We start from the raw sequence: 57,671 nt of genomic DNA on the forward strand, positions 1-57,671 counted from the left end.
GCCGGTCCAGCACCAGGCCCGAATGCAGATACACCGCGTGCGGCATCACGGTGGCGCCGAGGATGGCCGCGGCGAGCAACACGCTTTCGGCGCCGTGGAATCGGGGGAGCAATCCCGACACCACGGCCTCGGACGGTGGCGTGGCGACGAAGAAGCTCGCCGCGAAGCCGATGGCGATGACGAGCAGCAGCCCCGTGATGACGCGTTCGAAGAGGAGCTGGCCGCGGCGGTCCCGGATCGCCAGCAGCAGCATCGAGACCACCCCGGTGATGACCCCGCCGACCGGCAGCGGCAGGCCGAACAGGATCCGCAGCGCGATGGCCCCGCCGATGACTTCGGCGACATCGGTTGCGACGGCGACGATTTCGGCCTGCGCCCAAAACGTCAGTCGTAGGGGACGGCCCATCCCCTTGCCGATCGCCGCGGGCAGCGACCGTCCGGTCACCAACCCGAGTTTCGCGGACAGGTACTGCACCAGGCCGGCCGTCACGTTGGCGGCGACGATGACCCAAAGCAGCAGGTAGCCGTACTGCGAGCCGGCGCTGACGTTGGCCGCGACGTTTCCCGGATCGACGTAGGCGATCGCGGCGACGAACGCGGGGCCGAGCAGATACCAGCTCGTTTTGAGCGAGGCCCCGGTGCCCTGCGCCAAGCGTATCGACCTCGATCCACATACTCGAATAAAAAAGTTAGGTTAGCCGAACACTGCGACGGACCGTTTGGCTACCCGCTCCGCGGTGAATCATGCCGCTCCGATGCTGCCGCCCCCGTCCACCCGGACGATCTGACCCGTCATGTATCCGGCGTCCTCATGCAGCAACATCGCGATCACGTGGGCGATCTCGGTAGGCGTGCCGACGCGCTGCATCGGTATGGCGGCAAGAAGACGACCCTCGACTTCCGATCCGGCGGGACTGCGTAGGCGGAACATTTCGGTTTCGATGGGCCCGGGTGATACCGCGTTGACGGTTATCCCGGTCCCGGCCAGCTCGCCCGCCCAGATGCGGGTGCACGTTTCCAGCGCGGCCTTCGAGGCGGCGTAGGGCGTCCGTTCCGCGACGCCGAGGGTCGTCGGGCTCGTGACGTTGACGATGCGGCCCCATTCGGAGGCGATCATGCCCGGCAGAACGGCCTGCACCACCTGCACCGCGGTGCGCACGTTCATGTCGTAGGTGGTGAAGAGATCGTCGAGGTCGATCGAGCCGATGCGGCCCCACCGGGAGAAGCCGACGTTGTTGACCACCGCGTCGACGACGCCGTCGGCGACGATCGCGTCGAGGGTCTGCGCGGTCGCGGCCCGGTCGGCAAGGTCGACCTCGTGGAATTGCCCGGGGAAGTCCGACGGCGCGCTGCGGGCGAGCCCGATCACCTCGTACCTATTGCCGGCGAGGCGGTCGACGACCGCACGGCCGATGCCCTTGGACGCTCCACTCACGAGAACACGCCGTTTCGTCATGCTTTCCCTTTCGTGCCACCCCCTGAGAACCATTGGGGGCAACGCCAAAACGGCGGCGCTTGATGCCGTGCTTTAGATCACCCCGGGACGTAGAGGCCGCGGCCCGTGATCAGGGGCAGGTCAAGGGTCGTCACGATGCCGGGCGCGGCGGCCACCACGGCGGGAATCGCGTTCACGACCCGCATCGCGGTGGCCACCAGGCCGGCGTGATTGTGATCGCCGAGGCGGCTGCTCAGGCAGATGTCCATCGCGTACGACGGCTCGCCGGTGATCTCGATGCGGTAGGAGCCGCCTTCCTGCGCGGGCTGCGGCCAGTCGGGACGCAGGTCCTCGCGCAACCGCGTGACGTGTTCGAGGACGACGACGGGGTCGCCGTTGACCATTCCGAACACCTCGAACCGGAGCCCGGCGGCCGTGCCCTTCGCAATGTGCCCGGAGGCGATGTCGAAGTCCTCGGGCGCGGGCTCGCGGACGTATTCCTCGGCGATGCTGTCGAGCTTGATGCCCAGTCCCGCAGCCAATTGCCGCACCACCGACCCCCACGCCAAGCTCAGTACGCCGGTCTGCAGCAGCATCGGGATCTCGTCGAGGGGCTTGCCGAATCCCATCACGTCGAACATGACGGCCGCGCTGTCGTAGGTGGCGTAGTCGACGATCTCCATGCACCGGATCTGCTGGATGCTTTGGCAGGTTCCGGCCAATGCCAGCGGCAGCAGGTCGTTGGCGAAGCCCGGGTCGATGCCGTTGACGTAGAGGCTCGAATTGCCTTCGCGCGCGGCGTCTTCCAACGGAGAGATGAGCTCTTCGGGTATCACTTCCCAGGGATATTGGAGAAAGACCGGGCCGCTGCCGACGACGTTGATTCCGGCGGCGAGGACTCGGCGGTAGTCCTCCAACGCTTCGGGCAGGCGATTGTCGGCCAGGGCGTTGTAGACGGCGCACTGCGGACCGGTGGCGAGTACGGCGTCCAGGTCGGTGGTGGCCAGCACTCCGGTCGAATCCTTAAGTCCGGCAAGCTCCGCCGCGTCCTTGCCGGCCTTGGCGTCGGACGACACCCACACCCCGGTGAGCTCGAACTCGGGATTGGTGATCAACGCCTTGAGCGCGTGGACGCCGACGTTGCCGGTGCCCAACTGAACGACGGGTATGGCCATGGTGGGCTCCTTAGCGGTAGGGGTGACACCGCGAGCAGACGCAAAAGCGCCCGACACGCCGTGCGTAAGGGGACTTTTGCTGGGGGTACCTCCCGCTTGCGGGGGACTGCTCGCGCCTCATGGTTTACAGGTCCGGGACGGGGATGTCGAGGTTGGGGAAGGTGAGGCCACCGTCGACCTCGAGCGTCTTACCGGTGAGGAAGCTGCCGGCCGGGGACGCCAAATAGACTGCGGCGGCGGCGATGTCGACGGGATCGCCGAGGCGGCGCATAGGTGTGACCTTCTCCATCGGTGCGCGCAGCTCGTCGTTGGAGGCCACCACGTCCAGCGCCGACGTCAGGATCGATCCGGGGGCGATGGCGTTGACCCGGATGCGCGGGCACAGGTCCAGCGCGGCCAGCCGCGTGTAGTGAGCGAGCGCGCCCTTGGCGGTGCCGTAGGCGGCGAAACCGCGCCCGGCCAGCCTGCCCATGGTGGAGGTGATGTTGATGATGCTGCCGCCGCCGGAGTGCTCCAGCATCAACGGCACCGCGGCGATGGTGAGCGCGTGCGCGGTGGCGACGTTGAAGGTGAACGCCTCCTTGAGGTCCTTGGTGGAGGTGGTCAGCAGGGTGTTGGGCATGGTCCCGCCGACGTTGTTGACGACGATGTCTAGTTTCCCGAACACCTCGACGGCCTGATCGGCGAGCTCCGCGGTCGACTCGGGATGGGCCAGGTCGGCGGCGACGGCGTGGGCGCGACGGCCGGTGGCGCGGACCTGTTCGGCGACGGCATCTAGTTGAGATTGGGTTCGCGACGCGATGAGCACATCGGCGCCTGCCTCGGCGAAAGCCACCGCGATGGCCGCACCGAGGCCGCGCCCGCCACCCGTGATGACGGCGACTTTGTCGTCCAGACGGAACCTGTCAAGGATCATTACGGCCTCTCTATTCGAGTTGTCCGGCGACACGGTAACAAACCTCGCCGACGCAGATCACGGCATTTCTGAAACAGGTTCTAGTTTGTCATACCGACGCGACGATGTAACTCCCTGACCGGCCCCAATCGCGCGCGGGACCGTCGCCCGACGACCGCCGGACAGAATTCTCCGAACGTTAACCTTGTTACTGTTAGCTACTTGGCTGCGACAGATACCTGGTTGCCGGGCCGCAGCCTCAGGCGGCGGCGATGTTTCATCCCTACTGTTAGGAAGAGAATTGAAACTGAACCGATTTGGCGCCGCCGTGAGTGTGCTGGCTAGCGCCGCTTTGGTGTTATCCGGGTGTGGCAGCGAGAACAACAACTCGAGCGGAGCAAGCGGTAGCAGTGCGACGTCGGGCGGATCCGCGGGAAAGGTGAGCTGCGGTGGGAAGAAGACGCTGAAGGCCAGCGGGTCGACGGCCCAGGCCAACGCGATGACGCGCTTCGTAAACGCGTTCGAACAAGCGTGCCCCGGTCAGACGTTGAACTACACCGCCAATGGCTCCGGTGCCGGAATCAGCGAATTCAACGGCAATCAAACCGATTTCGGTGGCTCGGACTCGCCACTGGCCCAAAACGAGTACGCCGCGGCCCAGCAGCGGTGCGGCTCGCCGGCGTGGAACCTGCCGGTGGTGTTCGGCCCGATCGCGATCACCTACAACGTCAAGGGCGTGACCTCGATGAACCTCGACGGTCCGACGGCGGCGAAGATCTTCAACGGCGTCATCACCACGTGGAACGACCCGGCGGTCCAGGCGCTCAACAACGGAACCGCCCTGCCGGCCGAGCCGATTCACGTGGTGTTCCGCAATGACCAGTCCGGGACCACGGACAACTTCCAGAAGTACCTCGATGCCGCGTCCAACGGCGCGTGGGGCAAGGGCGCCGGTAAGACGTTCAACGGCGGTGTCGGTGAGGGAGCCAAGGGCAACGACGGCACCTCGGCGGCCATCAAGGCCACCGAGGGGTCGATCACCTACAACGAATGGTCGTTCGCCAAGGCCCAGAACCTGAACATGGCCAAGATTGTCACCGCGCCCGGCAGCGATGCCGTCGCCATCAGCGCCGACTCGGTCGGCAAGACAATCTCCGGCGCCACCGTCAAGGGCGAGGGCAACGACCTGGTGCTCGACACCAACTCGTTCTACAAGCCGACGCAGGCCGGCTCCTACCCGATCGTGCTGGCGACCTACGAGATCGTTTGCTCGAAGTATCCCGATTCACAGGTCGGCACGGCCGTAAAGGCTTTCCTGCAGAGCACTATCGGCGCGGGCCAAAATGGCTTGGCAGACAACGGATACATTCCCATTCCGGACTCGTTCAAGTCGAAACTGTCGACTGCGGTCAACGCGATCGCGTGATTCGGAATGTCATGACGCGCGGAGCAGTGGCCGGTCCGACGACCAAAACTCAGCCTGCGCTGAAGGCGACCGATCCGCACAAGGTGCAGCGGGGCGACCAACTGTTCAAGTTGGTCGCCGCCGCGGCCGGTTCGACGATTGTGATTGCGATTGTGCTGATCGCGATATTCCTGTTGATCCGCGCCGTGCCCTCGCTGCGGGCGAACCATGCGAACTTCTTCACCAGCGCGCAATTCAACACCACCAGCGCAGAACACTTGGCGTTCGGTATCCGCGACTTGTTCATGGTCACGGTGCTGAGCTCGGTGAGCTCCCTTGTGGTGGCCGTGCCGGTGGCGGTCGGGATCGCGATATTCCTCACCCAATACGCGCCAAAACGGTTCGCGCGACCGTTCGGTGCGATGGTTGATCTGCTGGCCGCGGTGCCGTCGATCATCTTCGGGTTGTGGGGCATCTTTGTCCTGGCGCCCAAACTCGAGCCGATCGCGGAATTTCTGAACCGCAATCTGGGCTGGCTGTTTCTGTTCAAGCAGGGCAACGTCTCGCTGGCCGGCGGCGGCACCATCTTCACCTCCGCCATCGTGCTGTCGGTGATGATCCTGCCGATCATCACCTCGGTATCGCGGGAGGTGTTCCGGCAGACCCCGCCCATTCAGATGGAGGCGGCGCAGGCGCTGGGCGCCACCAAGTGGGAGGTGGTGCGGATGACCGTGCTGCCGTACGGCCGCAGCGGCGTGATCGCGGCGTCAATGCTCGGGTTGGGCCGCGCGCTGGGAGAAACCGTTGCGGTGCTGATCATCCTGCGGTCGGCCGCCCGCCCGGGCAACTGGTCGCTGTTCGATGGTGGCTACACGTTTGCTTCCAAGATCGCTTCCGCGGCAGCGGAATTCAGCGAACCGCTGCCCACCGGGGCCTACATTGCCGCCGGGTTCGCGCTGTTCGTCCTGACATTCGTCGTCAACGCGCTTGCGCGCGCGGTGGCGGGTGGGAAGGTCAACGGATGAGTCGCGCCGGCGACGATGCAGAGCGCAGCGATGGGGAGGAGTGGCGCGCATGAGTATCGACGCGCTCGACTTGCCGGTCAAACCGGACGTGTTCAGCCCGCTGAGCCTGCGGCGGCGGATCACCAACAACGCCGCGACCACATTTTTCGTCGCCTCGTTCATCGTGGCCCTGGTACCGCTGGTCTGGGTGCTCGGGGTCGTGCTCACACGAGGGTGGTATGCCGTCACCCGCTCGGGCTGGTGGACCCACTCGCTGCGCGGCGTGTTGCCCGAGGAGTTCGCCGGCGGCGTGTACCACGCGCTCTACGGGACGTTGGTCCAGGCGGGTGTGGCCGCCGTGTTGTCCGTGCCGCTCGGCATGATGACGGCGGTGTTCCTGGTGGAATACGGGTCCGGCCGATTGGTGCGGCTCACGACCTTCATGGTCGACGTGCTGGCCGGAGTGCCATCGATCGTGGCGGCGCTGTTCGTCTTCAGCCTCTGGATCGCCACCCTGGGTTTCCAGCAGAGCTCCTTTGCCGTGTCGTTGGCATTGGTCCTGTTGATGCTGCCGGTGGTGGTGCGGTCCACCGAGGAGATGCTCCGGCTGGTGCCCGACGACCTGCGAGAAGCCAGCTACGCGCTGGGTGTCCCCAAGTGGAAGACCATCGTGCGGATCGTGATCCCGATCGCGATGCCCGGCATTGTCTCGGGCATCTTGTTGTCGGTCGCGCGCGTCATCGGGGAAACCGCGCCGGTGCTGGTGCTGGTCGGCTACAGCCGGTCCATCAACTTCGACATGTTCCACGGCAACATGGCCTCGCTGCCGCTGTTGATCTACACCGAACTCACCAACCCCGAACACGCCGGCTTCCTGCGGATCTGGGGTGCGGCGTTGAGCCTGATCATCATCGTCGCGGTGATCAACCTGCTGGCCGCCGGATTCCGCTTCGTGTCGATGCGGCGGCGCTGACCGCCAAGCGCAGTCAGGACTTTGACGCGGCCTTCTTGGCGGGCGCCCTTTTGGCGGCGGTCTTCTTGGCCGGCGTCTTTTTCGCGGGCGCTTTCTTCGCCGCTGCCTTCTTGGCGGGCGCCTTACCGTTGCCGGAGCGTGCCTTGACGCTGGCCTCCAGCTTGGCCAGCAGGTCGGAGACGTCCTCGGTCTCGTCCAGTTCCTTGGGCTGCTCCTCGGCGGTAAACGCCTCGCCGCCTTCGAGTTTCGCCTCGATCAGCTCCTGCAGCTGCTCCTGGTAGGTGTCGTGGTAGCGGTCGGGGTTGAAGTCCTCGGCCATCGACTCCACCACCTGCCCGGCCATCTTGAGTTCGGCGGGCTTGATGTCGACCTTCTTGTCCAGCACGGGGAAGTCGGGGTCGCGGATCTCGTCGGGCCACAACAACGTGTGCACCACCATCACGTCGCGTTTGCCGAAGTCCTTGACGCGCAACGCCGCCAGCCTCGTCTTGTTGCGCAGCGTGAAGTGGACGATCGCCATCCGATCGGTCTCGGCGAGCGTCTTGGCAAGCAGCACATATGATTTGGATGACTTCGAATCCGGCTCGAGGAAGTAGCTGCGGTCGAACAGCATCGGGTCGACGTCGCTGGCCGGGACGAACTCGAGCACCTCGATCTCGCGGCTGCGTTCCTCGGGCAGGGTGGCGATGTCGTCGTCGGTGATGATCACCGATTGCCCGTCGGGCGATTCGAATGCCCGGGCGATGTCACGGTATTCGACGACCTCGCCGTCTTTCTCGCAGATGCGTTGGTAGCGGATGCGGCCGTTGTCCTTGGCGTGCACCTGATGGAACTTGATGTCGTGGTCCTCGGTGGCGCTGTACACCTTGACCGGGACGTTCACCAGTCCGAACGCGATCGAACCCTTCCAGATGGAACGCATGTAAATCAGTATGCCCACACCGCCCCCAGCAAAACAGCGCAGCACGCCCGCACCGCGGGACTTTCGGGTACAGCTAATTCCGTGGAGGGGCCCGCAGGCTGTCTCGGTCGGGCAGGTCGGCGCCGGCGCGGCCGACGGTCCACGCCGACGACAGGCACGCCGTCTGCAGCGCCGCGGTCAGCGCGTCGAGCCCGATCCTGCCCAGGGCGGCCCGCCGGGCGGCGCCCAACAAACCCATTCCCCAGAGCGCGTCGAGCAGGCCGACCATGAACGCGTCGCCCGCACCGACGGTGTCCACCACCTCGACCTGCCGGGCGGGCACGCGGACCTCGCCCGCCGCACAGAAACCCCGCGCGCCCCGATCACCCCTCGTCAGGACGACGAGCGCCGGGCCGGAAGCCAGCCAGGCTCGGGCCGTCGACTCCGGGTCGCGGTCCGGATCGATCCAGGTCAGGTCCTCGTCGCTGGCCTTGACGATGTCGCTGCGCTCGACGAGGCGGGCGATGCGGTCGCGGGCCAGATCCCGGTCGGCGATGAGCGACGGGCGCACGTTGGGGTCGAAACTGACGGTGGCCGACGCTCGATAGGTGTCGACCAGCGCCGCGACCGCCCGGCACCCCGGCTCGCGTACGGCGGCGATCGATCCGGTGTGCACCAACAGTGGCGGCGCGGCCTCGGGTGTGCCGGAAAGCTGCCAGTCCAGGTCGAAGGTATAGGTGACCGACCCGTCGGCTCCGATCGTCGCGACCGCGGTCGGTGTCCGGTCGGCCGAGGAACTCCCCGGAACAAGCTGCGCACCAGCGGCTTTCAGGTAGTCGGCGATTCGGCGGCCGCGCTCGTCGTCGCCGATATGCGTGGCGAAGTCGACGTCGCGACCCAGCCTGGCGAGCCCTACGGCGACGTTGAGCGGGCTTCCGCCCACGTGCTCAGCGGCGCCGACGATGTCGATCAACGCTTCGCCGACCACCAGCGCACGAGTCACGGGGCCGCCCCTTTCAGCAACGACTCCAGGGTCGCGCGGGCCCCGTGGACGTGCAACGAGTCCAGCGCCCAGCGATAGGCCTCGACGAATCGGGGTTCCTGCGCGAGATCGCCGAACAGGTCGGTGTTCTCGATGAACGCGGTGGGATGCAGCCGCTGCGACCGCGCGACGGGCACCAGCACATCCGCCAGGTTGTCGATCACCTCGATCGGTTCGCCGCCTTCGTCGACCCCCTCGGCGTAGCGGGCCCAGCTCGCGACGGTGGCCGACGCGAGCCGGATCGGGCCGCCGCTGCGCAGGTTGTCGCGGATCACCGGAAGCAGCCATTTCGGGATGCGGTCCGAGGAGTAGGCGCATAACCGCGCCACCGTGTCCCGCACCCCCGGGTTGGCGAAGCGTTCGATGAGCCCGCGGGTGTAGGCGGCCAGGTCGATGCCGGGCACCGGTCGCAGCGTCGGCGTGGCTTCGGAATCGAAATAGGACAACAGGAATTCGGCCAGGAGCGGGTCGCGCGCCGCGTCGTGGACCATGCGGTATCCGCACAGTGCAGCGAAGTAGCACAGGCACTGATGACCGGCGTTGAGCAGCCGCAGCTTCATCGCCTCGTACGGGCTCACGTCGTCGACCAACAGGACGCCCGCTTCGTCCAGCGGCGGGCGGCCGTCGGCGAAATCGTCTTCGAGCACCCAGGACGCGAAGGCCTCCGCCACCACTGGCCACTCGTCGGCGACTCCGAAGTCACGTTCCACGGCGGCCGCGATCTCCGGTGTGGTGACCGGGGTGATGCGGTCGACCATCGAACAGGGGAACCGGGCGTGCTCGCCGATCCAGTGGGCCAGCCCGGGGCCAAGCGTTTCGGCGTGTGCGATGACGGCCTGGCGCGCGACCTCGCCGTTGTGCTCGATGTTGTCGCAGGACAGGATCGTGGGCGCGGCGATGCCGCGGTCGCGCCGCCGGGCCAGCGCCTCGGCGATCAGACCGAAAACCGAGCCCGCGTCCCGGATCTGGTAGCCGCCCTCGGTGATGGTCATCGAGATGATGCGGGTCGTGGGGGCGGCGAGCAGCTCGATGGTGGCCGGCGGGTCGTCCGGTGCGTAGCGGTAGTCGACGATCGAGCCGATCACCCGGGCTTCGCGATTGCCGTCGGGATGCTCCAAAACCAGCGTGTACAGGCCGTCCTGGGCGCGCAGGACGTCGCGCATCCGGCGGTCGGCCGGCATCACGCCGATGCCGCAGATGCCCCACCCCCGTGCCAGGCCCCGCTCGAGCAGCTTGTCGATGTACATCGCCTGATGCGCGCGGTGAAAGCCGCCGACGCCGATATGCCCGATGCCGACCGCAATCCCGTCGCGGTCATAGCCCGGTGTCGCGATCGGCATCCGTCCCAGGGTGGCGTTGCTCAGCCGAACCACGGTCTTGACGGTACCGGCGTCCGCGTGCGAACAACTAGGTTGGCCTTATGGCTTCAACAGCACCGGCGCGGGTCAAGCTGACCAACGCCGACAAGGTGCTGTATCCGGCGACCGGAACCACCAAAGCCGACGTCTTCGACTACTACACCCGCGTCGCCGAGGTGATGCTGCCGCACATTGCCGGGCGGGCGGCCACCCGCAAGCGCTGGCCGAACGGCGTCGAGCAGGAGTCGTTCTTCGAAAAGCAGCTGGCGTCCTCGGCGCCCGACTGGCTGCCGCGGGCCAGCGTCACCCACCGATCCGGGACGACGACCTATCCGATCATCGACAGCCTCGACGGGCTGGCCTGGATCGCGCAGCAGGCGGCGCTGGAGGTGCACGTTCCGCAGTGGCGCTTCGTCGCCGAGTGGACTAGAAGCAGGGCCGAAGAGCTCAAGCCCGGTCCGGCAACGCGATTGGTCTTCGACCTGGATCCGGGCGAGGGCGTGACGATGCCGCAACTGTGCGAGGTAGCCCATGCCGTGCGGGACCTGATGACCGACATCGGGTTGACCACCTTCCCGCTCACCAGCGGCAGCAAGGGGGTGCACCTCTACGCGCCACTGGACAACCCGGTGAGCAGCAAGGGCGCCACCGTATTGGCCAAACGCGTTGCCCAGCAACTGGAAAAGGCGATGCCCAAGCTGGTCACCTCGACCATGACGAAGAGCCTGCGGGCGGGCAAGGTCTTCCTCGACTGGAGCCAGAACAACGGCTCCAAGACCACCATCGCGCCGTACTCCCTGCGCGGGCGCGAACATCCGACCGTCGCGGCACCGCGCACGTGGGAAGAACTCGAGGATCCCTCGGTGGGCCAGCTGCGCTACGACGAGGTGCTCGACCGGGTCGCCCGCGGCGGCGATCTGCTGGCGGCGCTCGACGCCGACGCACCGGTCAGCGACCGGCTCAGCAAGTACCGCAGCATGCGGGACGCGTCGAAAACCCCCGAACCGGTACCGTCGACGAGACCTGTTACCGGCCAGGGCAATTCGTTCGTCATCCAGGAGCACCACGCCCGGCGCCTGCACTACGACTTCCGGCTCGAGCGCGACGGCGTCCTGGTGTCGTGGGCGGTGCCGAAGAACCTCCCCGACACCCCGTCGGTCAACCACCTCGCGGTGCACACCGAGGACCACCCCCTCGAATACGGCACGTTCGAGGGAAACATCCCCAAGGGCGAGTACGGCGCCGGCAAGGTGGTCATCTGGGATGCCGGCACGTACGAGGCGGAGAAGTTCCAGGACGATGAGGTCATCGTCAACCTGCACGGCAACCGAATCTCCGGGCGCTACGCGCTGATTCAAACCAACGGCGACCAATGGCTGGCGCACCGGATGAAGGACCAGAAGGTCTTCGAGTTCGACACGATCACGCCGATGCTCGCCTCGGAGGGTTCGGTCGCCGCCCTTAAGGCCGGGCAGTGGGCATTCGAGGGCAAATGGGACGGCTATCGGCTCCTGGTTGAGGTCGATCACGGCGACTTGCGAATCCGGTCCCGGCGCGGCCGCGAAGTCACCAAGGAATATCCCGATTTGCGTTCCCTCGCAGCCGATCTGTCCGAGCATCACGTGGTACTGGACGGCGAGGCCGTCATTCTGGACGAGAACGGGGTGCCGAGCTTCCACGCGATGCAAAACCGGGGTCGCGGTTCCCGCGTCGAGTACTGGGCGTTCGACCTGCTCTACCTGGACGGCCGCTCGTTGCTGCGGGCGCGCTACTCCGACCGGCGAAAGCTGCTGGAATTCCTTGCCGCCGAGGGCAATCTGATCGTCCCCGACCTGCTGCTCGGTGACGGGGCCCAGGCGCTCGAGCACTCGCTGAAGTACGGCTGGGAGGGTGTGGTCGGGAAAAAGCGTGACTCCACCTATCAGCCGGGCCGGCGTTCGGCGTCGTGGATCAAGGACAAGAACTGGAACACCCAGGAAGTCGTCATCGGCGGCTGGAAGGCCGGCGAGGGCGGGCGCACCAGCGGCATCGGCTCGCTACTGATGGGAATTCCGGGCCCGGACGGGCTGCGCTTCGCTGGACGCGTCGGCACCGGCTTCACCGAACGCGACCTGGCCAACCTGAAGAAGACGTTGGCGCCGTTGCACACCGACCAATCCCCGTTCCACCCCCCGCTGCCCCGGCAGGACGCCAAGGGGGTGACGTTCGTCGAACCGGTCCTCGTCGGCGAGGTGCGCTACAGCGAATGGACCCCGGATGACCGGTTGCGCCAATCTAGTTGGCGCGGGCTGCGGCCGGACAAGGAACCAAGTGAGGTGGTACGGGAGTGAAGTGGTTGACCTTCCGAGGCAATGACGGCGAACGCGCCGGGGTGCTCTCCGGCGACACGATCCACGCGATGCCGGCGGGCGTGACGCTGCTCGACTTGATCGGCCGCGGCGCCGACGGGCTGCGCCAGGCCGGCGAGGACGCGTTGCGTTCCCCGTCGGCTCTGGCCCGCCTCGACGAGGTGACGTTGCTGGCGCCGATCCCGCGCCCGCCGTCGATCCGGGACTCCCTGTGCTTCTTGGATCACATGCGCAACTGCCAGGCCGCGATGGGCGGCGGCCGGGTGCTGGCCGACACCTGGTACCGCATCCCCGCGTTCTACTTCGCCTGCCCCACCACCGTTTTGGGCCCCTACGAGGATGCCCCGACGGCACCCGGAAGCGCTTGGCAGGACTTCGAATTGGAAATCGCCGCCGTCATCGGCGTCAGCGGCAAGGACCTGACCGTCGAGCAAGCCGAACGCGCCATCATCGGCTACACCATCTTCAACGACTGGTCCGCGCGAGACCTACAGCAGCGGGAGGGCCAGCTCGCGATCGGGCAGGGCAAGGGCAAGGACAGCGGGGTCACGCTGGGCCCCTACCTGGTGACGCCCGACGAGCTCGAGCCTTACCGGCGAGACGGCAAGCTCGACCTGCAAGTGACCGCGCTGGTCAACGACTCCGTGATCGGCTCGGGGTCGACCGGCCAGATGGACTGGACCTTCGGCGAGGTCATCTCCTACGTGTCGCGCGGCGTGCCGCTCACGCCCGGCGACGTCATCGGCTCCGGAACCGTGCCCACCTGCACGCTCGTCGAGCACCTCAATCCCGCTGCGCTGGAATCGTTTCCGGGATGGCTGCACGACGGCGACGTCGTCACCCTGCGCGTCCAGGGCTTGGGGGAGACTCGGCAAACCGTGCGCGCCAGCGCCCCGCCGCACCCGCTGGCCGCCCGGCGCAACCCGGACGCCGCGCCCGCACCGGCCCGGGTCAACCCGGCCCCGGCCAAGGTGCCCTACACCCGCGGCCTGCACGAGGTCGCCGACCGGGTGTGGGCGTGGACGCTCCCGGACGGCGGCTACGGGTGGAGCAACGCCGGGCTCATCGCCGGCGACGGCGCGTCATTGCTCGTCGACACGCTGTTCGACCTGGCGCTGACCCGGGAAATGCTCACCGCGATGCGGCCCGTCACGGCGTCAGCGCCCATCACCGACGCCCTGATCACCCACTCCAACGGCGACCACACCCACGGCAACCAGCTGCTAGACGCGTCGGTGCGCATCCTCGCCGCGCAGGGCACCGCCGACGAGATCGCGCACGGGATGGCGCCCGAGATGCTGGCCATGGCGCAGACCGCCAACCTCGGCCCGGTCGCGACCCCCTACGTGCGAGACCGCTTCGGGCACTTCGACTTCAGCGGCATCAAGCTGCGCAACGCCGACCAGACGTTCGACCGCGACCTCACCGTCGAGGTCGGTGGGCGCCGCATCGACCTGCTGAACCTGGGCCCCGCCCACACCGCCGCCGACTCGGTGGTGCACGTGCCCGACGCGGGGGTGTTGTTCGGCGGCGACCTGCTGTTCATCGGGTGCACCCCGATCGTGTGGGCCGGCCCGATCGCCAACTGGATCGCGGCGTGCGACGCGATGATCGCGCTCGACGCCCCGATCGTGGTGCCGGGCCATGGCCCGGTCACCGATCCGGACGGGATCCGCGCGGTCCGTGGCTATCTCGCGCACGTGGCCGAACAGGCCGAGGCCGCGTACCGCAAGGGCTTGTCCTGGGCCGAGGCCGCCGACACCATCGACCTCGGCGAGTACGCGACCTGGCTGGACGCCGAGCGGGTCGTCGTCAACGTCTATCAGCGTTACCGCGAACTCGACTCGGACACACCACAACTGGAAGCGATGGCGCTCCTGGCGATGCAGGCCGAGTGGCTCGCCAAGCGCACTTCGTGACCGCTAGGCCTTGATCGCCCGCACGAAGTTGATGGTGGCGGCCGGGCCGTGCTCGGCCTCCAGCAGCTCCGGCAGGCCCGCCGCGGCGAACAGGTCGGTGAGCGCGAAAGTGGTTGTCGCCCAACCGTCGGCGCCCAGGTGTGCGGCGACGTCGGTGTGCTGGCCGGGGTAGGTCAGCGCGGCGATGTCCAAGTCGAGCCCGTGCCGGCGCCAGCCCTCGGTGGTGCGCCGCGCCTGCTCCTCCGACTCCCGCGAGGCGTCGTTGAGCGAACCATAGTCCGCGGCGAAGCGGCTGCCCTCGCTGGACAGCGGGGTGATCGCGTCCAGCAGCCGAACCTCGGCGTCCGGCGGGAGAAACCCGATGAGCACCCCTTCGGCCAGCCACGCCGTGGGTTGTGCGGGGTCGAAGCCGGCCTCCTGCAGCGCCGCCGGCCAATCCTCGCGCAGGTCGATGCCGATGGTGCGCAACTCGGCTGTGGGGGCCGCGCCGATCTCCGACAGCGTCGCGGTCTTGAACGCGATCACCTCGGGCTGATCGATCTCGTAGACCGTCGTCCCGGCCGGCCACGCAAGCCGATACGAGCGGGCGTCGAGCCCCGACGCCACGATCACCACCTGCCGCAGGCCGGCCTTGCCGGCCGCGGCGAAGTAGTCGTCGTAAAACCGGGCGCGGGCGGCGAACGTGTCGACCATGCGGGGAAATCCGATGCCCTTCTCGAGGTCGTCGGCGTCGAGTTCACCGCTGGCCAACTTCGTGAACACGTCCAGGCCGACGGCGCGGACGAGCGGCTCGGCGTACTCGTCGGTGACGACGGGCTGCGAATTCCGGGTGGCGGCCGCGCGCGCCGCGGCGACCATGGTGGCGGTGGCGCCCACGCTGCTGGCCAGGTCCCAGGTGTCGTCTTCGGTTCGTGCCATGCTCTCTCCTTCGATAGGCGGCAAAACCACGGTATGCCGCACCGGTAAACACCCACGTCGCCTACGGTTCACCTATGCCCGCAGTGGAATTCGAAACTCTCGAGGACAACATCGCCTGCATCACCCTGAACCGGCCGGAGCGCCTGAACGCGATCGACGGGGCGCTGATCGGCGGCGTCGACGCGGCCCTCGACGCGCTCGGCGAGGGCGAGCACCGGGTCGCGATCATCACCGGGGCCGGGCGGGGCTTCTGCGCCGGCGCCGATCTCAGCGGCACCGGCGAGGCCTGGACCAAGCCGAGGCCGACGAGCCCGCCGTTCAAGGTCAACTACGACTCGCAGGTGCGCCTGGCCGAGCTGTTCACCCGGATCTACGAGCTGCCCATTCCGGTGATCGCCGCGGTCAACGGCGTCGCCGTCGGCGGCGGGCTTGCCTTCACCCTCGTCAGCGACATCCGCGTCGCGTCCGAAACCGCCCGGTTCGGATCGGTGTTCATCAAGGCCGGCTTCTCGTCGATGGACATGGGCACCAGCTACCTGCTGCCCAAGATCGTGGGCGCCGGGGTCGCGCGTGAGCTGATGCTGACTGGCCGCATCATCGACGCGAACGAGGCCTATCGCATCAAGCTGGTGCACGAGGTGGTGGCGCCGGACGACCTGATGCCCGCCGCGCTCAAGCTGGCCCGATCCATCGCGGAGAACAACGCGTATGGCGTGTGGCAGACCAAGATTGGGCTCAACGCGGCGCTGGACGCGCCGAGTCTGCGCCACGCCATCGAGCTGGAGAACCGCACCCAGATCCTCAGCGGCTTCACCAACAATCCGGCCGAAGCGGCCAGGGCGCACATGGAGAAGCGGGCCCCCAAGTGGGATCCGCTGTGACGGGCTAGAGTTTCGCGATGACGTTCTCGGCGAACATCTCCAGGTTGCGGATCTTGTTGTCCAGCGGCTCGGTGTCGGATCCCATGATGTAAGGGATGCGGAAGCCGACGATGACATCCGTGACGCCCTTGTCCTCGAGCCGCTTGATGCCGTCCGCTGTGTAGGCGTCGGCCGAGATGACGTGGATCTCGAACGGGCCGGTCTTGCCCGCTTCCTCGCGATACTGCTTGAGCTTGGCGAGCAGCGCGTCGAGTTCCTCCGGATCGCCGCCGCCATGCATCCAGCCGTCCAGGCGTGCAGCGCGGCGCAGCGCGGCGTCGGCGTGCCCGCCGATCAGGATCGGGATCGGCTTGGTCGGAGCCGGGGTCATCTTGGTCTTGGGGATGTCGTAGAACTCGCCGTGGAATTCGAAGTAGTCGCCGGTGGTGAGGCCTTGGATGATCTCGATGCATTCGTCCATCCGCTTGCCGCGCTTGGCAAATGGAACACCCAGCAATTCGTAGTCCTCGGGCCACGGGCTCGTGCCGACCCCGAAACCCACGCGGTTGTCGGTCATCGCGGCCAGTGAACCGATTTGTTTGGCCACCAACGCGGGTGGCCGGATGGGCAGCTTGAGGACGAAGAAGTTGAACCGCAGCTTCGACGTCACCGCGCCCAACGCGGAAGTCAGCACGAAGGTCTCGATGAACTCCTTGCCGTCCAGGAATTCGCGGTTGCCGTCCGGGGTGTACGGATACTTCGAGTCGGATTCGAAGGGATAGGCGATGCTGTCGGCGATCGTCATGGCATCGTAGCCGGCGGCCTCGGCCGCCTTGGCCAGCGGGATGTAGTAGCGAAAGTTCGTCATCGCCTCTGCGTAGGTGAACCGCACGTCATCCGCCTTCCTGGAGGGACCGTCACACGAGATTAGAACGTGTTCTACTTTTACCCGCGCGCGGGTCCCCGAACAAGGTGTCGGCGCTAGAGCTGATTCTCGGGGCCGATGACGGCCCAGACGGTCTTGCCCGACGCTGTCGGAGTGCTGCCCCAGGCCCGTGACAACGCGTCGACGATCGCCAGGCCGGACACGTCGATGCCTTTGTCCGGCGACGGCAGCCGCAGGGCGGGTGTGCTACTGGCGTCGGACACCGCGATGGTCGCCGTCGCGCCGTCGGTCTCGACCCGCATCATCGGCACGCTTCCGGTGTGCTCGAGCACGTTCTCCACGAACACGTTGACGACCACCAACGCGACCGGGATGAGCGCGGACTGCGACCAAGCGGTCAGCCACTCGCGGACCAGCCGGCGCGACTCGCGAAGACTGGTCAGGTTGGCGGGCAGCTCGGCATCGGCGTGGCGCACGGTGCGGCTGGTGAGCCGGTCGAGGGCCTTCATCGCGGACTTCTCGGTCGCGTACACCGGCATGAAGCGGGCGACCTCGCTCCGGGTTATCGCCTCGCGGGCGGCGCGGTCCGCGCACACCAGCACGATCGGGACGTCGGGTCGGGTGTGCGCCTGCCAGCGCACGCCGATAAAGCTCGACCAGACCGATTCCTCGGGGACCTGTAGACGGGAGACGTTGACGAGGACGGCGGACGGCTCGTCCAGCGTCGCCTTTGTGATGATGTCGCGCAGCGCCGCGGAGCTGGTGCCGTCGAGCACGCCCTCGACCGTGAGCACGACGACCGACTGCTCCGTGCGCGTCGCAACGGCCAGCGAGCTCGGTGACTCAGCTACCGCGCTCACCGCAGCCACCCCTTTCCGGTCAGGGCTTTATCCTCGCCGACCGAGCCCCGGCAAGCCGTGTTATCCGGGTGCGCGTGTCTCAATAGCAATTTAGGCCCCCGCGTTCCCACCGTGAAAGACGGCGGATGCGATTTCCCGATCCGGTCCGCTGCCATATCCCCCGCTCCTGGAATTCCCGCCCGGCAATTGTTTGAGAACCCGCCCCCCTCAGCGGCGAAAACTGCCCATCCGTCGCAGCACACGTGAGATGAAAAGAGACTAACGCGGTTACCCGAACGTCACGATCGGCAAACCTTCGAAATACCGGTCAGCTCAGCGCGTACGGCGGAGCGCCGACCCCGGCCACCGTGTGCGTGCCCCACGGGGTCCGCTCGATGATGCGGGCCGGCGCGCTGCGCTCGCCGACCGTCAGGGTCGCGGTGCGTGCCTGCTTGAGCGACTCGTCGGGCAGCGCCGAGGAACCGAAGACCGTGCCTTGCCAGTGATAATGGCCGTCGATCGGATCCAGGTGGCCGGCGAGACGCACGCGCACCGGGTGGTCGGATCCGGCGATCGTCAGCGTCGCCGCGCCCTCGTACGTCGCACCGTCGCCGGCCGCGCCGGACGTCAACTCGAACGCCGACGCCACCGGCTGGGGCTGGGCCGGTCGCACATAGACGCGCTCGTTGAACACTCGCTGGCTGCTGCGGCGCACTTCGATGCGGGTGCTGTCGGTGCGTTCCATCAGCGTGATGCACTCGGCGACATAGCGTGCCTGCGCGCCGGTGTCGGGCCCGCTGACGAAGAAGTAGTTGGGCAAGCCGCGAACGGCGACCCCGAAGTAGGGCTCCATGCCGTCGACCAGCGTGGTGCCCGACGTCGGGTCGAGCGCGGTGAACCCGGTCCCGTAGATGATGGCATCGGCGTCGTGGTCGACGCCGTCGGCGGTTCGGACGCGCGATGCGGTGATGGCGACGACGGGCGATCTCACCAGCGTGGGTCGCGGCGCCGCGTCGGCGGCCGGCCGGATGCGGCGGCGCAGCCAACGCTTGGCGCGGGTGGCGGGCAGCGGCAGCTCGTCGACGACCCGGCGCGGCGGGTGCGCGAAGACCGTGACCGAGGCCGCCGATTTCATCAGCCGCGGGATGTGGTGGCCGGCGGTGGAATCGGCGCCGATGACGGCGACACGCTTACCGGTCGGGTCGAAACCTGCCGGCCACTGCGCCGCATGAAACGACTCGCCCAGGAAGCCGTCGCGTCCGGCGATGTCCGGTAACCACGGGATGTGCGCCGGTCGGTCGGCGACGACGACGCGGGCCCGCACGGGTTCGCCACCGGCCGCCGTCAGCAGCCAGGTGTCGGTGGCGTCGTCGAACCCTGACTCGAGCACGTCGCAGTCGAGTGTCGCGACGTCGGTGATGCCGGCCGCCCGCAGGGCCGCCCGTGCGCTGTCTCCCGCCCCAACGACGAGCACCCGATGGCAGCGCACGGGCGACTGGGTCATAGGAATCTGCTGCGCTTCCAGCCGCGGCGCGCGATGGGGCCCAGCAGGCCCACCTCGGTCAGAAACGCCGCCAGTGGAGCGAAGCCGGCAACCTGCATCTCGCGGCGGTGTGCGCTGGTGCGCGCGGTCTTTCGCGCCCGCTTCGCGTCCAGGCCCACCCGCGCGTACGGGATTGGGTTGCTGAACAAGTAGTTGAAGAAGTATCCGCCCAGCCCGTTGATGTTGGCCATGAACCAGCGGTTGAGCCGCGGCATCTCCGCGGCGCGCTTGCGGGCGCCGTCGCGGGCGAACTGAATGTGGCGGGCCTCTTCGGTGACGTGAATTCGCATGAGGCGCTGGATGATTGGCTGCAGCTCGGGGTCGTCCATCATCTGCCGTTGCAGCGAGTCGAAGATCTCTTCGCCGATGAGCGCGGCAATCCACAGCATCGAGCCGCGCTGGAATGCCAGCGGCAGCGCGTTGATGATCCACCGGTGAAATAGCCTCGGCCGTACCGGCTTTGCGCCGATGCGCTCGATGGCCTTGCCGAACATGACCATGTGCCGGGTCTCGTCACCCAGCTCGGTGAGCTTGTAATGCGTCGAGGAGCTGGTGGGGTCCTCGTGCAAGATGGTCCGCAGCAGCGACTGGTTGAGCATGTTCTCGAACCAGATCCCGGCCGAGAGCGTGTTGACCAGTTCCTGGCGGGACAGGTCGATCTGCTGCTCGCGCGTCATCTCGTCCCACATCGGCGTGTTGTACAACGACACCAGCCGCGGCGGCAGGTAGAACTTGTCGGGGTCCAGCGGCGCGTCCCAGTCGACGTCGACCACCGGCTCGTAGGACTTCTTGACCGAGCCCTTCAGCAATCGGTCCGAGAACTCCTCACGACTCGGCCCACCCGGCTTCACCGCTGAGGTCATAGCGCCGCTCCTCCTCATCGCTTCGCTCTGCATCGTCTCGGCGCGAGTCATAGCTGGCGTCCCTTCGTTGGGTGCTGCAGGCGGTACCCATGGTACTGGGTACTTGAGGGGCCGACTAGGCCTTCCAGGTTTCGATTCGGTTGACTGGCGTGGTGGGTCGGCACATTCACGTCATCGGGATCGGCGCCGGGGACCCGGGCTATGTGACCGTTCAGGCCATCGAGGCGCTCAACGACACTCAGGTGTTCTTCGCGATGGACAAGGGGGAGACGAAGAGCGATCTGGTCGCCCTGCGACGCGAGATCTGTGCCCGGTTCATCCGGCAGCCCGGCTATCGCTTCGTGGAGTTGCCCGATCCCAAGCGCTCGACCGAGGCCGACTATCGGGACGCGGTCGCGGACTGGCACGCCGCGCGGGCGCGGGTGTGGGCGGACGCCATCTCCGCCGAGCTGGGTCCCGACGGCGTCGGCGCCTTCCTGGCCTGGGGCGACCCATCGCTGTACGACAGCACCCTGCGCATCCTCGACGCCATCAAGGCCGAAGCCGCCGAGCTCGAGTTCAGTTACGACGTCATTCCCGGTATCACCGCGGTCCAGGCGCTGACGGCTCGCCATCGCATCCCGCTCAACGAGGTCGGCGAGCCGGTCCTGATCACCACCGGCAGGCAGCTGCGCGCGCACGGGTTGGCCGGCTCGGCGGTGGTCATGCTCGACGCCGACTGCTCGTTTCAGACCTGCCCGCCCGACACGAAGATCTGGTGGGGCGCCTACCTCGGCACCGGCGACGAGCTGCTGGTGGCCGGCACCGTCGGCGAGGTCGGGGCGCACATCGCGGCGCTGCGAGCCGACGCCCGCGCGCGGCACGGCTGGATCATGGACACCTATTTGCTCAGAACGGCAGACTGAAGGGCGTGCCCGAACTACCCGAAATCGAAGCGCTGGTCGACCATTTGCGCCGCCACGCCGTCGGATCGACCATCGGCCGCGTCGACGTCGTTGCGTTTTCGGTGCTGAAGACCTTCGACCCGCCGATCAGCGTTCTGCACGGTCAATCGGTGACCGGGGCCCAGCGCTGGGGCAAGTACCTGGGGCTGCAGGCCGGGCCGTTGTTCCTGATCGCCCATCTGTCGCGCGCGGGGTGGCTGCGGTGGTCCGACAAGCTGGCCGCGGCTCCGTTGCGTCCCGGCAAGGGCCCGATCGCCATGCGCGTGCACCTGGGCACGCCCGGTGAGGCGCCCGGCTTCGACCTCACCGAGGCCGGCACGCAGAAGCGGCTGGCGGTGTGGCTCGTCGACGACCCGCAGCTGGTGCCCGGCATCGCCGCCCTCGGCCCCGATGCGCTGGAGCTCAGCCCCGAGGACCTGGCCGGGGTGCTGTCCGGCAACACCGGCCGGATCAAGACGGTCATCACCGACCAGAAGGTGATCGCGGGCATCGGCAACGCCTACAGCGACGAGATCCTGCACGTCGCGAAGATCTCTCCGTTCGCCACCGCGGGCAAGCTGTCCGACGAACAGCTCACCGCCCTGCACGACGCGATGATCTCGGTGCTGACGGACGCGGTGAGCCGCTCCGTCGGCCAGGGCGCCGCCATGCTCAAGGGGGAGAAGCGCTCCGGCCTGCGCGTGCACGCCCGCACCGGCCTGCCGTGCCCGGTGTGCGGGGACACCGTGCGCGAAGTGTCGTTTGCGGACAAGTCTTTTCAGTACTGCCCGACGTGCCAAACCGGCGGCAAGGTGCTCGCCGACCGCCGCTTGTCGCGGCTGCTCAAGTAGCCGCCGGCAACGCTCGATATGCTGCCCGGGTGACTCGTCAGAAAATCCTCATCACCGGTGCCAGTTCCGGCCTGGGCGCCGGGATGGCGCGCTCCTTCGCCGCCAAGGGCCGCGACCTCGGGCTGTGCGCGCGTCGCACCGACCGGCTCGACGAGCTGAAAGCCGAACTGACGCAACAGTATCCGGGAATCAAGATCGCCGTCGCCGCGCTGGATGTCAACGACCACGAGCAGGTGCCGAAGGTGTTCGCCGAAATCAGCGACGAGCTCGGCGGGGTTGACCGAATCGTCGTCAACGCCGGCATCGGCAAGGGCGCCAAGCTGGGCTCGGGCAAGCCGTGGGCGAACAAGGCGACCCTCGAGACCAACCTGGTTGCCGCCCTGGTGCAGATCGAGACCGCGCTGGAATTGTTCGCCAAAAGCGGGCAGGGCCATCTGGTGCTCATCTCGTCGGTGCTCGGCAACAAGGGGGTGCCGGGCGTCAAAGCCGCTTACGCCGCAAGCAAAGCCGGGATGCGCTCACTGGGCGAATCGCTGCGCGCCGAATACCGCCGCGGCCCCATCAGGGTTTCGCTGATCGAGCCGGGCTACATCGAGTCGGAGATGACCGCCAAGTCCGCGAGCACAATGTTCATGGTCGACAACGAAACTGGCGTCAAGGCGTTGGTCGACGCGATCGAGCGCGAACCCGGCCGCGCCGTCGTGCCGTGGTGGCCGTGGGCCCCGCTGGTGCAACTTATGCGGGTGCTACCGCCCCCGTTGACGAAGGTGTTCGCCTAGAACACTGCGGTGAGGGCGCGTGTCTGTACGCGACACGCCGGACTAAGGCGTGCATTTGCGCGCCCTCGCCGAAAACGTCAGCTCGTGCGTCCGCGCTCGGTGCGGTAGCGGCGGACCAGCGCGTCGGTCGAGCTGTCGGTCTGCGGCGCGGGTGAGGCGTCGCCGGTGATCACCGGAAGCAGCGCCTTGGCCTGGGTTTTGCCCAGCTCCACACCCCACTGATCGAACGAGTCGATGCCCCAGATCACCCCCTCGGTGAAGACCTGGTGCTCGTAGAGCGCGATCAGCTGGCCCAGCACCGACGGGGTGAGCCGGTCGGCCAAAATCGAAGTGGACGGCCGGTTTCCGGGCATCACCTTGTGCGGCACGACGTCGGCGGGGGTGCCCTCGGCGGCGATCTCCTCGGCGGTCTTGCCGAACGCCAGCACCTGAGTCTGGGCGAAGAAGTTGCTCATCAACAGGTCGTGCATGCTGCCGGTGCCGTCGGCGGTGGCCAGGTCGTCGGTGGGCTGGCTGAAGCCGATGAAATCGGCCGGCACCAGCCGGGTGCCCTGGTGCAGCAACTGGTAGAACGCGTGCTGGCCGTTGGTTCCCGGTTCGCCCCAAAAGATTTCGCCGGTGTCGGTGGTGACCGGCGTGCCGTCGGCGCGGGTCGACTTGCCGTTGGATTCCATGGTCAGCTGTTGCAGGTAGGCCGCGAAGCGGGCCAGGTCGTTCGAATACGGCAGCACCGCGCGCGATTGCGCGCCCATGAAGTTGGAGTACCACAGCCCGATCAGGCCGAGCAGCACCGGCGCGTTCGACTCCAGCGGGGCGGTCTGGAAATGCCGGTCGACGATGTGGAATCCGGACAGGAAATCGGCGAACGCCTCCTTGCCGATGACGGCCATCACCGACAACCCGATCGCCGAATCGACCGAATAGCGCCCGCCGACCCAGTCCCAGAACCCGAACATGTTGTCGGTGTTGATGCCGAAGTCGTCGACCAGGCGCTTGTTGGTGGAGACCGCCACGAAATGCTTGGATACCGCGGCGTCGCCGAGCGCGTCGGTCAGCCAGCGGCGCGCGGCGGTCGCGTTGGTCAGCGTCTCCAGGGTCGAGAAGGTCTTCGACGCAACGATGAAAAGCGTTGTGGCGGGGTCCAAGTCGGCCAGGTTGGCGACCAGGTCGGCGGGGTCGACGTTGGAGACGAAGCGAGCCGAGATTCCGGCGTCCGCGTAGTGGCGCAGCGCCTGGTAGACCATGGCCGGGCCCAGGTCCGACCCGCCGATCCCGATGTTGACCACGGTACTGATCTTTTTCCCGGTGGCCCCGGTCCATTCACCGCTGCGTAACCGGTCGGTGAAGTCGCCCATCTTGTCCAGCACGGCGTGCACGTCCTCGACGACGTTCTGGCCGTCGACGACCAGCTCGGCCTCCCGCGGCAGCCGCAGCGCGATGTGCAGCACGGCCCGGTCCTCGGAGGTGTTGATGTGTGCGCCGGAGAACATCTGGTCGCGGCGCTCCTCGAGATTAGCCGCGCGCGCCAGGTCGACCAGCAGCCCCAGCGTCTCTCGGGTGACCCGGTGTTTGCTGTAGTCGATGTAGAGGTCGCCGACGGTCACGGTGAGCTCGCGCCCGCGATCGGGATCCTCGTCGAAGAACTGCCGCAGATGGGTCTGGCCGATTTGTTCGTGATGCCTGCGCAGGGCGTCCCACGCCGGGGTGGCGGTGATGTCGGGAATGGTGTGCACGGAGGTCATTACTCGACCCTAATGCGGTCCGGCGGGGCGGAGCCAGGCGTGACAGCCTCAGTGGCCGAGCCGGCCCCGGCCCAGCCTCAGCAACAGCATCGCCAGGTCCTTGCCGTCGGGTCCGAGCTCGCTGTAGCGCTCGATGACCTTCATCTCGCGGCTGTGGACCAGCCGGGTCCCGCCTGACGCCATCCGCACCTTGCCGATCGCCTGCGAAACTTCAGCCCGCCGTTTCACCGCGGCGAGGATCTCGGCGTCCAGTCGGTCGATTTCCTGGCGCAACGCGTCAATGTCGGTGGCCTCTTGGGACTCGACCATGTCGATGTTCATCTCTAACTCCGCATTCTCTTGATGTGGGGGTTCTGGTCTCATCCGTTATCGGGCCTCACAAAAGAGACGAGCCCCGAATCCGGAAGCGGACCACGGGGCTCTGCGAAAGCAGCTACACCACGGGCACCGCTGGCCGGTACCCATAAAAAAATCGGCGCTGCATGTTGAGCACTCACCGAGTGTGCCACTAAGGGCCGTAACCACGCAAAAAGGGTCTTAGTGATCATGGTTCGGTGGCCGCTATCCACGATCTTCGCGACCGAAGTCCGGCGTCATCGCACCTGTCTACACCTCGTCGAAGGCGGCGCTGAGTTGCGTTCCGGCTCCGGTCGCGAAGCCCAGACATCCGATCACGCCGGGACGGTTCGCTGCTCACGGCGCTCGCTCTATGGTGAAAACCGTGCTCACAAAAGTACTGGTCGCGAACAGGGGCGAGATCGCCATCCGCGCCTTTCGGGCGGCCTACGAACTGGAAATGGCCACCGTGGCGATCTACCCGTACGAAGACCGCAATTCTGTGCACCGGCTGAAAGCCGACGAGTCGTATCAGATCGGCGAGGAGGGGCACCCGGTACGGGCCTATTTGTCGATTGACGAGATCGTCGCCACCGCCCTGGCGTGCGGAGCGGACGCGATCTACCCCGGGTATGGATTCCTTTCGGAGAATCCAGACTTGGCGGCGGCGTGCGCGGCCGCCGGCATTACGTTCGTCGGCCCGAGCGCTGAGGTGCTCGAGCTGACGGGCAACAAGTCGCGGGCTATTGCGGCGGCGAGGGCGGCGGGTCTTCCGGTGCTGGCCTCCTCTGCACCCTCGACATCAGTGGACGAGCTGGTGTCGGCGGCCGAGTCCATGGCCTTCCCTCTGTTCGTCAAGGCGGTGGCCGGCGGAGGCGGCCGCGGGATGCGCCGAGTTACCGACGCGGCGGCGCTGCCCGAGGCAATCGAGGCGGCAAGCCGCGAGGCCGAGTCCGCCTTCGGCGATGCCTCGGTGTTCCTCGAGCAGGCCGTGCTCAACCCGCGGCACATCGAGGTGCAGATCCTGGCCGACACCCGGGGCAACGTGATGCACCTCTACGAGCGGGATTGCAGCGTCCAACGCCGGCATCAGAAGGTCATCGAAATCGCACCGGCGCCAAACCTGGATCCCGAATTGCGGGAGCGCATCTGCGCGGACGCGGTGAAGTTCGCACAAAGTATCGGCTATACCTGCGCAGGCACGGTCGAGTTTTTGCTAGACGAGCGCGGCAACCACGTGTTCATCGAGATGAACCCGCGCATCCAGGTCGAGCACACCGTCACCGAGGAGATCACCGACGTCGACCTGGTGTCGGCCCAGCTGCAGGTTGCCGGGGGGCAGACCCTGGAACAGATTGGCTTGAGCCAGGATTCGCTCGTCCCGCACGGCGCGGCGCTGCAATGCCGCATCACCACCGAGGATCCGGCCAACGGATTCCGTCCGGACACGGGTCGAATCACCGCCTATCGCACCCCGGGTGGGGCGGGAATTCGGTTGGATGGCGGAACGACGCTGGGGGCGGAGATCAGCGCGCACTTCGATTCGATGCTGATCAAACTGACCTGTCGGGGCCGGGATTTTTCCACGGCCGTGCGGCGTGCGCGGCGCGCGGTTGCGGAGTTCCGCATCCGCGGCGTGTCGACGAACATTCCCTTCCTGCAATCGGTTCTGGACGACGCGGATTTCCAGGCCGGCCGCATCACGACGTCGTTCATCGAGCAGCATCCACAGCTGCTCACGGCGCGCAGTTCGGCGGACCGCGGCACCAAGATCCTCACGTACCTGGCCGACGTAACGGTCAACAAGCCGCACGGTGAACGCCCCTCGGCTGTGTACCCGAACGACAAGCTCCCTGACATAGACCTGTCGGCGGATCCGCCGGCAGGATCCAAGCAGCGCCTGACCGAACTTGGGCCGGAGCGGTTCGCGGGGTGGCTACGCCAGTCGCCGGGCGTCCGTGTCACGGATACCACGTTCCGCGACGCGCACCAGTCCCTGCTGGCTACGAGGGTGCGCACCAGCGGACTGGTCATGGTGGCGCCATACATCGCCCGGATGACGCCCCAGCTGCTGTCGGTCGAATGCTGGGGCGGGGCGACATACGACGTCGCGCTGCGCTTTTTGAAGGAGGACCCGTGGGAGCGGCTGGCGGCCTTGCGTGAAGCGATGCCCAACATCTGCCTGCAAATGCTGCTGCGCGGGCGCAACACCGTTGGCTACACGCCCTATCCCGAGATCGTCACGACGGCATTCGTCGACGAGGCGACGGCGACCGGCATCGACATCTTTCGGATCTTCGACGCGCTGAACAACGTCGACTCGATGCGCCCCGCGATCGACGCGGTTCGCGAGACCGGTACCGCCGTAGCCGAGGTGGCGATGTCCTACACGGGCGATCTCAGCGATCCGGCCGAAAAGCTTTACACCCTGGACTATTACCTGAAGCTGGCCGAACAGATTGTGACGGCGGGCGCACACGTGCTGGCGATCAAGGACATGGCCGGGCTGTTACGCGCCCCCGCCGCGACCACACTGGTTTCTGCGCTCAAGGCGCGGTTCGACCTGCCGCTGCACGTACATACGCACGACACCCCCGGTGGGCAACTGGCGACCTATGCGGCGGCCTGGCGCGCCGGAGCCGATGCCGTCGACGGCGCAGCAGCCCCGATGGCCGGGACCACCAGCCAGCCGGCACTGTCCTCCATCGTGGCCGCCGCAGCGCATACCGAATACGACACCGGCCTGTCCCTGACCTCCGTGTGCGATCTAGAGCCGTTCTGGGAGGCGTTGCGCAAGGTGTACGCGCCGTTCGAGTCCGGGCTGCCGGCCCCGACAGGGCGGGTGTACCGCCATGAGATCCCGGGTGGGCAATTGTCTAACCTGCGTCAGCAGGCGATCGCGCTGGGTTTCGGTGACCGGTTCGAGGAGATCGAAGACGCCTACGCCGGGGCCGATGCCATCCTCGGGCATCTGGTCAAGGTAACCCCGTCGAGCAAGGTGGTCGGGGACTTGGCGTTGGCGCTCGTCGGCGCGGGCGTCAGCGCGCAGGATTTCGCCGATGACCCGGCGCGTTACGACATCCCGGACTCGGTCATCGGTTTCCTACGTGGGGAGCTTGGTGACCCGCCCGGCGGTTGGCCCGAGCCTTTACGCACCAAGGCGTTACAGGGGCGCGGTCCGGCGAAGGCGGAGCAACAGCTGTCAGCCGAGGATGAAAAGGCGTTGGCCGCAAGGGGTGTCGACCGCCAGGCAACGCTGAATCGGCTGCTGTTCCCCGGGCCGACCAAAGAATTCGAAGACCATCGTGAGCAATACGGCGACACCTCCCGGCTGAGCGCCAATCAGTTCTTCTATGGACTTCGGCAGGGGGACGAGCACCGTGTCGAGCTGGAGCGCGGTGTGGAGTTGCTCATCGGTCTAGAGGCGATTTCCGATGCCGACGAACGCGGCATGCGGACAGTGATGTGCATCCTGAACGGGCAGTTGCGTCCGGTCGTGGTGCGTGACCGCAGCGTCGCCGCCGATGTGCCGAATGCTGAGAAGGCTGACCGTAACAATCCGGATCACGTCGCGGCTCCATTTGCCGGGGTCGTCACCGTGACTGTGGCCATTGATGAGGAAGTCGCTATGGGACAGACGATTGCGACGATCGAAGCGATGAAGATGGAGGCTGCCGTTACTACTCCGAAGGCGGGCAAGGTCGCCCGGGTAGCGGTGTCTCACACCGCACAAGTCGAGGGTGGCGACCTGTTAGTGGTTATCAGTTAACGGCCGGGGAGTCCGGCACCGCTGGTCGCGCCGCGCCGGAGGCCCTGGCCAGCGAGGTCGTCGGTGGGCGGCGGTAAATTTGGACCGACATGAGTGTGCACGCGACCAGTAGTACTGATGCCAAGTCCGCCCCTGAAGCAGAGCAGCTGCTCGACGGGCTCAACCCGCAACAACGTCAGGCGGTGGTGCACGAGGGTTCGCCCCTGCTGATCGTGGCGGGCGCGGGCTCGGGCAAGACGGCCGTTCTGACCCGGCGCATCGCCTACCTGATCGCGGCGCGGGGTGTCGGCGTCGGCCAGATCCTGGCGATCACCTTCACCAACAAAGCCGCCGCGGAGATGCGCGATCGGGTGGTGCGGCTGGTGGGCCCCCGGGCCCGCGCGATGTGGGTGTCGACGTTCCACTCGACCTGCGTGCGCATCCTGCGCAACCAGGCGTCGCTGATCAAGGGCCTCAACTCCAACTTCTCCATTTACGACGCCGACGACTCGCGGCGCCTGCTGCAGATGATCGGCCGCGACATGGGGCTCGACATCAAGCGCTACTCGCCGCGGCTGCTGGCCAACGCCATCTCCAACCTGAAGAACGAGCTGATCTATCCGGACGAGGCCGTCACCAACCTGACCGACGATTCCGACGAGCTGAGCCGCACGGTGGCCTCGGTGTACGGCGAATACCAGCGGCGGCTGCGCGCGGCCAACGCCTTGGACTTCGACGACCTGATCGGGGAGACCGTCGCGGTGCTGCAGACGTTCCCCGAAATCGCGCAGTACTACCGGCGGCGGTTCCGGCACGTGCTGGTCGACGAATACCAGGACACCAACCACGCTCAGTACGTGCTGGTCCGGGAATTGGTCGGCACCGAGACCGTCGACGACGTGCCGCCCGGCGAGCTGTGCGTGGTCGGCGATGCCGACCAGTCGATCTATGCGTTCCGCGGCGCCACCATCCGCAACATCGAGGACTTCGAGCGCGACTACCCCGACGCGAGAACCATTCTGCTGGAACAGAATTACCGCTCCACGCAGAACATCCTGTCGGCCGCCAACTCGGTGATCGCCCGCAACTCCGGGCGCCGCGAGAAGCGGCTGTGGACCGACGCCGGCGCCGGCGAGCTGATCGTCGGCTACGTCGCCGACAACGAGCACGACGAGGCGAGGTTTGTGGCCGAGGAGATCGACGCGCTCGCCGAGCGCGGCGAGATCACCTACAACGATGTAGCGGTGTTCTATCGCACCAACAACTCGTCGCGGTCGTTGGAGGAGGTCTTCATCCGCGCCGGGATCCCGTACAAAGTCGTTGGGGGAGTGCGGTTTTACGAACGCAAGGAGATCCGCGACATCGTCGCCTACCTGCGGGTGCTGGACAACCCCGGTGACGCGGTGAGCATGCGGCGCATCCTCAACACGCCGCGCCGGGGGATCGGGGATCGCGCCGAGGCGTGCGTGACGGTGTACGCCGAGAACACCGGCGCCAGCTTCGCCGACGTGCTGGTGGCCGCGGCCGAGGGCAAAGTGCCGATGCTGAACACGCGCGCGGAAAAGGCGATCGCGGGTTTCGTCGAGCTGCTGGACGACCTGAGGGGCCACCTCGACGACGACCTCGGCGACCTGGTCGAGCTGGTGCTCGAACGCTCCGGATACCGCCACGAGCTGGAGTCCTCCACCGACCCGCAGGAGCTGGCCCGGCTGGATAACCTTAACGAATTGGTCAGCGTCGCACACGAATTCAGCGCCGATCTGGCGAACGCGGCCGCGCTGGACGAGTCGGCGCCGGAGGACGAAGACGTGCCGGACACCGGTGTGCTGGCGGCGTTTCTGGAGCGCGTCTCGCTGGTCGCCGACGCCGACGACATCCCTGAGCACGGCGCCGGGGTCGTCACGCTCATGACCCTGCACACGGCGAAGGGTCTGGAGTTCCCGGTGGTGTTCGTCACCGGCTGGGAGGACGGGATGTTCCCCCACATGCGGTCGCTGGACGATCCGACCGAGCTTTCCGAGGAGCGGCGGCTGGCCTACGTCGGCATCACCCGGGCGCGTCAGCGGCTCTATGTGAGCAGGGCCATCGTCCGGTCCTCGTGGGGCCAGCCGATGCTCAACCCGGAATCGCGCTTCCTGCGTGAGATTCCGCAGGAGCTGATCGACTGGCGGCGCAGCGCACCCGCGCCGTCGTTCAGTGCCCCGGTGAGCGGCGCCGGACGGTTCGGCGCGCCGCGGCCGTCGCCGACCCGCTCGGGCGCAAACAAACGCCCGCCGCTGGTGCTGCAACCCGGCGATCGGGTGACCCACGACAAGTACGGGCTCGGCCGGGTCGAGGAGGTCTCCGGCGTCGGCGAATCGGCCATGTCACTGATCGATTTCGGCAGCGCGGGGAGGGTGAAGCTGATGCACAACCACGCCCCGGTCAGCAAGCTTTAGGACTGCAGCCAGCGTTTCGTCTGCGGGTGAAACGCCAGCACCACGCTGGCGACCGGCAGCAGCCACAGGGTGTAGACGATCCACGCCACCCGCGCGCCCGCGATGAACACGCCCCCGTAGGTCAGCACCGCGACCACCGCCCCGGCCGCGATGAGGTAGCGCCCCACCGGCCGATGCTGCAGCAACAAGATCACGCCCGAAACCGTGGTAATCGCGAACACCAGCGCCAGAAACGCGACCGCGATGCAGAACAGGCGGTCGGTTCGCCACCAGCCCGCGATCAGGTCGGTGGCCACCACGGACGTGGCCCAGCCGCTGACGATGCTGACCGCGGCGGCGGCGACGGCCGTCCGGCCGCTCGGTTCGGGGCCCGGCAGAACCCGGGGCCGGGCGGGAGTCGCCTGGTACGGGGGGATCTGCGTGGTCGGCGACTCCGGCACAACGGGCATCGGCCCGGTCGGTGCCCGGCGAATGATCCGAGTCTGCGATTCCGAGGGGGGTGTCGCGGTCTCGGGTGCTGGGGCAGGCGGGTCGTTCGGCGAAGTCACCTCAGCCAGCGTAATTGCCGACGTTAAGTCCCCGCTTTGCGAGCCACGGCACGGGGTCGATCCGCTCCGTGCCGCCCTGCAGCACCTCGAAGTGCAGGTGCGGTCCGGTGGAATTACCCCGGTTGCCCATGGTCGCGATCTGGTCGCCGGCCATGACGCGCTGACCGACGCTGACCAGCGTCGTGTTGACGTGGCCGTACAGCGTGACCGTGCCGTCGGCGTGGCGGAGCTTGACCAACGCCCCGTAGCCGGCGGCCGGCCCGGAGTCGATGACGACGCCGTCCGACACCGCATAGATCGGTGTGCCGATCGAGTTGGCCAGGTCGATGCCGGCGTGCAGCACACCCCAGCGGTAGCCGAAGTTCGAGGTGAAGATTCCCTTGGTCGGCATCACGTAGAGCGGTTGCTGCAACCGTGCCTCGCGCTGCGCGCGATCGTTGGCGAACGCCACGCCCCGGGCGAATTCCTCGTTGTGCACCGCGGCATTCGCCGCCGGCGCGACCGCGATCACCTGGGCGCCGCGGATGGTGTTCGGCCCCGTCCCGCCGTCGAGCGCCGAGGCGTTGGCCGTGAGCACGGCCTCCGTCTTGGGGGTGTCGGCGTGGCTGGTCGCCGTGTGGGCCGCCGCGGCGGCCGCGCCGGCCGCCATCGCGGAGATCAGCAGGCGGCCCCTGGCCGCGCTGGTCGGCTGCTTGCGGTGTTGCCCGGCGCGCCGGATTACCGGAATGACGTCCGTGATGTCCGAGTGGTTGTGGCGACGCTCTTCCATGCCGGGAGCGTCGGGCGCAAATCGCGCCGGGACCGGCACGGCGGCGGGCGCGGCCAGCAACAGCGGGGCCAGGTCGTCGACGTCGTGCAGGTCGTCGAGCTCGGGCGCCAGCAGCACCTGAGCCTCGTTGTCGAAGGTTGAGTCGTTGCTGAAGTCCAGGTCTTTGAGATCACCCGACTCGTCGGCGAATTCCAGGTCGTCGAAGTCGAATCCGTCGAGCGGAAGGATCTCGGTGACTTCGTTTCGGTGGGTCTCCGTCCACCGGCCGCCGGCTGCGCGACCGACCCTCACGACGCCGGTTGACACGGCTGAATGACGGGCTAAACGGTGCTGCGACAAGCTGAATTGTCCTCGTATCGTGACCATAACGTTATCTGGACCCTAGGAAGGTATCCGCTAACCGACGGGCCTTGCAACCTCGGGCTAAGAAGCCAACCGATATTGTGATTCGCATCACTTTGGAGGCGTGCCGGTATGCCGTGAGCTGTGCCACATCGGTGGACGCGACGGTAGCAGGAATTCGGCGGGTGGATACAGTGCCAGCGTGCGAGTTGCCGATTCCGGCGCCGCCGCCAACGTATAGGCCTAGCAGCAAGCCGACCGAAGACAGTGAGGCCATGGACCTTTTCGAGTATCAAGCCAAAGAATTGTTCGCCAAGCACAACGTACCGAGCACGCCCGGGCGAGTGACCGACACCGCCGACGGCGCCCGGGCCATCGCGGAGGAGATCGGTCGCCCGGTGATGGTCAAGGCGCAGGTCAAGATCGGCGGTCGCGGCAAGGCGGGCGGTGTCAAGTACGCCGCCACCGCGGAAGACGCGTACGAACACGCCAAGAACATCCTCGGCCTGGACATCAAGGGCCACATCGTGAAGAAGCTGCTGGTCGCCGAGGCCAGCGACATCGCCGAGGAGTACTACATCTCCTTCCTGCTCGACCGCGCCAACCGCACCTACCTGGCGATGTGCTCGGTCGAGGGCGGCATGGAGATCGAGGAGGTGGCCGCCACGAAGCCCGACCGCCTGGCCAAGGTGCCGGTGAGCGCCGTCAAGGGTGTCGATGTGGCGACCGCGCGGTCCATCGCCGAGCAGGGCCACCTGCCGGCCGAGGTGCTCGACGCCGCCGCGATCACCATCTCCAAGCTGTGGGAGCTTTTCGTCGCCGAGGACGCGACCCTGGTGGAGGTCAACCCGCTGGTGCGCACGCCGGACGACCGGATCCTGGCGCTGGACGGCAAGGTCACCCTGGACGCCAACGCCGACTTCCGCCACCCGGACCACACCGAGTTCGAGGACCGCGAGGCCACCGACCCGCTGGAGCTCAAGGCCAAGGAACACCACCTCAACTACGTCAAGCTCGACGGCCAGGTCGGCATCATCGGCAACGGCGCGGGCCTGGTGATGTCGACCCTCGACGTCGTCGCGTACGCCGGGGAGAAGCACGGGGGCGTCAAGCCGGCGAACTTCCTCGACATCGGCGGCGGCGCCTCGGCGGAGGTGATGGCCGCCGGATTGGACGTGGTCCTGGGCGACCAACAGGTCAAGAGCGTGTTCGTCAACGTCTTCGGTGGCATCACGTCGTGCGACGCGGTGGCCACCGGCATCGTCAAGGCCCTGGAGATTCTCGGCGGCGAGGCCAACAAGCCGCTGGTGGTGCGTCTCGACGGCAACAACGTCGACGAGGGCCGTCGCATCCTGACCGAGGCCAACCACCCGCTGGTGACGCTGGTGGCCACGATGGACGAGGCCGCCGACAAGGCCGCCGAGCTGGCGAGCGCCTGAGAGGACTTGGAACCATGTCGATCTTCCTGAACAAGAACAACAAGGTCATCGTCCAGGGCATCACCGGCAGCGAGGCCACCGTGCACACCGCCCGAATGCTCAAGGCGGGCACCCAGATTGTGGGCGGTGTCAACGCGCGCAAGGCGGGCACCACCGTCACACAGGAGGACAAGGGCGGCCGGATCACCAAGTTGCCGGTGTTCGGCAGCGTCACGGAGGCGATGGAAAAGACCGGCGCGGACGTGTCGATCATCTTCGTGCCGCCGAAATTCGCCAAGGACGCCATCATCGAGGCCATCGACGCCGAGATCCCGCTGCTGGTCGTCATCACCGAGGGAATCCCGGTGCAGGACACGGCCTTTGCGTGGGCCTACAACGTGGAAAAGGGCAGCAAGACGCGCATCATCGGGCCGAACTGCCCCGGCATCATCACGCCGGGCGAGGCGCTGGTGGGCATCACCCCGGCCAACATCACCGGTTCGGGCCCCGTCGGGCTGGTGTCCAAGTCCGGCACGCTGACCTACCAAATGATGTACGAGCTGCGTGATTTCGGGTTCTCGACGTCCATCGGCATCGGCGGGGACCCGGTGATCGGCACCACCCACATCGACGCCATCGAGGCGTTCGAAAAGGACCCCGACACCAAGGTCATAGTGATGATCGGTGAGATCGGCGGCGACGCCGAGGAGCGCGCGGCCGACTACATCAAGGCCCACGTCTCCAAGCCGGTCGTCGGCTACGTCGCGGGATTCACCGCGCCGGAGGGCAAGACGATGGGCCACGCCGGCGCCATCGTGTCCGGCTCGTCGGGCACCGCGGCCGCCAAGAAGGAGGCCCTGGAGGCCGCGGGCGTCAAGGTCGGCAAGACCCCGTCGGAGACCGCGGCGCTGGCCCGGGAGATCCTCAAGAGCCTGTAGAGCTCTTCGGCGAGCAGACGCAGAATCGCACGCCGCTGCGCGGATTTGTGCGATTCTGCGTCTGCTGGCGCTAGACGAGAGCGGCCAGCTTGCCGGCCAACCGCTCCACATAGGCGGCGATCTCGTCTTCGGGGCGGTCCGGCAAACCGAACAGCACCTCGGTCACCCCCAGCTCGGCCCAGCGCGCCAGCTTCTCGGGGATCGGCTTGAAGTCCAGCGCGACGATCTGCGGAGCGCCGTCGCGCCCCGCGGCGGCCCAGGTGTCCTGCAGCAGCTTGACCGGCTCGTCGATGTCGAAGTCGCGCGGCGTGGTGATCCAGCCGTCGGCGCTGCGCGCGATCCACTTGAAGTTCTTCTCATTGCCGGCCGCGCCCACCAACACCGGAATGTGCGGCTGCGCCGGCTTCGGCCACGCCCAGCTGGGACCGAACTTGACGAATTCGCCGTCGTAGGCGGCCTCTTCTTCCGTCCACAACGCACGCATCGCCTCGATGTACTCGCGCAACATGGTGCGGCGCCGGCCGGCCGGCACCCCGTGATCGGCGAGCTCGTCGGTGTTCCACCCGAACCCGACGCCGAGGCTGACGCGACCCCCCGACAGATGGTCAAGGGTGGCAATGCTTTTCGCCAGCGTGATCGGGTCGTGCTCGACGGGCAGTGCGACGGCGGTCGAGAGCCGCACCCGGGAGGTGACGGCGCATGCCGCGCCCAGGCTCACCCACGGGTCTAGCGTGCGCATGTAGCGGTCGTCCGGCAGCGACGCGTCGCCCGTCGTGGGATGGGCCGCCTCACGCTTGACCGGGATATGCGTGTGTTCCGGCACGTAAAAGGTGTGGAAGCCGTTGTCGTCGGCAAGCTTGGCGGCGGCCGCCGGGGTGATGCCACGATCGCTGGTGAAAAGCACGAGCCCGTAATCCATGCACAGGATTAGAACGTGTTCTACCGATGCGGGGCAAGCTACCGGGGCGCGGCGTCCCGGCGCGTCCGTCCGGACGTGCGCTAGCGTGGGTGATCGATCGCGCCGCTACGCGACATGGGGAAGGTGTTTCGAAGCGGCGCGCCCAGCGGCACCGCGTCGCGCTTGAATGTGACACCGCCGAGACACTTCAAGACCACGGGAAGCAACAGGAGGAGTCATGACCTACTCGCCCGGTAGCCCCGGATATCAACCCCAGCAGCCAAGCGGGTCCTACGCGGGCAGCACGCCGTCGTTCGCCAAGACCGACGACGGCGAAAGCAAGCTTCCGCGGATACTGAACATCGCAGTCGTGGTGCTCGGCATCGCGGTGTACCTGCTGAACTTCGGCCCGACGTTCACCATCGGCGCCGACCTGGGCCCGGGCGGTGGACGCGCCGGCGATGCCGGCACCGCGGTGATCGTCGCGGTGCTGGCTTCCCTGCTGGCCGCAATCAGCTTGCTGCCCAAGGCCAAGAGCTACGTGGGAATCGTCGCGGTGATTGCGACGCTGGGTGCGCTGCTGGCCATCACCGAGACCGTCAACACGCCCGCCGGCTTCGCGATCGGCTGGGCGATGTGGCCTCTGGTGGCATGCAGCATTTTGCAGGCGATCGCCGCCATCGGTGCGTTACTGCTGGACGCCGGCGTCATCACCGCACCGGCCCCGCGGCCCAAGTACGACCCGTACGCGCAGTATGGCCAGTACGGGCAATACGGCCAGTACGGGCAGTACGGACAGCAACCGTCCTACTACGGCCAGCAGCACGCGGGACAGCAGGAGCCGCCGCGCCCGTCCGGGTACGGCGCCCAGTACGGGGGCTATCCGTCCAGCCAGGACGTGACCCAGCAGGCGATCCCCACGTCGACCGGCGGCTTCGGTGCACAGGCCTCGCCGCAGTCGGGTCAGCAGCCGACCGCGCAGCATCAGCAGGGACCGTCGACGCCACCCACCGGTTTTCCCAGCTTCAGCCCGCCTCCGTCGTCCAACGAGTCGCAGGCGGCTTCGGCCCCGGCCGAGCAATCCAGCCACACCGGCGGCCAGGAGCAGCAGTCGCCGTCGTCCGGGCCGCCGGCACCGGCCTAAACGTGCGCTCTCGCGCGTAGTCGGGCACGTGCGCCAAGAGTGACAAGGGTGTCGGAAAGCGCGGACAACCGGGCGGCAGGCGCTCGCCAGGCGCGCGACCTTGTCCGGGTGGCGTTCGCGCCGGCCGTGGTGGCGTTGGGCATCATCGCCGCGGTCACGTTGCTGCAGTTGCTGATCGCCAACAGCGACATGACGGGTGCGCCCGGCGCCATCGCCAGCATGTGGCTCGGGGTGCACCAGGTGCCGATCTCGATCGGTGGCCGCGAGCTGGGCGTCCTGCCGTTGCTGCCGGTCCTGTTGATGGTGTGGGGTACCGCGCGCACCAGCGCACGGGCGACATCTCCCTCCTCGTCATGGCTGGTGGTCCGGTGGGTGATCGCCTCCGCGCTGGGTGGGCCGCTCCTGATGGCGGCGATCGCGCTCGCGGTCATCCACGACGCGTCGTCGGTGATCACCGAGCTGCAGACGCCCAGCGCCCTGCGGGCGTTCGTCAGCGTGCTGGTGGTGCACGCCATCGGCGCCGGGATCGGGGTGTGGTCGCGGGTGGGCCGGCGCGCGCTGGCGGCATCGCCGCTGCCCAACTGGCTCGGTGATTCGCTTCGCGCGGCGGTGGCCGGCGTGCTGGCGCTGCTCGGGCTTTCCGGCCTGGTGACCGCGGGCTCGCTGGTAGTGCACTGGTCGACGATGCAAGAGCTCTACGGGATCACCGATTCGATATTCGGAGAGTTCAGCCTCACGGTGCTGTCGGTGCTGTACGCACCGAACGTCATCGTCGGCACGTCGGCGATTGCGGTCGGGTCTTCGGCGCACCTCGGTTTCGCGACGTTCAGTCCGTTCACCGTGTTCGGCGGTGACATGCCCGCGCTGCCGATCCTGGCCGCGGCCCCCACGCCGCCACTGGGTCCGGTCTGGGTCGCGTTGCTCATCGTGGGCGCCTCGTCCGGTGTTGCGGTGGGACAACAATGCGCCCGGCACGCGCTGCCGGTGCTGCCGGCGCTGGCCAAACTGCTGGTCGCATCGGTCGTCGGCGCGTTGGTGATGTCATTGCTGGCTTACGCCGGCAGCGGCCGGCTGGGCAACTTCGGTGACGTCGGCGTCGACCAGGGGGCCCTGCTGATCGGCGTGTTCTTCTGGTTCGCGGTGGTGGGCTGGATAACCGTGGTGATGGCCGGCGGGATCCGGCCCATCCGGCTCCGGCGCCGCAAGAGCCCGCCCGCGGCGGCCGAGCGACCGGCGGACTTCGCGGAGCAATTCGACGAGCCGGCCGACGAGCCGGATGACGAGTTTGATGAGGGGCCGGCCGACGAGCCCGCAGACGACAAGGACGACGAGAAGCCCCCGGAGTGATCGAGACTGCGCTGAGCGCGCCGACACGCCGAGCGAAACAGCGCTGGACGCAGAGTCGGCGCGGCGATACCTCCCAGTAGGCTCCCCGTTGTGCCCCAACCGCTTCACGTGCCCCCGAGCGCGCCGGCGCGGGTGGTGGTGCTGGCGTCCGGCACCGGTTCGTTGCTGGGCTCGCTCATCGAAGCCGCCACGGGTGACTATCCGGCGCGCATAGTCGCGGTCGGCGTGGATCGCGAATGCCGGGCCACCGAGGTCGCGGTGGCGGCGTCGTTGCCGGCGTTCACGGTCCGCCTTGGCGACTACCCGGACCGCACGGCCTGGGACGCGGCCATCACCGAGGCGACGGCCGCGCACTCGCCCGATCTCATCGTCTCCGCGGGGTTCATGAAAATACTTGGGCCGCAGTTTCTTTCACGATTCTGCGGCCGAACGCTCAACACCCATCCGGCGCTGCTGCCGGCCTTCGCCGGGGCGCATGCGGTGCCCGACGCGCTGGCTTACGGTGTGAAGGTCACCGGCTGTACGGTGCACCTGGTAGACGCCGGCATGGACACCGGGCCGATATTGGCGCAGGAGCCCGTTCCGGTGCTCGACGGCGACAACGAAGAGACACTGCATGAGCGCATCAAGGTCATCGAGCGGCGACTGTTGGTGGATGTGGTGGCCGCGATCGCAACCCGCGGCGTGACCTGGACCGGACGAAAGGCGACCATAGGATGAGCGACGAGTCAAGAAGGGCGATTCGCCGCGCGTTGATCAGCGTGTACGACAAGACGGGGCTGATCGAGCTCGCCGAGGGCCTGAGCGCGGCGGGCGTGGAGATCGTCTCCACCGGTTCCACCGCGAAAACCATTGCCGACAAAGGAATTTCGGTCACGCCAGTGGAGGAGCTGACCGGCTTCCCCGAGGTGCTCGACGGGCGGGTCAAGACGCTCCACCCGCGGGTGCACGCCGGGCTGCTGGCCGACCTGCGCAAGCCCGAGCACGCCGCGGCGCTCGAGGAGCTCGGCATCGCGGCGTTCGAACTGGTCGTCGTCAACCTGTATCCGTTCAGCGAGACCGTCGATTCCGGCGCGGGCATCGACGAATGCGTCGAGCAGATCGACATCGGCGGGCCCTCGATGGTCCGGGCAGCCGCCAAGAACCATCCCAGCGTGGCCGTCGTCGTCGACCCGCTCGGGTATGACGGCGTCCTCGCGGCGGTGCGCAACGGCGGATTTACCCTCGCCGAGCGCAAAAGGCTGGCGTCGCTGGCGTTTCAGCACACCGCGGACTACGACATCGCCGTGGCCGGCTGGATGGAGTCGACGCTGGCGCCCGAGCATCCGCCCACGGCGTTCCCGCAGTGGCTCGCCGGCAGCTGGCGGCGCACCGCGATGCTCCGCTACGGCGAGAACCCGCACCAGCAGGCGGCGCTCTACAGCGACCCCGGCGCCTGGCCGGGCCTGGCCCAGGCCGAGCAGCTGCACGGAAAAGAGATGTCCTACAACAACTTCACCGACGCCGACGCGGCGTGGCGGGCCGCGTTCGACCACGAAGAGACGTGCGTGGCAATCATCAAGCACGCCAACCCGTGTGGGATCGCGATCTCGTCGGTGTCGGTCGCCGACGCGCACCGCAAAGCCCACGAGTGTGATCCGCTCAGCGCCTTCGGCGGCGTGATCGCGTCGAACACCGAGGTCAGCGTCGAGATGGCGGAATACGTCAGCACCATCTTCACCGAGGTCATCGTGGCGCCGGCCTACGCGCCGGACGCGGTCGACGCATTGACGCGCAAGAAGAACATCCGCGTGCTGGTGGCCTCCGAACCGCTGGCCGGGGGCACCGAGCTGCGACCGGTCAGCGGGGGACTGCTGGTGCAACAGCGCGACCAGCTCGACGCGCACGGCGACAACCCGGTCAACTGGACCCTCGCGACCGGGTCACCGGCCGACCCGAACACCTTGACCGACCTGGTGTTTGCGTGGCGGGCCTGCCGCGCGGTCAAGTCCAACGCGATCGTGATCGCCGCCGACGGCGCCACCATCGGCGTCGGCATGGGGCAGGTCAACCGCGTCGACGCGGCCCGGCTGGCCGTCGAACGCGGTGGCGACCGGGTGCGCGGCGCCGTCGCGGCTTCGGACGCGTTCTTCCCGTTCCCCGACGGCCTCGAGACGCTGACGGCCGCGGGAGTGAAGGCGGTGGTGCACCCGGGCGGATCCGTGCGCGACGACGAGGTCACCGCGGCGGCGGCCAACGCCGGCATCACCCTGTACCTCACCGGGGCCCGTCACTTCGCGCACTAGACCGCTTAGCGGGTGGCCATTGCGCCTTACGCGTAGCGTGGAGTGGTGCCATCACCGAGCAACATGCCCCGCACGGTCGGCGAACTGCGCGCCGCCGGCCACCGCGAGCGGGGAGTCAAACAGGAAATCCGCGAAAACCTGCTGACCGCGCTGGCTGAGGGGGACGAGGTCTGGCCCGGAATCCTGGGCTTCGACGACACCGTACTGCCCCAGCTGGAGCGCGCGCTGATCGCCGGTCACGACTTCGTGCTGCTGGGCGAACGCGGCCAGGGCAAGACCCGGCTGCTGCGGGCGCTGGTCGGGCTCCTCGACGAGTGGACACCCGTCATCGACGGCGCCGAGCTGGGCGAACACCCCTACCGGCCGATCACGCCCGAGTCGATCCGGCGGGCCGCGACCCTGGGCGACGACCTGCCGGTGGCCTGGAAGCACCGCAGCGAGCGCTACACCGAGAAGCTGGCCACACCCGACACCAGCGTCGCCGACCTGGTCGGCGACATCGACCCGATCAAGGTCGCCGAGGGCCGCAGCCTCGGTGACCCGGAGACCATCGCCTACGGGCTGATCCCGCGCGCACACCGCGGCATCGTCGCGGTCAACGAGCTGCCCGACCTGGCCGAGCGCATCCAGGTATCCATGCTCAACGTCATGGAGGAGCGCGACATCCAGGTCCGCGGCTACACGCTGCGCCTGCCGCTGGACGTGCTGGTGGTCGCCAGCGCCAACCCCGAGGACTACACCAACCGGGGCCGCATCATCACCCCGCTCAAGGACCGGTTCGGCGCCGAGATCCGCACCCACTACCCGCTGGAGCTCGACGCCGAGGTGGGCGTGATCGTCCAGGAGGCGCACCTGTCCGCGCAGGTGCCCGACTATCTGATGCAGGTGATGGCGCGGTTCGCCCGCTACCTGCGCGAGTCCAACTCGATCGACCAGCGATCCGGGGTGTCGGCGCGGTTCGCGATCGCGGCGGCCGAGACCGTCGCCGCCGCCGCCCGGCACCGCGGCGCGGTGCTGGGGGAGACCGACCCGGTGGCCCGGGTGGTCGATTTGGGCACGATCATCGACGTGCTGCGCGGCAAGCTGGAATTCGAGTCCGGCGAGGAGGGCCGCGAACAGGCCGTGCTGGAGCACCTGTTGCGCCGCGCGACCGCCGACACCGCGGCCCGCGTGCTGGGCGGGATCGACGTCGGCGCCTTAGTGGCCGCGGTCGAGGGCGGCTCCGCGGTCACCACGGGTGAGCGGGTGTCGGCCAAGGACGTGCTGGCCGCCGTGCCCAACCTGCCCGTCGTGGACAAGATCGCCGCCAAGCTACACGCCGAATCCGAGGGCGAGCGCGCGGCGGCATTGGAATTGGCGCTCGAGGCGTTGTACCTGGCCAAGCGGATCGACAAGGTGTCCGGGGAGGGCCAAACCGTCTATGGCTAAACCTGTTTCGAGGGGGCATTCGTCGCGATACTCCGCGTACACCGGCGGGCCCGACCCGCTGGCGCCGCCGGTAGATCTGCGCGAGGCGCTCGAACAGATCGGCCAGGACGTCATGGCCGGCACCTCGCCGCGGCGCGCGCTCTCGGAGCTGCTGCGCCGCGGCACCAAGAACATGCCCGGCGCCGATCGGCTGGCGGCCGAGGCGAACAAGCGTCGACGGGACTTGTTGCGCCGCAACAACTTGGACGGCACCCTGCAAGAGATCAAGAAGCTGCTCGACGAGGCCGTGCTGGCCGAACGCAAGGAGCTGGCCCGCGCGCTGGACGACGACGCCCGCTTCGGCGAGCTGCAGCTGGACGCGCTTCCGGCGTCGCCCGCCAAGGCCGTCCAGGAGCTTTCCGACTACGACTGGCGCAGCGGCGAGGCCCGCCAAAAATACGAGCAGATCAAGGATTTGCTCGGCCGCGAGATGCTGGACCAGCGCTTCGCCGGGATGAAGCAGGCCCTGGAGGGTGCCACCGACGAGGATCGCCAGCGCGTCAACGAGATGCTGGACGACCTGAACGAACTGCTGGACAAGCACGCCAAAGGCCAAGACACCCAGCAGGACTTCGAAGACTTCATGGACAAGCACGGCGAGTTCTTCCCGGAGAACCCGCGCAACGTCGACGAGCTGCTCGACTCGCTGGCCAAGCGCGCCGCGGCGGCGCAACGCTTCCGCAACAGCCTGAGCCCCGACCAGCGCGCCGAGCTGGATGCGTTGGCGCAGCAGGCATTCGGTTCACCGGCGTTGATGGAGGCGTTGGGCCGACTCGACGCCCATCTGCAGGCGGCGCGGCCGGGCGAGGACTGGACCGGCTCCGAGCAGTTCTCCGGCGACAACCCGTTCGGCATGGGCGAAGGGACGCAGGCGATCTCGGACATCGCCGAGCTGGAGCAGCTGGCCGAGCAGCTGTCGCAAAGCTACCCGGGCGCCACCATGGATGACGTCGACCTGGACGCGCTGGCGCGCCAGCTCGGCGACGAGGCGGCCATCGACGCGCGCACACTCGCCGAATTGGAACGCGCCCTGGTCAATCAGGGCTTCCTGGACCGCGGTTCCGACGGCCAGTGGCGGCTCTCCCCGAAGGCGATGCGCCGGCTCGGCGAGACGGCGCTTCGCGATGTGGCGCAACAGCTTTCGGGTCGCCACGGCGAGCGCGACCATCGGCGCGCGGGCGCCGCGGGCGAGTTGACCGGCGCGACACGGCCCTGGCAGTTCGGTGACACCGAGCCGTGGAACATCCCACGCACACTGACGAACGCGGTGTTGCGGCGGGCGGGAACCGCGCCCGTCAAGGGGGCGGACGGCGCTGTCTCGCTGCGGATCACGGTCGACGACGTCGAGGTGTCCGAGACGGAGACCCGCACCCAGGCCGCCGTGGCGCTGTTGGTCGACACGTCGTTTTCGATGGTGATGGAGAATCGCTGGCTGCCGATGAAGCAGACGGCGCTCGCCCTCAACCACCTGGTGTGCACGCGTTTTCGCTCGGATGCCCTGCAGATCATTGCCTTTGGGCGGTACGCCCGGACGGTGACGGCCGCCGAGCTGACCGGCCTGGAGGGTGTCTACGAGCAGGGCACCAACCTGCATCACGCGCTGGCGCTGGCGGGTCGCCACCTGCGCCGGCACCCCAACGCACAGCCCGTCGTGCTGGTGGTGACCGACGGTGAGCCGACCGCTCACCTGGAGGACTTCAACGGCGACGGTTCGGCGGTGTTCTTTGATTACCCGCCGCATCCGCGGACCATCGCCCACACGGTGCGCGGATTCGACGACATGGCACGGCTCGGCGCGCAGGTGACGATCTTCCGGCTGGGCGACGACCCCGGTCTGGCCCGGTTCATCGATCAGGTCGCGCGGCGCGTCGAGGGCCGCGTCGTGGTGCCCGACGTCGACGGCCTGGGGGCCGCCGTGGTGGGCGACTACCTGCGGTCGCGGCGCCGTCGGTAAATCCCTTCAGTGGAATAGATACTTCCCCGACCGGGTAGTCGGGCGAAGAAGGAGGAGACGCATGAGCAACGTTCCAACGATCGAACTCAACGACGGTGTGCGCATCCCACAGCTGGGCTTCGGCGTGTTCCAGATCAAGCCGGACGAGACGGCCGCCGCCGTCAAGCGCGCCCTCGACATCGGATATCGGCACATCGACACCGCGGAAATGTACGGGAACGAAAGGGAAGTCGGCCAAGGCATCCGCGACGCCGGCTTGGACCGCGCCGACGTTTTCGTCACCAGCAAGCTCAACAACGGCTTCCACAAGCCCGACGATGCGCGCCACGCATTCGACAAAACGCTGGAGGCCCTGGACTCCGACTACGTGGACCTGTTCCTCATTCACTGGCCGCTACCCACCCTCTACGGCGGGGACTTCGTCTCCACCTGGAAGGTCCTCGAGGAGTTCGCGAAAGACGGCCGCGCTCGCAGCATCGGCGTGTCGAACTTCCAGGTCGAGCATCTGGAGCGCCTCGCCGCGGAAACCGAAACGGTCCCGTCGGTCAACCAGATTGAGGTTCATCCGTACTTCACCAACGAGCAGGTCCGCGGCTACGGGCGTGACCACGGCATCGTCACCGAGGCGTGGTCGCCGATCGCCCAGGGCAAGGTGCTCGGCGACCCGGTGATCAACCGCATCGCCGACGCGCGCGGCAAGTCGCCGGCCCAGGTGGTGTTGCGCTGGCACATTCAGCGCGGCGACATCGTCTTCCCGAAATCGGTCACGCCGGAACGGATCCGGGAGAACTTCGAGCTGTTCGACTTCGAACTGGACGGCTCCGACATGGACGCGATCACGGCGTTGGACAAGGGAGAAGCGGGCCGCAGGGGCCCCAATCCCGACAAGTTCGACTACATTCCGGGCTAGGGTCGCTCAGAGCGGTTGGGGCGCAACGCGTCTAACGGGGCCGGCGGGCCTTGCGCTTGATGCCCACCCCGCCCCAGAGCGAGAAGCCGCGAATGTTCACCTTCGGCGCGCCGGGCGTGCCCTGGCCCAGCACCGTGTGGTCGAAGCCGCCCATCACGCCGCGGCCGTGGATCTCGACGTTGACCTCGGGTGGCAGCAAGATGTTCTGCGCGCCCATGATCGAGATCGCGTGGATGTCGACCTCGGTGGAGGTGAAGTCGGCGTAACGCAGGTCCACCACCCCGGTGCCCCAAAAGGTGAAGGTGGTGAGCTTCTTCGGGACGTTCCACCGGCCGCGCCGCTCGAAATTGCTCATCAGGGCGAGCAGCAATGTCGACGGCGCCGGGTTGGGCTTGCCGCCCCGGCGGGGGCTTAGCATCGTGCCCGGCAGGTCGGCCCTGAGCTCGTCGAGCTCCTCATAGGTGGTAGCCGCGTAGGCCTTCGTCAGGCGGTCTTCGTAGTCCTTCATCTGCAGGCGGCCCTGTTCGGCCGCATAGGTGAGCAACTGCGCGACCTGGATGCGATCCGTGTCGGCCGCGCGGGACGGTACGTCGCGCGCGGCCTCCGTCTCGCCGGCGTCACGCTGCGCTGAGTTGCTCATCATCCACGAGCGTACGACGTAGAAGTTTTGCTGCAAGGGGGTTGGCTAAACTGCAACGTTCATCCCAGGTCAAGCCCGGGCCTGGGGGCTTGTTGCCGCAGGTCGCGCCGCCCCGTTAGACGTTTGCCCAACTGGGTGGGCGCTTCTGCAGGAACGCCAGCATGCCTTCGCGGGCTTCGTCGGAGACGAACAGCCGGGCCGATTCTTCGGTGAGACGTTCGGCGTCGCGGTCGAACCCGTCGAGGACGGCGGCGGTGGTCAGCGCCTTCGACGCGGCGAGGCCCTGCGGCGACCCGCGGCTCACGTCGGCGACGACCTTCGCCACCGCGGCGTCCACATCCTCGGCCGCGATGGTGACAAGACCGATCTCGGCGGCCGCGGCCGCATCGAACGTCTCGCCGGTCAGGTAGTAGCGCGCCGCTGCGCGCGCCGACAGCTTCGGCAGCAGCGTCAGCGAGATGATCGCCGGCGCCACGCCGATCCGGGCCTCGGTCAGCGCGAAGGTGCTGCGCGGCCCGGCGATCACAATGTCGCAGGCGCCGACCAACCCGAACCCGCCGGCGCGGACGTGCCCGTCGATCGCGCCGACCACCGGCAGCGGCGCGGCCACGATGGCGCGCAACAGCGCGGTCATCTCCCGGGCCCGCGCCACGGCCATGTCGTAGGGGTCGCCCGCGCCGGCCTCAGAAAGGTCCGCCCCGGCGCAGAAGGTGCCGCCGGTGTGGCCCAACACGACCACCCGCACGTGCGGGTCCGTGGCAGCGTCGCGGAGACCCCGATGCAGTTGATCGACAAGGGCCGTCGACAGCGCGTTGCGGTTATGCGGCGAATTCAGCGTCAGCCGGGCGACATGCCCGTCGACCGAGTATTCGACGACGGCGTCCATCAGTACGACCGGGGCAGGCCCAACGACGTCTGCGCGACGAAGTTCAGCACCATCTCGCGGCTGATCGGGGCGATCCGTCCCAGCCGGGCCGAGGCGAGCATCGCCGCCACCCCGTACTCCTTGGTCAACCCGTTGCCGCCCATCGATTGCACCGCCTGGTCGACCGAGCGGGTGGCCGCCTCGGCCGCGGCGTACTTGGCCATGTTGGCGGCCTCGGCCGCGCCCCCGTCGTCGCCGTTGTCGTAGAGCGTCGCGGCCTTCTGCATCATCAGCTTGGCGAGTTCGACCTCAATGTGGCACTGCGCCAACGGATGTGAGAGGCCCTGGTGCGCTCCGATCGGCGTGGACCAGACCTGTCGCGTCTTGACGTAGTCGACGGCCTTGCTCAGCGCGCACCGCGCCATGCCCACCGAACTGGCCGCGCCCATGATCCGCTCGGGGTTCAGCCCGGCGAAAAGCTGTGCGATGGCGGCATCTTGGGCTCCGACGAGCGCGTCGCTGGGCAGCCGGACGTCGTCCAGGAAGACCTGGAACTGGCGCTCGGGGCTGATCAGCTCCATCTCGATCGGGGTGTAGGTAAAACCCGGTGCGTCGGTCGGCACCACGAACAGCGCCGGGCGCAGCTTGCCGGTCTTCGCCTCCTCCGTGCGGGCCACCACCAGCACCGCCTGCGCCTGGTCGATGCCGGAAATGTAAACCTTCTGGCCCTTGAGAATCCAGTCGCCACCGTCGCGACGGGCGGTCGTGGTGATCTTGTGCGAGTTGGACCCGGCGTCGGGCTCGGTGATCGCGAAGGCCATCGTCAGGGTCCCGTCGGCGATGCCGGGAATCCAGCGCTTTTTCTGCTCGTCGGTGCCGAACTTGCTGATGATGGTGCCGTTGATGGCCGGTGAGACCACCATCAGCAGTAGCGCGCTGCCGGCGGCCGCCATCTCCTCCATCACCAGCGACAGCTCGTACATGCCGGCGCCGCCGCCGCCGTATTCCTCGGGCAGGTTCACCCCGAGGAAGCCTAATTTGCCTGCCTCGGACCATAATTCGTTGGTGTGTTCGTGCGCGCGGGCCTTCTCCAGGTAATACTCGGCGCCGTAGTTGGACGCCCACTCCGACACCGCCTTGCGCAGCGCCCGGCGCTCCTCGTTTTCGATGAAGCTGCTGTCGGTCACTGTGAATCTCCTTCTGATTCGGGCGCTTCCACTCTTGCCAGGACGGCGCCCACTTCGACTTGTTGACCGGTTTCGACGTTGAGCTCGGCGAGCATGCCGTCCGACGGCGCGGTGATGGTGTGTTCCATCTTCATCGCCTCCAGCCAGATCAGAGGCTGGCCGATCGCGACGGTGTCGCCGACGGCGGCGCCGACGCGGATGACGTTGCCGGGCATCGGCGCCACCAGGGAACCCTTTTCGACGGTCGAGCCCGGCTCGGGGAAGCGCGGCAGCGCGACCAGGCGAACGGGCCCGCGGGCCGAATCGACGTAGACGTCTTGAAGATTGGGACCGTACCGCCGCACCGCGAAGGCGAGTTCCACCCCGTCGGCGGCGAGCACGACCCGATCCGGCGCGGCGGAGATCAGCCCCACGGACGGGTGGTTGGGCAGCGTCAAACCAGTTCTGGTGAAACGGTATTCGACGTGGTGCTCGGTGTCGCCGTCGTCGCGGTAGGCCTTGACCTGATAGCCCGAAGCCAGGTTGCGCCAGCCGCTGGGCAGCGAGCCGAGGACCCCGGAGTTCTTCGCGGTGGCGCGGTTGTGCGCGGCGTCGGCAAGGGCTGCGGCGACGGCGGAGAGCCGGATCGTGGCGTCGTCGGCCAGCGGCGCGGACAGCTCCGCCAGGCCGTGCGTGTCGAAGAACGCAGTGTCGGTGGCGCCGTCGAGGAACGCCGGGTGGCGCAGGACGTTCACCAGCAGTTCGCGGTTGGTGCGCACGCCGTGCAGGCGGGCGCGGGCCAGCGCGTCCGCCAGCACCAGCGCGGCTTGCCGCCGCGTCGGGGCGTAGGAGATGACCTTGGCGAGCATCGGGTCGTAGTGGATCGACACCACCGAGCCGTCGACGATCCCGGAGTCCAGCCGGATCCCGGTCCGGTGGCCTAGCGGGCCGAACTCGGCTCGGACCGCCGGCACGTCGATCGCGTGCACCGGCCCGGCCTGCGGCTGCCAGCCGTGCGCGGGGTCCTCGGCGTAGAGCCGAGCCTCGATCGAATGTCCCTGGGCCGCAGGAGGTTCAGCCGGCAGGCGACCGTCGGCGGCGACGTCCAGTTGCAGCTCGACCAGGTCCAGCCCGGTGGTTTCCTCGGTGACCGGATGCTCGACCTGCAGCCGGGTGTTCATCTCGAGGAAGTAGAACTCGCCGTCATCATCGGCGAGGAACTCGACCGTGCCGGCGCCGGTGTAGCCGATCGCGCCGGCGGCCAGCCTTGCCGCGTCGAACAGCTTGGCGCGCATCCCCGGCGTGCGTTCCACCAGGGGCGAGGGCGCCTCTTCGATGATCTTCTGGTGGCGGCGCTGAATCGAGCACTCCCGTTCCCCGACCGCCCACACGGTGCCGTGGGTGTCGGCGAGGACCTGGACCTCGACGTGGTGTCCAGTGGGCAGGTAGCGCTCACAGAACACGGTCGGGTCGCCGAACGCCGACTGGGCCTCGCGCCGCGCCGCCGCGACTTCGCCCGCCAGGGCAGACAATTCGCGCACCACCCGCATGCCGCGACCGCCGCCGCCCGCCGACGCCTTGACCAGCACCGGCAGCTGAGCGTCCGTGACCGTGTCGGGGTCCAGTTCCTCGAGCACCGGAACGCCCGCCGCGGCCATCAGCTTCTTGGACTCGATCTTGGAGCCCATCGCGCGCACCGCATCCACCGGCGGCCCCACCCAGGTCAGGCCCGCGGCCTGCACTGCGGCAGCGAATTCAGCGTTCTCCGAGAGGAATCCGTAGCCGGGGTGGACCGCGTCGGCGCCGGCCGCGCGGGCCGCGGCGATGATCGCCTCGGCGTTCAGATAGTCGATGGTGTTGGGCAGCCGCACCCGGGCGTCGGCCTCGGCGACGTGCGGCGAGGCGGCATCGGGTTCGGTGTAGACGGCGACGGTGCCCAGGCCCAGCCGACGGCAGGTGGCGAACACCCGCCGGGCGATCTCGCCCCGGTTGGCGACCAGCACTCGAGTGACCATGGGGCTCACATCCGGAAGACGCCGAAGTTCGACGTTCCTTTGATCGGGCCATTGGCGATGGCGGACAAGCACATTCCCAGCACGGTGCGGGTATCGCGGGGGTCGATCACGCCGTCGTCGTAGAGCATGCCGGAGAGCACCAGTGGGAGCGACTCGGCCTCGATCTGGCCCTCGACGGCGGCCCGCATCGCGGCGTCGGCCTCCTCGTCGACCTGTTGCCCGCGGGCTTCGGCGGCGACCCGGGCCACGATCGACAACACGCCGGCGAGTTGGGCGCCGCCCATCACCGCGGATTTGGCGCTGGGCCAGGCGAACAGGAATCGAGGGTCATAGGCCCGCCCGCACATGCCGTAATGTCCGGCGCCATAGGACGCTCCGATGAGCAGCGAGATGTGCGGCACCGTCGAGTTGGACACGGCGTTGATCATCATCGAGCCGTGCTTGATCATCCCGCCCTCTTCGTAGTCCTTGCCGACCATGTAGCCGGTGGTGTTGTGCAGGAACAACAATGGCGTGTCCGAGCGGTTGGCCAGCTGGATGAACTGGGTGGCCTTCTGGGACTCCTCGCTGAACAGCACCCCGCGCGCGTTGGCCAAAATTCCGAGCGGGTAGCCGTGCAGCCGGGCCCAGCCGGTCACCAGCGACGACCCGTACATGGGCTTGAACTCGTCGAAATCCGAACCGTCGACGATGCGGGCGATCACCTCACGCGGGTCGAACGGGATGCGCAGGTCGGCGGGCACGATGCCGATCAGTTCCTCGGCGTCGAACAGCGGCTCGGTGATCGGCCCGGGCGCGGGCCCCTGTTTGACCCAGTTCAGCCGCGACACGATGCGCCGCCCGATGCGGATCGCGTCCAGCTCGTCGACGGCGAAGTAGTCCGCCAACCCCGAAGTGCGGGCGTGCATTTCGGCACCGCCGAGCGACTCGTCGTCGGACTCTTCCCCGGTGGCCATCTTGACCAGCGGGGGACCGGCGAGGAACACCTTTGAGCGTTCCTTGATCATCACCACGTGGTCGGACATGCCGGGGATGTAGGCGCCGCCCGCGGTGGAGTTGCCGAAGACCAGCGCGATGGTCGGGATGCCGGCCGCCGAGAGCCGGGTCAGGTCCCGGAACATCTGCCCGCCGGGGATGAAGATCTCCTTCTGGGTGGGCAGGTCGGCCCCGCCGGATTCCACCAGCGAAATCACCGGCAGCCGGTTCTGGAAGGCGATCTGGTTGGCGCGCAGGATCTTTCGCAGCGTCCACGGGTTGCTGGTGCCGCCCTTGACGGTCGGGTCGTTGGCGACGATCAGGCACTCCACGCCCGACACCACGCCGATGCCGGTGACGGTGCTGGCACCGATCTGAAACGCACTGCCGTACGCGGCCAGCGGGCTGAGCTCCAGGAACGGCGAGTCCGGGTCGACGAGCAGCTCGATGCGTTCCCGGGCGGTCAGCTTGCCGCGGGCGTGGTGACGCTCGACGTACTTCGCGCCCCCGCCGGCGAGCGCCTTGGCCAGCTCGGCGTCGATCTCCTCGAGCCGTTCGGCCGCGGTCGACGCTGCGTCCGTGAAGGCGGCGGAGTTGGGGTCGAGGGTGGACTTCAGGACGGTCACAGCCACCGCCGACGATGCAGAGCTGAGCGATGAGGAGAAGGCGGTGCAATCACGATTGGAATCCCAGTGTTTTGGCGGCCAGTGCGGTCAGGATCTCGGTGGCTCCGCCGCCAATGCCCAGGATCCGCATGTCCCGGTATTGGCGTTCGACTTCGGATTCGGCCATGTAGCCCATGCCGCCGAACAGCTGCACGGCCTGGTTGGCCACCCATTCGCCGGCCTCGACGGCGGTGTTCTTGGCGAAACACACGGACGCGATCAGGTTCGTCTCGCCCGCGAGCTCGCGCTCGACCACGTTGCGCGCATACACCCGCGCCACGTCGATGCGGCGGGCCATCTCGGCCAGCGTGTTCTGCACCGACTGCCGCGAGATCAGCGGCCGGCCGAACGTCTCCCGGTCGCGGCACCAGGCCACCGTGATGTCCAGGCACCGCTGGGCGCTCGAATACGCCTGCGCGGCAAGGCCGATCCGCTCGGACACGAACGCCTGGGCGATCTGGGCGAATCCGCTGTTTGCCGCGCCGATCAGGTTGGCCGCCGGCACCCGCACATCCGTATAGGACAGCTCGGCGGTGTCGGAGGACCGCCAGCCCATCTTGTCCAGCTTGCGGGTCACCTCGAAACCGGGCGTTCCCTTCTCGACCACCAGCAGCGAAACCCCGGCGGCGCCAGGGCCTCCCGTGCGCACCGCGGTGACGACGTAGTCCGCGCGGACCCCGGAGGTGATGTAGGTCTTGGCGCCGTTGACGACGTAATGGTCGCCGTCGCGGACGGCGCTGGTCCGCAGGTGCCCGACGTCGGAACCGCCACCGGGCTCGGTGATGGCCAGCGAACCGATCTTCTCGCCGGCCAACGTGGGCCGGACAAAGGTGTCGATCAGCCGCGCGTCGCCGGAGGCGATCATGTGTGGCACCGCGATGCCCGAGGTGAACAGCGACGCGAAGACGCCGCCGGGGGCGCCGGCGGCGTGCACCTCCTCGCAGATGACCACCGCGTCGGCGCCGTCGCCGCCACCGCCGCCGACCGATTCGGGAAAGCTCGCGCCCAGCAGCCCGGCCGCCCCGGCCCGGCGGTGCAGCTCGCGCGGCAGCTCGCCGGTGCGCTCCCACTCGTCGGCGTGCGGCAGAATCTCGCGTTCGGTGAAGGCGCGCACCGTCTTTCGCAGCTGTTCGCGCTCGGGCGTGGTCCAGATACTCACAGGAGGCTCTCCGGGATGTCGAGGTAGCGGCCGCGCAGCCATTCGCCCAGCCCCTTGGCCTGCGGATCGAATCGCGCGTTGTAGGCGACGCCCTGGCCCAGGATGCCGTCGATGACGAAATTCACCGCGCGCAGGTTGGGCAGCACGTGCCGGGTGACGTCGAAGTCGGCCGCCTCCGGCAGCAACTCCTTGAGCTTCTCGACGGTCAGGGTGTGGGCCAGCCAGCGCCAGTGGTCGTCGGTGCGCACCCAGACGCCGACGTTGGCCGACCCGCCCTTGTCACCGCTGCGGGCCCCCGCGATGCGGCCCAGCGGCGCCCTGCGCACCGGGCCGGCCGGCAACGGCTCGGGCAACGGCGGGGGGTCGGCGGGAGCAAGTTCCAAAGTGTCGGTCGCGCAAGGAATCTCGACGCGGGCGCCGTCGGCGTGCACGGCGAGGTGCGGGACTTCCTTGGCGTCGACGTAGCCCGCGGTGAAGACGCCGTAGACCTGACCGTCGCCGGGCGGGGCCGTCACGTGGAAGCCGGGATAACTGGCCAACGCCAGTTCCACTGCCGCGGAGGAGAACTGGCGTCCCACGTTGGCGGGGTCGGGGTCGCGGACCACGCAGTGCAGCAAGGCGCTGGCGGCCTCTTCGGTGTCGGCGTCGGGTTTATCGGTGCGCGCCAGCGACCACTGGAGTTCCGCCGGCTTGACCGTCAAAGCGGACTCGAGCTGCCGGCGCATCAGGTCGGCCTTGGCCTCGATGTCCAGGCCGGTCAGCACGAACGTCATGGCGTTGCGGAACCCGCCGATGCTGTTCAGCGATACCTTCAGCGCGGGCGGCGGCGGTTCGCCGCGCACGCCGCTGATGCGTACCCGGTCCGGGCCGTCCGCAGTCAGTTCGACAGTGTCCATCCGGGCGGTGACGTCGGGGTTGGCGTAGCGGGCGCCGGTGATTTCGTAGAGCAATTGCGCGGTGACGGTGTCGACGCTGACCAGGCCGCCGGTGCCGGGATGCTTGGTGATGACCGAGGAGCCGTCGGCGTGCACCTCGGCGAGCGGGAAGCCGGCGTGAGTCAGGTCCGGAATCTCCGTGAAGAACGAGTAGTTGCCGCCGGTGGCCTGCACGCCGCATTCGATCACGTGGCCCGCGACGACGGCGCCGGCGAGCCGGTCGTAGTCGGAGGGGGCCCAGCCGAAGTGGGCCGCCGCCGCCCCGACGATCACCGAGGCGTCGGTGACCCGGCCGGTGACGACGACGTCGGCGCCGTCGTTCAGGCAGTCCACGATTCCCCACGCGCCGAGGTAGGCGTTGGCGGTCAGCGGCGTTCCCAACCCCAGCTCCGCCGAGCGGGGCAACAGGTCGTCGCCCTCCACGTGCGCGATGCGCGCCGGGACACCCAGGCGCTCGGCGAGCGCGCGGATCGCGTCGGCCAGCCCGGCCGGGTTGAGGCCGCCGGCGTTGGCGACGATGCGCACCCCGCGGTCGCGGGCCTCACCCAGGCAGTCCTCGAGCTGTGTCAGGAAGGTCTTGGCGTAGCCGCGCTCCGGGTGCTTCATCCGGTCGCGGCCCAGGATCAGCATGGTCAGCTCGGCCAGGTAGTCGCCGGTGAGGTAGTCGACGTCCCCGCCGGTGAGCATTTCGCGCATGGCCGAAAGCCGGTCGCCGTAGAAGCCCGAACAGTTCGCGATGCGGACAGCGCCGGAAGCAGAGGCCATGCGCGTCCTCCATTCGTGGGCATATCGGTGACCGCGAACCAACCAACCACTCGGTAGGTTAGCGGGTACCCGCGGTGTCGCGTCAAGGATGCCCGGTCCACGGCGGGCGCCGTTTTGGCGACCAGCAGGCCACCGACTATCCTGATAGGCAATCGTCGCACGTTCGGCCCCACCGGCCACGCCCCGCGACATGCCCCATCAAGCCCGAACGAGGAGTAAGGCCCGACCATGGCCACACCCAAACGCAGGATGTCGCGCGCGAATACCCGAAGCCGGCGCTCGCAGTGGAAGGCCACGAAGACCGAACTCGTCGGCGTGAACGTCGCAGGCCAGAAGCACAAGGTGCCCCGCCGGCTACTCAAGGCGGCCCGCCTCGGCCTCATCGATCTCGACAAGCGCTAATCTCGGCAAATACCCGGCGCGCCTCTCAGCCCGCTCTCAGGCGCTAGGACGAAACTAGTGGCCGTGCGCATACTTGTCGTCGACGACGATCGCGCGGTGCGCGAGTCGCTGCGCAGGTCGCTTTCGTTCAATGGCTATTCGGTGGAGCTCGCCCACGACGGGGTCGAGGCCCTCGACATGATCGCCAGCGACCGGCCCGACGCCCTCGTCCTGGATGTGATGATGCCGCGTCTGGACGGCCTCGAGGTGTGCCGCCAGCTCCGCAGCACCGGAGACGACCTGCCGATCCTGGTGCTCACCGCCCGCGATTCGGTTTCCGAGCGGGTCGCGGGCCTGGATGCCGGCGCCGACGACTACCTGCCGAAGCCGTTCGCGCTCGAAGAGCTGCTGGCCCGCATGCGGGCGCTGCTGCGGCGCACCAAGCCCGACGACGCCGCCGAGTCGGTGGCCATGACGTTCTCCGACCTGAGCCTGGACCCGGTGACCCGCGAGGTCACCCGCGGGCAGCGCTGCATCAGCCTGACCCGCACCGAGTTCGCGTTGCTGGAAATGCTGATCGCCAACCCGCGCCGGGTGCTCACCCGCAGCCGCATCCTCGAGGAGGTCTGGGGATTCGACTTTCCCACCTCCGGCAACGCGCTCGAGGTCTACGTCGGCTACCTGCGCCGCAAAACCGAAGCCGACGGTGAGCCGCGGCTGATCCATACTGTCCGAGGGGTGGGATACGTCCTTCGGGAGACGCCACCGTGATGAGCCAGCACCAAGGATGATCCGGCTCCGTCGGCGCCGGCGCGCACCGCTGCGCCCCACCAGCTCCTTGTCGCTGCGGTGGCGGGTGATGCTGCTGGCGATGTCGATGGTCGCGATGGTCGTCGTGCTGATGTCCTTCGCCGTGTACGCCGTGGTCTCGGCCGCGCTCTACAACGACATCGACAACCAACTGCAGAGCCGGGCGCAGCTGCTGATCGCCAGCGGTTCTCTGGCGGCCGACCCGGGCAAGGCCATCGAGGGCACCGCGTATTCGGACGTCAACGCCATGCTGGTGAACCCGGGCCGCTCCATCTACACCGCCAACCAGCCGGGCCAGATCCTGCCCGTCGGAACCGCCGAGAAGGCCGTCATTAACGGCGAGCTGTTCATGTCCCGCCGCACCGCCTCGGACCAGCGAATCCTGGCCATCCACCTGCCCAACGGCAGTTCGCTGCTGATCTCCAAGAGCCTCAAGCCCACCGAGGCGGTCATGACCAAGCTGCGCTGGGTGCTGCTGATGGTCGGCGGCGTCGGCGTCGCGGTCGCGGCGGTGGCCGGGGGCATGGTCACCCGCGCCGGGCTGCGTCCGGTGGCCCGGCTGACCGAAGCCGCCGAGCGGGTGGCGCGCACCGACGACCTGCGGCCCATCCCGGTGTTCGGCAGCGACGAATTGGCAAGGCTCACAGAGGCTTTCAACTTGATGCTGCGGGCGCTGGCCGAATCGCGAGAGCGGCAGGCGCGGCTCGTCACCGACGCCGGCCACGAATTGCGCACCCCGCTGACCTCGCTGCGCACCAACGTCGAGCTGCTGATGGCCTCGATGGAACCGGGGGCGCCGCGGCTGCCCGAGCCGGAGATGGTCGACCTGCGCGCGGACGTGATCGCGCAGATCGAGGAATTGTCCACCCTGGTGGGCGATTTGGTGGACCTCACCCGCGACGACGCCAGCCAGGTGGTGCACGAGGTCGTCGACATGTCCGAGGTGATTGACCGCAGCCTCGAGCGAGTCAGGCGGCGGCGCAACGACATCCACTTCGACGTCGAGGCGATCGGCTGGCAGGTCTACGGCGACGCCGCCGGGCTCTCGCGCGCGGTGCTGAACCTGATGGACAACGCGGCCAAATGGAGCCCCTCCGGCGGGCGCGTCGGTGTCAGGCTGAGGCAACTCGACCCGACGCACGCCGAGCTGGTGGTCTCCGACCAGGGCCCGGGCATCCCGGTGCACGAGCGCCGCCTGGTGTTCGAGCGCTTCTACCGGTCGACGACGGCGCGGGCGATGCCAGGCTCGGGGCTGGGGCTGGCGATCGTCAAAAAGGTGGTGCAGAGCCACGGCGGGTTGCTCCGCGTCGAGGACACCGTGCCGGGAGGCCAACCCCCGGGCACGTCCATCTATGTGCTGCTTCCCGGCCGCCCGGTGCCGGTTTCGGGATACCCGCCGGCCGATGCCGACACTAGGATCCTTACTGCGGAAGCCGAGACAGAACCGGCCGTGCCGGTCGCGAGGAGGGCGGAGAACTCTCGGGATTCGGCGAACGTTATCTCAGTGGACTCTCAGTCCGCGCGGGCAAGGTAGTTCTGCGGCTAGGGTTGGAACCTAGCCACGTCGAGCCGACGAGCCCGAACGCCGATAACGCCGAGATAGAGGAAGAGCGACGTAGCGACATGACGAATGACCCGAGGTATTCGCCACCGCCGCAGCAGCCGGGATACCGTACGGGGCCTAATCAGCCTGTGCCCCCCGCGTATGCCCAGGGGCAGCAGCCGTACAACCAGCAGTTCGACTGGCGCTATCAGCCGTCCCAACCGGCCCAGCCGTCGCAGCCGACCGCGCAATACCGGCGGCCCTACGAGCCGTTCACCGGCACCGGGCCGGGCCGGGTTCCCGGCGGCACCGGGCCGGTTCCGCTCGCCGGGGGCACCGGGCCGGGCCCGATCCCCGGCGGCACCGGGGCGGGCTCCATTCCGCCGGGCACCGGTACCGGGCCGGTACACATGCTGCCGCCGATGCCCCCCGGGCCCCCGCCGGTTCCCCAGAAGCGTTCCCGCGCAGGGCTATTGACCGCGAGCGCGCTGGCGATCGCGGTGGTGTCGGCCGGTATCGGTGGTGCCGCGGCCACGGCCGTCGAGCTGAGC

At 67.9% G+C, this 57,671-nt stretch carries 48 protein-coding genes and 1 pseudogene (1 of these 49 running past the window's edge); 25 read left to right on the top strand and 24 right to left on the bottom strand.

The window, feature by feature from the left end:
- The 4 genes from A5712_RS10345 to A5712_RS10360 all read right to left on the bottom strand — a co-directional run.
- On the bottom strand, positions 1-682 hold a 682-nt coding region (locus A5712_RS10345), incomplete at its 3' end, for an Nramp family divalent metal transporter (protein ID WP_231982092.1).
- Between the two features lie 60 nt (positions 683-742).
- Positions 743-1,456, bottom strand: a complete 714-nt coding sequence (locus A5712_RS10350) for an SDR family oxidoreductase (protein ID WP_068104145.1) — start codon at positions 1,454-1,456, stop codon at positions 743-745.
- Positions 1,457-1,533: 77 nt separating this feature from the next.
- Positions 1,534-2,610: a diacylglycerol kinase gene (locus tag A5712_RS10355; RefSeq protein ID WP_068104150.1), complete on the bottom strand. Its 1,077-nt coding sequence runs from the start codon at positions 2,608-2,610 to the stop codon at positions 1,534-1,536.
- 124 nt (positions 2,611-2,734) lie between these two features.
- Positions 2,735-3,526, bottom strand: coding sequence for an SDR family oxidoreductase (locus A5712_RS10360; protein ID WP_068104152.1), 792 nt, complete (start codon positions 3,524-3,526; stop codon positions 2,735-2,737).
- A gap of 280 nt (positions 3,527-3,806) precedes the next feature.
- Between A5712_RS10360 and pstS the strand changes: the two genes are divergently transcribed.
- The 3 genes from pstS to pstA are packed head-to-tail and all read left to right on the top strand — an operon-like array spanning position 3,807 to position 6,887.
- Complete coding sequence (pstS, locus tag A5712_RS10365; RefSeq protein ID WP_068104155.1) at positions 3,807-4,931, top strand: phosphate ABC transporter substrate-binding protein PstS; 1,125 nt, start codon at positions 3,807-3,809, stop codon at positions 4,929-4,931.
- Between the two features lie 11 nt (positions 4,932-4,942).
- Positions 4,943-5,935, top strand: coding sequence for a phosphate ABC transporter permease subunit PstC (gene pstC / locus A5712_RS10370; RefSeq protein ID WP_068104157.1), 993 nt, complete (start codon positions 4,943-4,945; stop codon positions 5,933-5,935).
- Positions 5,936-5,984: 49 nt separating this feature from the next.
- Entirely contained in the window at positions 5,985-6,887 is a 903-nt protein-coding gene (gene pstA, locus A5712_RS10375) for a phosphate ABC transporter permease PstA (protein WP_068104159.1), read from the top strand.
- A 13-nt stretch (positions 6,888-6,900) separates the two neighbouring features.
- Here pstA and A5712_RS10380 read toward each other — a convergent pair whose 3' ends face one another.
- From A5712_RS10380 to A5712_RS10390, 3 genes are all read right to left on the bottom strand, one after another.
- Complete coding sequence (locus tag A5712_RS10380) at positions 6,901-7,809, bottom strand: Ku protein (RefSeq protein ID WP_068104264.1); 909 nt, start codon at positions 7,807-7,809, stop codon at positions 6,901-6,903.
- 73 nt (positions 7,810-7,882) lie between these two features.
- Positions 7,883-8,791 carry a carbohydrate kinase gene (locus A5712_RS10385; RefSeq protein ID WP_068104161.1) on the bottom strand — a complete coding sequence of 303 codons (909 nt, stop codon included), beginning with the start codon at positions 8,789-8,791 and terminating at the stop codon, positions 7,883-7,885.
- Positions 8,788-10,170, bottom strand: coding sequence for a mannitol dehydrogenase family protein (locus A5712_RS10390; RefSeq protein ID WP_068104266.1), 1,383 nt, complete (start codon positions 10,168-10,170; stop codon positions 8,788-8,790). Before A5712_RS10390 ends, A5712_RS10385 begins: the two co-directional genes overlap by 4 nt.
- Positions 10,171-10,250: 80 nt before the next feature.
- On the opposite strand from A5712_RS10390, the gene A5712_RS10395 reads away from it, so the two are divergent.
- Together A5712_RS10395 and A5712_RS10400 are read left to right on the top strand one after the other, a co-directional pair.
- A complete protein-coding gene (locus A5712_RS10395) occupies positions 10,251-12,518 on the top strand; it encodes an ATP-dependent DNA ligase (protein WP_068104162.1) in 2,268 nt (755 codons plus the stop codon).
- Positions 12,515-14,455, top strand: a complete 1,941-nt coding sequence (locus tag A5712_RS10400) for a fumarylacetoacetate hydrolase family protein (protein ID WP_068104164.1) — start codon at positions 12,515-12,517, stop codon at positions 14,453-14,455. The genes A5712_RS10395 and A5712_RS10400 overlap by 4 nt, the downstream gene beginning before the upstream one ends.
- 3 nt (positions 14,456-14,458) lie before the next feature.
- Here A5712_RS10400 and A5712_RS10405 read toward each other — a convergent pair whose 3' ends face one another.
- Positions 14,459-15,373, bottom strand: coding sequence for a class I SAM-dependent methyltransferase (locus A5712_RS10405; RefSeq protein WP_068104166.1), 915 nt, complete (start codon positions 15,371-15,373; stop codon positions 14,459-14,461).
- An 83-nt stretch (positions 15,374-15,456) separates the two neighbouring features.
- On the opposite strand from A5712_RS10405, the gene A5712_RS10410 reads away from it, so the two are divergent.
- Positions 15,457-16,254 (top strand): enoyl-CoA hydratase/isomerase family protein, encoded by a 798-nt coding sequence (locus A5712_RS10410; protein WP_197519362.1) that lies wholly within the window; start codon positions 15,457-15,459, stop codon positions 16,252-16,254.
- A 4-nt stretch (positions 16,255-16,258) separates the two neighbouring features.
- Here A5712_RS10410 and A5712_RS10415 read toward each other — a convergent pair whose 3' ends face one another.
- From A5712_RS10415 to A5712_RS10430, 4 genes are all read right to left on the bottom strand, one after another.
- Complete coding sequence (locus A5712_RS10415) at positions 16,259-17,125, bottom strand: LLM class flavin-dependent oxidoreductase (protein ID WP_068104170.1); 867 nt, start codon at positions 17,123-17,125, stop codon at positions 16,259-16,261.
- 89 nt (positions 17,126-17,214) lie between these two features.
- Positions 17,215-17,988: an STAS domain-containing protein gene (locus A5712_RS10420; protein ID WP_231982090.1), complete on the bottom strand. Its 774-nt coding sequence runs from the start codon at positions 17,986-17,988 to the stop codon at positions 17,215-17,217.
- Between the two features lie 298 nt (positions 17,989-18,286).
- Positions 18,287-19,462 (bottom strand): DUF4873 domain-containing protein, encoded by a 1,176-nt coding sequence (locus A5712_RS10425; protein ID WP_068104172.1) that lies wholly within the window; start codon positions 19,460-19,462, stop codon positions 18,287-18,289.
- Positions 19,459-20,364 (bottom strand): diiron oxygenase, encoded by a 906-nt coding sequence (locus tag A5712_RS10430; RefSeq protein ID WP_068104174.1) that lies wholly within the window; start codon positions 20,362-20,364, stop codon positions 19,459-19,461. Before A5712_RS10430 ends, A5712_RS10425 begins: the two co-directional genes overlap by 4 nt.
- A gap of 152 nt (positions 20,365-20,516) precedes the next feature.
- Here A5712_RS10430 and cobF point away from each other — a divergent pair, with 152 nt between their 5' ends.
- The 4 genes and pseudogenes from cobF (at position 20,517) to A5712_RS10445 (ending at position 22,917) form a co-directional block, all read left to right on the top strand.
- A complete protein-coding gene (gene cobF / locus A5712_RS10435; protein WP_068104270.1) occupies positions 20,517-21,269 on the top strand; it encodes a precorrin-6A synthase (deacetylating) in 753 nt (250 codons plus the stop codon).
- A 5-nt stretch (positions 21,270-21,274) separates the two neighbouring features.
- Positions 21,275-21,517 (top strand): annotated as a pseudogene (locus tag A5712_RS31895) (DNA-formamidopyrimidine glycosylase family protein); the annotation flags it as partial.
- 150 nt (positions 21,518-21,667) lie between these two features.
- Positions 21,668-22,138 carry a zinc finger domain-containing protein gene (locus A5712_RS31900; protein WP_231982093.1) on the top strand — a complete coding sequence of 157 codons (471 nt, stop codon included), beginning with the start codon at positions 21,668-21,670 and terminating at the stop codon, positions 22,136-22,138.
- Positions 22,139-22,167: 29 nt separating this feature from the next.
- Entirely contained in the window at positions 22,168-22,917 is a 750-nt protein-coding gene (locus A5712_RS10445) for an SDR family oxidoreductase (protein ID WP_068104179.1), read from the top strand.
- 77 nt (positions 22,918-22,994) lie between these two features.
- Here the strand turns inward: A5712_RS10445 and pgi are convergent, their stop codons facing one another.
- Together pgi and A5712_RS10455 are read right to left on the bottom strand one after the other, a co-directional pair.
- Positions 22,995-24,659 carry a glucose-6-phosphate isomerase gene (gene pgi / locus A5712_RS10450; protein ID WP_068104181.1) on the bottom strand — a complete coding sequence of 555 codons (1,665 nt, stop codon included), beginning with the start codon at positions 24,657-24,659 and terminating at the stop codon, positions 22,995-22,997.
- A 48-nt stretch (positions 24,660-24,707) separates the two neighbouring features.
- Positions 24,708-25,022, bottom strand: a complete 315-nt coding sequence (locus tag A5712_RS10455; protein ID WP_082973381.1) for a chorismate mutase — start codon at positions 25,020-25,022, stop codon at positions 24,708-24,710.
- A gap of 358 nt (positions 25,023-25,380) precedes the next feature.
- On the opposite strand from A5712_RS10455, the gene A5712_RS10460 reads away from it, so the two are divergent.
- Together A5712_RS10460 and pcrA are read left to right on the top strand one after the other, a co-directional pair.
- Positions 25,381-28,764: a pyruvate carboxylase gene (locus tag A5712_RS10460; protein WP_068104272.1), complete on the top strand. Its 3,384-nt coding sequence runs from the start codon at positions 25,381-25,383 to the stop codon at positions 28,762-28,764.
- An 89-nt stretch (positions 28,765-28,853) separates the two neighbouring features.
- The gene (pcrA, locus tag A5712_RS10465; protein WP_068104185.1) at positions 28,854-31,181 is read left to right on the top strand and encodes a DNA helicase PcrA; all 2,328 of its coding nucleotides are present in this window, start codon (positions 28,854-28,856) and stop codon (positions 31,179-31,181) included.
- Here the strand turns inward: pcrA and A5712_RS10470 are convergent.
- Together A5712_RS10470 and A5712_RS10475 are read right to left on the bottom strand one after the other, a co-directional pair.
- Complete coding sequence (locus tag A5712_RS10470; protein ID WP_197519361.1) at positions 31,178-31,729, bottom strand: hypothetical protein; 552 nt, start codon at positions 31,727-31,729, stop codon at positions 31,178-31,180. The two genes, pcrA and A5712_RS10470, sit on opposite strands and share 4 nt — an antisense overlap.
- A gap of 1 nt (position 31,730) precedes the next feature.
- Positions 31,731-32,837, bottom strand: a complete 1,107-nt coding sequence (locus tag A5712_RS10475; protein ID WP_068104274.1) for a M23 family metallopeptidase — start codon at positions 32,835-32,837, stop codon at positions 31,731-31,733.
- 278 nt (positions 32,838-33,115) lie between these two features.
- On the opposite strand from A5712_RS10475, the gene sucC reads away from it, so the two are divergent.
- Both sucC and sucD read left to right on the top strand, forming a co-directional pair.
- The gene (sucC, locus tag A5712_RS10480; protein WP_068104187.1) at positions 33,116-34,279 is read left to right on the top strand and encodes an ADP-forming succinate--CoA ligase subunit beta; all 1,164 of its coding nucleotides are present in this window, start codon (positions 33,116-33,118) and stop codon (positions 34,277-34,279) included.
- Between the two features lie 14 nt (positions 34,280-34,293).
- On the top strand, positions 34,294-35,196 hold the full coding sequence (sucD, locus tag A5712_RS10485) for a succinate--CoA ligase subunit alpha (RefSeq protein ID WP_068104189.1): 903 nt from the start codon (positions 34,294-34,296) through the stop codon (positions 35,194-35,196).
- A gap of 70 nt (positions 35,197-35,266) precedes the next feature.
- Here sucD and A5712_RS10490 read toward each other — a convergent pair whose 3' ends face one another.
- A complete protein-coding gene (locus A5712_RS10490) occupies positions 35,267-36,115 on the bottom strand; it encodes an LLM class F420-dependent oxidoreductase (RefSeq protein WP_068104191.1) in 849 nt (282 codons plus the stop codon).
- 217 nt (positions 36,116-36,332) lie between these two features.
- Between A5712_RS10490 and A5712_RS10495 the strand changes: the two genes are divergently transcribed.
- The 7 genes from A5712_RS10495 to A5712_RS10525 all read left to right on the top strand — a co-directional run bounded on the left by A5712_RS10495 (position 36,333) and on the right by A5712_RS10525 (position 45,201).
- Positions 36,333-37,238 (top strand): DUF5336 domain-containing protein, encoded by a 906-nt coding sequence (locus tag A5712_RS10495; protein ID WP_068104193.1) that lies wholly within the window; start codon positions 36,333-36,335, stop codon positions 37,236-37,238.
- Between the two features lie 39 nt (positions 37,239-37,277).
- Complete coding sequence (locus tag A5712_RS10500) at positions 37,278-38,585, top strand: DUF6350 family protein (RefSeq protein ID WP_082973383.1); 1,308 nt, start codon at positions 37,278-37,280, stop codon at positions 38,583-38,585.
- Positions 38,586-38,675: 90 nt separating this feature from the next.
- Positions 38,676-39,305: a phosphoribosylglycinamide formyltransferase gene (purN, locus tag A5712_RS10505; protein WP_068104194.1), complete on the top strand. Its 630-nt coding sequence runs from the start codon at positions 38,676-38,678 to the stop codon at positions 39,303-39,305.
- Positions 39,302-40,870: a bifunctional phosphoribosylaminoimidazolecarboxamide formyltransferase/IMP cyclohydrolase gene (gene purH, locus A5712_RS10510; RefSeq protein ID WP_068104196.1), complete on the top strand. Its 1,569-nt coding sequence runs from the start codon at positions 39,302-39,304 to the stop codon at positions 40,868-40,870. The genes purN and purH overlap by 4 nt, the downstream gene beginning before the upstream one ends.
- Positions 40,871-40,933: 63 nt before the next feature.
- Positions 40,934-42,298 (top strand): ATP-binding protein, encoded by a 1,365-nt coding sequence (locus tag A5712_RS10515; RefSeq protein ID WP_156766508.1) that lies wholly within the window; start codon positions 40,934-40,936, stop codon positions 42,296-42,298.
- Positions 42,291-44,291 carry a VWA domain-containing protein gene (locus A5712_RS10520; protein WP_068104200.1) on the top strand — a complete coding sequence of 667 codons (2,001 nt, stop codon included), beginning with the start codon at positions 42,291-42,293 and terminating at the stop codon, positions 44,289-44,291. Before A5712_RS10515 ends, A5712_RS10520 begins: the two co-directional genes overlap by 8 nt.
- Before the next feature lie 61 nt (positions 44,292-44,352).
- On the top strand, positions 44,353-45,201 hold the full coding sequence (locus A5712_RS10525) for an aldo/keto reductase (protein ID WP_068104202.1): 849 nt from the start codon (positions 44,353-44,355) through the stop codon (positions 45,199-45,201).
- 31 nt (positions 45,202-45,232) lie between these two features.
- Here the strand turns inward: A5712_RS10525 and A5712_RS10530 are convergent, their stop codons facing one another.
- From A5712_RS10530 to A5712_RS10560, 7 genes are all read right to left on the bottom strand, one after another.
- Entirely contained in the window at positions 45,233-45,841 is a 609-nt protein-coding gene (locus tag A5712_RS10530; RefSeq protein WP_068104282.1) for a DUF1707 domain-containing protein, read from the bottom strand.
- Positions 45,842-45,956: 115 nt separating this feature from the next.
- Positions 45,957-46,727: an enoyl-CoA hydratase family protein gene (locus A5712_RS10535; protein ID WP_068104205.1), complete on the bottom strand. Its 771-nt coding sequence runs from the start codon at positions 46,725-46,727 to the stop codon at positions 45,957-45,959.
- Positions 46,727-47,893: an acyl-CoA dehydrogenase family protein gene (locus A5712_RS10540; RefSeq protein WP_068104207.1), complete on the bottom strand. Its 1,167-nt coding sequence runs from the start codon at positions 47,891-47,893 to the stop codon at positions 46,727-46,729. Before A5712_RS10540 ends, A5712_RS10535 begins: the two co-directional genes overlap by 1 nt.
- A complete protein-coding gene (locus A5712_RS10545) occupies positions 47,890-49,887 on the bottom strand; it encodes a biotin carboxylase N-terminal domain-containing protein (protein WP_068104208.1) in 1,998 nt (665 codons plus the stop codon). Before A5712_RS10545 ends, A5712_RS10540 begins: the two co-directional genes overlap by 4 nt.
- Positions 49,888-49,892: 5 nt before the next feature.
- Positions 49,893-51,488 (bottom strand): acyl-CoA carboxylase subunit beta, encoded by a 1,596-nt coding sequence (locus A5712_RS10550; protein WP_068104210.1) that lies wholly within the window; start codon positions 51,486-51,488, stop codon positions 49,893-49,895.
- 49 nt (positions 51,489-51,537) lie between these two features.
- Positions 51,538-52,686, bottom strand: a complete 1,149-nt coding sequence (locus A5712_RS10555; protein ID WP_068104212.1) for an acyl-CoA dehydrogenase family protein — start codon at positions 52,684-52,686, stop codon at positions 51,538-51,540.
- On the bottom strand, positions 52,683-54,386 hold the full coding sequence (locus A5712_RS10560; RefSeq protein ID WP_068104214.1) for an acyclic terpene utilization AtuA family protein: 1,704 nt from the start codon (positions 54,384-54,386) through the stop codon (positions 52,683-52,685). The genes A5712_RS10555 and A5712_RS10560 overlap by 4 nt, the downstream gene beginning before the upstream one ends.
- A gap of 228 nt (positions 54,387-54,614) precedes the next feature.
- Here A5712_RS10560 and rpmF point away from each other — a divergent pair, with 228 nt between their 5' ends.
- From rpmF to A5712_RS10580, 4 genes are all read left to right on the top strand, one after another.
- Complete coding sequence (gene rpmF, locus A5712_RS10565) at positions 54,615-54,788, top strand: 50S ribosomal protein L32 (RefSeq protein ID WP_066942127.1); 174 nt, start codon at positions 54,615-54,617, stop codon at positions 54,786-54,788.
- 63 nt (positions 54,789-54,851) lie between these two features.
- On the top strand, positions 54,852-55,538 hold the full coding sequence (mprA, locus tag A5712_RS10570) for a two-component system response regulator MprA (RefSeq protein WP_067013606.1): 687 nt from the start codon (positions 54,852-54,854) through the stop codon (positions 55,536-55,538).
- A 16-nt stretch (positions 55,539-55,554) separates the two neighbouring features.
- Positions 55,555-57,111 carry a HAMP domain-containing sensor histidine kinase gene (locus tag A5712_RS10575; RefSeq protein WP_068104216.1) on the top strand — a complete coding sequence of 519 codons (1,557 nt, stop codon included), beginning with the start codon at positions 55,555-55,557 and terminating at the stop codon, positions 57,109-57,111.
- Positions 57,112-57,200: 89 nt separating this feature from the next.
- On the top strand, positions 57,201-57,671 hold the beginning of the coding sequence (locus A5712_RS10580) for a S1C family serine protease (RefSeq protein WP_068104218.1). The gene runs 1,038 nt beyond the window's last position; 471 of the gene's 1,509 nt are visible here — the first part of the coding sequence; the start codon lies at positions 57,201-57,203; its stop codon lies off the right edge, out of view.

The organism is Mycobacterium sp. E2327, from assembly GCF_001672675.1.
In the GTDB taxonomy this organism is placed as follows: domain Bacteria; phylum Actinomycetota; class Actinomycetes; order Mycobacteriales; family Mycobacteriaceae; genus Mycobacterium.

Bases quoted from the DNA above. Each gene is read 5' to 3' on its own strand.
- A5712_RS10380 (WP_068104264.1), bottom strand. From the start codon at position 7,809: ATGCGTTCCATCTGGAAGGGTTCGATCGCGTTCGGACTGGTGAACGTC.
- A5712_RS10490 (WP_068104191.1), bottom strand. From the start codon at position 36,115: ATGGATTACGGGCTCGTGCTTTTCACCAGCGATCGTGGCATCACCCCG.
- A5712_RS10430 (WP_068104174.1), bottom strand. From the start codon at position 20,364: ATGACCTCAGCGGTGAAGCCGGGTGGGCCGAGTCGTGAGGAGTTCTCG.
- A5712_RS10560 (WP_068104214.1), bottom strand. From the start codon at position 54,386: ATGGCCTCTGCTTCCGGCGCTGTCCGCATCGCGAACTGTTCGGGCTTC.
- A5712_RS10395 (WP_068104162.1), top strand. From the start codon at position 10,251: ATGGCTTCAACAGCACCGGCGCGGGTCAAGCTGACCAACGCCGACAAG.
- A5712_RS10535 (WP_068104205.1), bottom strand. From the start codon at position 46,727: ATGGACGCCGTCGTCGAATACTCGGTCGACGGGCATGTCGCCCGGCTG.
- A5712_RS10495 (WP_068104193.1), top strand. From the start codon at position 36,333: ATGACCTACTCGCCCGGTAGCCCCGGATATCAACCCCAGCAGCCAAGC.
- purH (WP_068104196.1), top strand. From the start codon at position 39,302: ATGAGCGACGAGTCAAGAAGGGCGATTCGCCGCGCGTTGATCAGCGTG.
- A5712_RS10515 (WP_156766508.1), top strand. From the start codon at position 40,934: ATGCCCCGCACGGTCGGCGAACTGCGCGCCGCCGGCCACCGCGAGCGG.
- pcrA (WP_068104185.1), top strand. From the start codon at position 28,854: ATGAGTGTGCACGCGACCAGTAGTACTGATGCCAAGTCCGCCCCTGAA.
- pgi (WP_068104181.1), bottom strand. From the start codon at position 24,659: ATGACCTCCGTGCACACCATTCCCGACATCACCGCCACCCCGGCGTGG.
- A5712_RS10425 (WP_068104172.1), bottom strand. From the start codon at position 19,462: ATGACCCAGTCGCCCGTGCGCTGCCATCGGGTGCTCGTCGTTGGGGCG.
- A5712_RS10405 (WP_068104166.1), bottom strand. From the start codon at position 15,373: ATGGCACGAACCGAAGACGACACCTGGGACCTGGCCAGCAGCGTGGGC.
- A5712_RS10360 (WP_068104152.1), bottom strand. From the start codon at position 3,526: ATGATCCTTGACAGGTTCCGTCTGGACGACAAAGTCGCCGTCATCACG.
- A5712_RS10545 (WP_068104208.1), bottom strand. From the start codon at position 49,887: ATGGTCACTCGAGTGCTGGTCGCCAACCGGGGCGAGATCGCCCGGCGG.
- A5712_RS10530 (WP_068104282.1), bottom strand. From the start codon at position 45,841: ATGAGCAACTCAGCGCAGCGTGACGCCGGCGAGACGGAGGCCGCGCGC.
- pstC (WP_068104157.1), top strand. From the start codon at position 4,943: ATGACGCGCGGAGCAGTGGCCGGTCCGACGACCAAAACTCAGCCTGCG.
- A5712_RS10455 (WP_082973381.1), bottom strand. From the start codon at position 25,022: ATGAGACCAGAACCCCCACATCAAGAGAATGCGGAGTTAGAGATGAAC.
- sucD (WP_068104189.1), top strand. From the start codon at position 34,294: ATGTCGATCTTCCTGAACAAGAACAACAAGGTCATCGTCCAGGGCATC.
- A5712_RS10525 (WP_068104202.1), top strand. From the start codon at position 44,353: ATGAGCAACGTTCCAACGATCGAACTCAACGACGGTGTGCGCATCCCA.
- A5712_RS10390 (WP_068104266.1), bottom strand. From the start codon at position 10,170: ATGCCGATCGCGACACCGGGCTATGACCGCGACGGGATTGCGGTCGGC.
- A5712_RS10350 (WP_068104145.1), bottom strand. From the start codon at position 1,456: ATGACGAAACGGCGTGTTCTCGTGAGTGGAGCGTCCAAGGGCATCGGC.
- A5712_RS10355 (WP_068104150.1), bottom strand. From the start codon at position 2,610: ATGGCCATACCCGTCGTTCAGTTGGGCACCGGCAACGTCGGCGTCCAC.
- A5712_RS10575 (WP_068104216.1), top strand. From the start codon at position 55,555: ATGATCCGGCTCCGTCGGCGCCGGCGCGCACCGCTGCGCCCCACCAGC.
- pstA (WP_068104159.1), top strand. From the start codon at position 5,985: ATGAGTATCGACGCGCTCGACTTGCCGGTCAAACCGGACGTGTTCAGC.
- A5712_RS10520 (WP_068104200.1), top strand. From the start codon at position 42,291: ATGGCTAAACCTGTTTCGAGGGGGCATTCGTCGCGATACTCCGCGTAC.
- sucC (WP_068104187.1), top strand. From the start codon at position 33,116: ATGGACCTTTTCGAGTATCAAGCCAAAGAATTGTTCGCCAAGCACAAC.
- rpmF (WP_066942127.1), top strand. From the start codon at position 54,615: ATGGCCACACCCAAACGCAGGATGTCGCGCGCGAATACCCGAAGCCGG.